Annotated in this window: 36 protein-coding genes; 14 read left to right on the top strand and 22 right to left on the bottom strand. The window is 49.6% G+C overall.

The window, feature by feature from the left end; genetic code table 11:
* Nucleotides 1-241 precede the first annotated feature (241 nt).
* A complete protein-coding gene (locus J3L11_RS14535) occupies nucleotides 242-610 on the top strand; it encodes a hypothetical protein (protein ID WP_207571463.1) in 369 nt (122 codons plus the stop codon).
* 198 nt (nucleotides 611-808) lie between these two features.
* Here the strand turns inward: J3L11_RS14535 and J3L11_RS14530 are convergent, their stop codons facing one another.
* Nucleotides 809-2,092, bottom strand: coding sequence for a hypothetical protein (locus J3L11_RS14530; RefSeq protein ID WP_207571462.1), 1,284 nt, complete (start codon nucleotides 2,090-2,092; stop codon nucleotides 809-811).
* 589 nt (nucleotides 2,093-2,681) lie between these two features.
* Between J3L11_RS14530 and J3L11_RS14525 the strand changes: the two genes are divergently transcribed.
* Nucleotides 2,682-5,633 carry a TonB-dependent receptor gene (locus J3L11_RS14525; protein ID WP_207571461.1) on the top strand — a complete coding sequence of 984 codons (2,952 nt, stop codon included), beginning with the start codon at nucleotides 2,682-2,684 and terminating at the stop codon, nucleotides 5,631-5,633.
* Nucleotides 5,634-5,714: 81 nt separating this feature from the next.
* On the opposite strand, the gene fumC is transcribed toward J3L11_RS14525, so the two are convergent.
* Together fumC and J3L11_RS14515 are read right to left on the bottom strand one after the other, a co-directional pair.
* A complete protein-coding gene (gene fumC / locus J3L11_RS14520; protein ID WP_207571460.1) occupies nucleotides 5,715-7,145 on the bottom strand; it encodes a class II fumarate hydratase in 1,431 nt (476 codons plus the stop codon).
* 134 nt (nucleotides 7,146-7,279) lie between these two features.
* Entirely contained in the window at nucleotides 7,280-8,389 is a 1,110-nt protein-coding gene (locus J3L11_RS14515) for a glycerol dehydrogenase (protein ID WP_242695263.1), read from the bottom strand.
* 194 nt (nucleotides 8,390-8,583) lie between these two features.
* On the opposite strand from J3L11_RS14515, the gene J3L11_RS14510 reads away from it, so the two are divergent.
* Nucleotides 8,584-9,411, top strand: a complete 828-nt coding sequence (locus J3L11_RS14510; RefSeq protein WP_207571458.1) for an SDR family NAD(P)-dependent oxidoreductase — start codon at nucleotides 8,584-8,586, stop codon at nucleotides 9,409-9,411.
* On the opposite strand, the gene J3L11_RS14505 is transcribed toward J3L11_RS14510, so the two are convergent.
* Complete coding sequence (locus tag J3L11_RS14505; protein WP_133037434.1) at nucleotides 9,408-10,052, bottom strand: MarC family protein; 645 nt, start codon at nucleotides 10,050-10,052, stop codon at nucleotides 9,408-9,410. The genes J3L11_RS14510 and J3L11_RS14505 overlap by 4 nt on opposite strands.
* 235 nt (nucleotides 10,053-10,287) lie before the next feature.
* Here J3L11_RS14505 and J3L11_RS14500 point away from each other — a divergent pair, with 235 nt between their 5' ends.
* Both J3L11_RS14500 and J3L11_RS14495 read left to right on the top strand, forming a co-directional pair.
* Entirely contained in the window at nucleotides 10,288-11,940 is a 1,653-nt protein-coding gene (locus J3L11_RS14500; RefSeq protein WP_347566514.1) for a LytS/YhcK type 5TM receptor domain-containing protein, read from the top strand.
* A 7-nt stretch (nucleotides 11,941-11,947) separates the two neighbouring features.
* Nucleotides 11,948-12,682 carry a LytTR family DNA-binding domain-containing protein gene (locus J3L11_RS14495; protein ID WP_207571457.1) on the top strand — a complete coding sequence of 245 codons (735 nt, stop codon included), beginning with the start codon at nucleotides 11,948-11,950 and terminating at the stop codon, nucleotides 12,680-12,682.
* 66 nt (nucleotides 12,683-12,748) lie between these two features.
* On the opposite strand, the gene J3L11_RS14490 is transcribed toward J3L11_RS14495, so the two are convergent.
* Together J3L11_RS14490 and J3L11_RS14485 are read right to left on the bottom strand one after the other, a co-directional pair.
* Nucleotides 12,749-13,927: an MFS transporter gene (locus tag J3L11_RS14490; RefSeq protein ID WP_207571465.1), complete on the bottom strand. Its 1,179-nt coding sequence runs from the start codon at nucleotides 13,925-13,927 to the stop codon at nucleotides 12,749-12,751.
* A 320-nt stretch (nucleotides 13,928-14,247) separates the two neighbouring features.
* Nucleotides 14,248-14,691 carry an energy transducer TonB gene (locus J3L11_RS14485; protein ID WP_207571456.1) on the bottom strand — a complete coding sequence of 148 codons (444 nt, stop codon included), beginning with the start codon at nucleotides 14,689-14,691 and terminating at the stop codon, nucleotides 14,248-14,250.
* Nucleotides 14,692-14,903: 212 nt separating this feature from the next.
* On the opposite strand from J3L11_RS14485, the gene rstA reads away from it, so the two are divergent.
* Genes rstA through J3L11_RS14470 form a run of 3 tightly spaced genes read left to right on the top strand, consistent with a single transcriptional unit; the run spans nucleotide 14,904 to nucleotide 17,252 of the window.
* Nucleotides 14,904-15,608: a two-component system response regulator RstA gene (gene rstA, locus J3L11_RS14480; RefSeq protein WP_189618577.1), complete on the top strand. Its 705-nt coding sequence runs from the start codon at nucleotides 14,904-14,906 to the stop codon at nucleotides 15,606-15,608.
* 3 nt (nucleotides 15,609-15,611) lie between these two features.
* Nucleotides 15,612-16,940: a two-component system sensor histidine kinase RstB gene (rstB, locus tag J3L11_RS14475; protein WP_207571455.1), complete on the top strand. Its 1,329-nt coding sequence runs from the start codon at nucleotides 15,612-15,614 to the stop codon at nucleotides 16,938-16,940.
* Between the two features lie 51 nt (nucleotides 16,941-16,991).
* Nucleotides 16,992-17,252 (top strand): acid-shock protein, encoded by a 261-nt coding sequence (locus J3L11_RS14470; RefSeq protein WP_133037440.1) that lies wholly within the window; start codon nucleotides 16,992-16,994, stop codon nucleotides 17,250-17,252.
* A gap of 43 nt (nucleotides 17,253-17,295) precedes the next feature.
* Here J3L11_RS14470 and J3L11_RS14465 read toward each other — a convergent pair whose 3' ends face one another.
* The 8 genes from J3L11_RS14465 to nhaC form a co-directional block, all read right to left on the bottom strand.
* Nucleotides 17,296-18,129, bottom strand: coding sequence for an ABC transporter substrate-binding protein (locus tag J3L11_RS14465; RefSeq protein WP_207571454.1), 834 nt, complete (start codon nucleotides 18,127-18,129; stop codon nucleotides 17,296-17,298).
* 339 nt (nucleotides 18,130-18,468) lie between these two features.
* On the bottom strand, nucleotides 18,469-21,615 hold the full coding sequence (locus J3L11_RS14460) for a glycoside hydrolase family 2 TIM barrel-domain containing protein (protein ID WP_207571453.1): 3,147 nt from the start codon (nucleotides 21,613-21,615) through the stop codon (nucleotides 18,469-18,471).
* 65 nt (nucleotides 21,616-21,680) lie between these two features.
* Complete coding sequence (locus J3L11_RS14455; protein WP_207571452.1) at nucleotides 21,681-23,117, bottom strand: aldehyde dehydrogenase family protein; 1,437 nt, start codon at nucleotides 23,115-23,117, stop codon at nucleotides 21,681-21,683.
* Nucleotides 23,118-23,143: 26 nt separating this feature from the next.
* Complete coding sequence (locus J3L11_RS14450) at nucleotides 23,144-24,142, bottom strand: 4-hydroxyproline epimerase (protein ID WP_207571451.1); 999 nt, start codon at nucleotides 24,140-24,142, stop codon at nucleotides 23,144-23,146.
* 17 nt (nucleotides 24,143-24,159) lie between these two features.
* Complete coding sequence (locus J3L11_RS14445; RefSeq protein ID WP_207571450.1) at nucleotides 24,160-25,065, bottom strand: dihydrodipicolinate synthase family protein; 906 nt, start codon at nucleotides 25,063-25,065, stop codon at nucleotides 24,160-24,162.
* 120 nt (nucleotides 25,066-25,185) lie between these two features.
* A complete protein-coding gene (locus J3L11_RS14440) occupies nucleotides 25,186-26,436 on the bottom strand; it encodes an FAD-binding oxidoreductase (protein WP_207571449.1) in 1,251 nt (416 codons plus the stop codon).
* 246 nt (nucleotides 26,437-26,682) lie between these two features.
* Nucleotides 26,683-27,324, bottom strand: a complete 642-nt coding sequence (locus J3L11_RS14435; RefSeq protein ID WP_133037446.1) for a GntR family transcriptional regulator — start codon at nucleotides 27,322-27,324, stop codon at nucleotides 26,683-26,685.
* 264 nt (nucleotides 27,325-27,588) lie between these two features.
* Nucleotides 27,589-29,040: a Na+/H+ antiporter NhaC gene (gene nhaC / locus J3L11_RS14430; RefSeq protein ID WP_189618570.1), complete on the bottom strand. Its 1,452-nt coding sequence runs from the start codon at nucleotides 29,038-29,040 to the stop codon at nucleotides 27,589-27,591.
* Between the two features lie 582 nt (nucleotides 29,041-29,622).
* On the opposite strand from nhaC, the gene ric reads away from it, so the two are divergent.
* Nucleotides 29,623-30,324 carry an iron-sulfur cluster repair di-iron protein gene (gene ric, locus J3L11_RS14425; RefSeq protein WP_189618569.1) on the top strand — a complete coding sequence of 234 codons (702 nt, stop codon included), beginning with the start codon at nucleotides 29,623-29,625 and terminating at the stop codon, nucleotides 30,322-30,324.
* A 14-nt stretch (nucleotides 30,325-30,338) separates the two neighbouring features.
* Here the strand turns inward: ric and J3L11_RS14420 are convergent, their stop codons facing one another.
* The 7 genes from J3L11_RS14420 to J3L11_RS14390 all read right to left on the bottom strand — a co-directional run bounded on the left by J3L11_RS14420 (nucleotide 30,339) and on the right by J3L11_RS14390 (nucleotide 35,631).
* Nucleotides 30,339-30,908, bottom strand: a complete 570-nt coding sequence (locus tag J3L11_RS14420; protein WP_207571448.1) for a HupE/UreJ family protein — start codon at nucleotides 30,906-30,908, stop codon at nucleotides 30,339-30,341.
* 173 nt (nucleotides 30,909-31,081) lie between these two features.
* On the bottom strand, nucleotides 31,082-31,798 hold the full coding sequence (locus tag J3L11_RS14415; protein WP_207571447.1) for an HAD-IA family hydrolase: 717 nt from the start codon (nucleotides 31,796-31,798) through the stop codon (nucleotides 31,082-31,084).
* A gap of 12 nt (nucleotides 31,799-31,810) precedes the next feature.
* Complete coding sequence (xerC, locus tag J3L11_RS14410) at nucleotides 31,811-32,710, bottom strand: tyrosine recombinase XerC (protein ID WP_278250743.1); 900 nt, start codon at nucleotides 32,708-32,710, stop codon at nucleotides 31,811-31,813.
* Nucleotides 32,710-33,366, bottom strand: a complete 657-nt coding sequence (locus tag J3L11_RS14405) for a DUF484 family protein (RefSeq protein ID WP_133037451.1) — start codon at nucleotides 33,364-33,366, stop codon at nucleotides 32,710-32,712. Before J3L11_RS14405 ends, xerC begins: the two co-directional genes overlap by 1 nt.
* The gene (dapF, locus tag J3L11_RS14400) at nucleotides 33,363-34,190 is read right to left on the bottom strand and encodes a diaminopimelate epimerase (RefSeq protein WP_207571446.1); all 828 of its coding nucleotides are present in this window, start codon (nucleotides 34,188-34,190) and stop codon (nucleotides 33,363-33,365) included. Before dapF ends, J3L11_RS14405 begins: the two co-directional genes overlap by 4 nt.
* A gap of 49 nt (nucleotides 34,191-34,239) precedes the next feature.
* Complete coding sequence (lysA, locus tag J3L11_RS14395; RefSeq protein WP_189618566.1) at nucleotides 34,240-35,484, bottom strand: diaminopimelate decarboxylase; 1,245 nt, start codon at nucleotides 35,482-35,484, stop codon at nucleotides 34,240-34,242.
* 6 nt (nucleotides 35,485-35,490) lie between these two features.
* Nucleotides 35,491-35,631, bottom strand: a complete 141-nt coding sequence (locus J3L11_RS14390) for a lipoprotein (protein WP_242695262.1) — start codon at nucleotides 35,629-35,631, stop codon at nucleotides 35,491-35,493.
* Between the two features lie 80 nt (nucleotides 35,632-35,711).
* Here J3L11_RS14390 and cyaY point away from each other — a divergent pair, with 80 nt between their 5' ends.
* Entirely contained in the window at nucleotides 35,712-36,041 is a 330-nt protein-coding gene (cyaY, locus tag J3L11_RS14385; RefSeq protein WP_133037455.1) for an iron donor protein CyaY, read from the top strand.
* A gap of 22 nt (nucleotides 36,042-36,063) precedes the next feature.
* Here the strand turns inward: cyaY and J3L11_RS14380 are convergent, their stop codons facing one another.
* Nucleotides 36,064-38,502, bottom strand: a complete 2,439-nt coding sequence (locus J3L11_RS14380; RefSeq protein WP_242695261.1) for a class I adenylate cyclase — start codon at nucleotides 38,500-38,502, stop codon at nucleotides 36,064-36,066.
* 192 nt (nucleotides 38,503-38,694) lie between these two features.
* Between J3L11_RS14380 and hemC the strand changes: the two genes are divergently transcribed.
* The 4 genes from hemC to J3L11_RS14360 are packed head-to-tail and all read left to right on the top strand — an operon-like array spanning nucleotide 38,695 to nucleotide 42,703.
* Nucleotides 38,695-39,627, top strand: coding sequence for a hydroxymethylbilane synthase (gene hemC / locus J3L11_RS14375; protein ID WP_207571444.1), 933 nt, complete (start codon nucleotides 38,695-38,697; stop codon nucleotides 39,625-39,627).
* An 8-nt stretch (nucleotides 39,628-39,635) separates the two neighbouring features.
* Nucleotides 39,636-40,358 (top strand): uroporphyrinogen-III synthase, encoded by a 723-nt coding sequence (locus J3L11_RS14370; protein ID WP_207571443.1) that lies wholly within the window; start codon nucleotides 39,636-39,638, stop codon nucleotides 40,356-40,358.
* Between the two features lie 39 nt (nucleotides 40,359-40,397).
* The gene (locus J3L11_RS14365) at nucleotides 40,398-41,537 is read left to right on the top strand and encodes a uroporphyrinogen-III C-methyltransferase (protein WP_207571442.1); all 1,140 of its coding nucleotides are present in this window, start codon (nucleotides 40,398-40,400) and stop codon (nucleotides 41,535-41,537) included.
* Entirely contained in the window at nucleotides 41,534-42,703 is a 1,170-nt protein-coding gene (locus tag J3L11_RS14360) for a heme biosynthesis HemY N-terminal domain-containing protein (protein ID WP_207571441.1), read from the top strand. The genes J3L11_RS14365 and J3L11_RS14360 overlap by 4 nt, the downstream gene beginning before the upstream one ends.
* Nucleotides 42,704-42,836 lie beyond the last annotated feature (133 nt).

The following is a 42,836-nucleotide window of genomic DNA, read 5'->3' as shown; positions in this document are numbered from 1 at the left end:
TGCACACTTGTTACCGGTCTCTCGTAAAAGGAGCCTGCGCTAAATCGAGCTGCTGCATGAAGACCCTCAATGGCCGTTGAGGGTGGGTCTCAATTTACCCAAAAACACACGGAATTAACCATACAAGGCGCAGCATTCGCCCGCAAAAAGCGCGGGCTGGGACGGCCTACACGCCGCTTCGCTCTGTTTCGGCCGCCCATGTGCGCGGCGTTAGGCATCCGAGCCGTAAGGAGTCGAAATTGTGTTTGAAGCAATAAAGTTGAGAATGTATTTTGCAAAAATCCAAGCGGAGCTGAAAGCGCAATATAATGATCAAGCCTTTGTAAATCGAGTATGCCAATTACCCAATATAATGGAGCAGCTCGATGAGATTAGGACGAAAGCTTATTACAAGGGGCAAAAAATTGCTCCATTCCTCAACGTTTGCTTTGTGTTAGGAGAAGCAATGGAATCCGATTTACTCACCCTAGAGGATCGTGCCATATGCGCAGGGTTGCTTGCTCAGAGGCTGGAGAAGGCTTCGTCAGACCCTCATTTCAGATTAAGGCATATTATGATTTTTGGAGATCTAGAAAATAAAGTATCTGATTGGGCTGCAAAAAATGCCTAACAATCGCAGGCATAGCGACGGCTTTTTCATTGCGGCTGCGCCTCCATTACAAAGCCGCGCGTGCTGCGGGCGTTATATTGCCCCGAAAAATTCGGCGCTCCAAACCAACCCGTTACGTAAGCGTTAACCCAAAGAAATTTTATTCCGAAACTGACAAGTTATTGTTGAGGCCTTAACTCGGAAATGTCCAATTGCAACTCAGCCAAATAACAGTGCGTTGACACCACCAGCGGCCAGCCACATGGCTAACATATAGCGCCAGTTTTGCCGCAAAATAGTGCGGCTACTGGCGTTATAGCGACTCACCATCGACAAGCCGACCCCTGACAATGGACTCACCGCGGTGGCTGTGCCCCATACCGACAGATACAAAAATGCCAATTGGTTCATGTTACTCACTAGCGGCATCAGTAAAGGCGCCACCAGCGACACGCTGACCACCGGATGCACCCCTATGAGTCCAGCGAGGATCATAATAGCGCTGATCCCCCAAAATAGTGTTGGTGTCAGATGCGTTGCCGAGAAACTAAATAGGGATGGATAACAGGCAATCATGGCTGCTACCCCGGTCGAAAATACACCCGCCGCCAAGAAGAGTGAAAACTGGCTGGCAACACCTGCCAGACGCTGCTCGACATAGTTCACCAGCACTTTGCGCCTGGGTCTGCCACGTAAAAATAGTAATGCTCCCAACGGCGCAATAACGCTAATAATGGTTAGAATATTGGTCTGTTCATACATGCTGTGCAGCGTCAGCACCACGATTGCCAGCAACCCGGGAATGACCAGACTATCGCGTTTCAGCGGGTAGCCGCGAAACGCCTGCAGGTTACCACGGCTAGCTTCGAAGTAAGTCAGCGCAAACATCAGCCCTGCCATTATCAGACCCGGCAGAAATGTGGACGTCCACTGTGCGCCGGGGGCATAGGTCATCGCTACCCCAAAAGCCACAAAGAAAGGCGACCAATAAGCTCCGGCACAAAAACCCCGCATCAGCACCCGGATTTGCTCATCGGTCAGCGGATTTTTACGCGTCAAGCGATCGCCCACTACGAAGATAATCGACAGGTTAATCGCAGCGCCTAAAAGATGGCATGAAAGAATGGTTGACCAGAAGCCCTTACGGCCCGTTGGTTGTGACTGATCTTCCTGTTCTGGATTGGTCAACGCCAAAAACGATACTGCTACAAACATGGATAACAGCGGCAGGTTACGAGTCGCAGCATTATAGAAATCCAGCCCCACGCCATGCAGCACACCCCACACCAACATCAACACGCCCAAGCCAAACAAAATAGCGGATTGCTTGCGGGCTGAACGGCTGAGCGCACTCCAGCAATAACCGATTGCCAACCAGGATGCCAACGCTGGCAGATAAGGCGGCCAACCCAATGCCAACACCAATAGATACAAGCCCCAGGTGGCTAGTACCAACCACCCAGCCAATTGGCTATGGGACAAATGAGACGACAGCGCTGACATAGACCTTCCCGAACCCGGACAACTCTGGTCTGGTCACGCTACCAGCCAGGTACAAAACTGCTGCATTGTAACAGGTTTAATCCGCTGAATAACCGACGTTGATACAACAAATATGACGAATACACGCTTGATTGGCATCAACATGTACTGTCGGTGAACAACATCAGCCAATACTGCTGTTTTGTTAAAAAACCTCATTTATTGCAGCGCAATTACTTCCCATTCGCTAACGCTACTGAATAATATTTTTTAATACGATAAAAATATAACCGTCGACTCACGCCCAGCCCAATCAACTTACCCAGTGACATCGGATGACAACTGCCAGTCACAACCAAAAATATAAAAACAAATAAATACAATAATTTAAATGTAAATTGTTCAATACATCATCGCACTTTACTACCCAAAATACAGGTCATTACAACATCGCCCTTATCTCCGCATTTACAAAATTATATATCGAATATCGTATAATATATTTGACATACTATTTTGATTGTGTGTTTATTATACATGTTAGTAAAACGTGAATTAACTAACACCACAGAACAACAAGACCCATACAGATGAAGTGAAGAGGAAAGCCATGAAGAGCGATGCAGCAATTGGACGGAGGGCTCTGGCAGTGTGTTTACTGCTGACCACCACACCGCCATTTCTGAGCTATGCCGATGAAGCTGACGATGCCAACGGCGACAGCACTCAGAAAGAGAAAAAAATGGAAACCGTGACGGTGACGGGCACCCGCATTCAGCGGGCAGAATTTGCCACTAACAGTCCTATTTCTACGGTGGATGAGAAAGATATCAAGTTCCAAGGGGCGACGACTGTGGAAGGTGTCCTCAATAAGATGCCGCAGTTTACTCCCGACGCTAACGAGAACGTCTCCAACGGTGCTGATGGTACAGCGCAGATCAACTTGCGTAATCTGGGTTCAAACCGTGTGCTGACGCTAGTCAATGGACAACGTATATTGCCCACCATGGCTATGGACATGAACTTCATCCCCTCGGCGCTGGTCAAACGCATTGATGTGGTCACCGGCGGTGCTTCTGCCGTTTATGGTTCCGATGCCATTTCCGGGGTGGTTAACTTTATTTTGCAGGATGACCTTAACGGCATCGTATTTGACACTCAAGCCAGTACCTATCAGCACAATAACAACGATGATGGTTTACGAGACTTGGTAAGTAGCTATGGCTATGAAACGGCACCCGGTTCAGTCACCGACGGTGAAAAGTATGACTTCAACTTAGCCGCAGGTACTGACTTTGCTGACGACAAAGGCAATATAACGTTTTATGCCGGTTACCGCCGTACTGAACCGGTAGTACAAAGTGAACGTGACTACTCTGCCTGCTCTATCAGTGCCAACAGCACGCTTAATGGCTATGCTTGCGGCGGCTCCGGCAACAACCCTTGGGGGCGTTTCACCGTGCTGAGCGGCCCCAATACTGGTGGTTCTTATAACAACACCAAAGATGGTCAGAAAGTCTGGGACCAATACAGTGATGACTATCTGTATAACTTCAGTCCGCTCAACTACATCCAGCGTATGGACCGCCGTTACACCGCCGGGATGATGACTCACTATAATGTTTCCGACACCACACAGGTGTACGGCAGCTTTATGTTCATGGACGATCATAGCGTCTCCCAAGTCGCTCCTTCAGCGTTATGGTTTGGTAGCGATTTCGCCATCAACTGTGATAACCCACTGATGAGCGATCAACAACGTTCAGCGTTGTGCGGTACAGCAGCAGGAACCAACGAAGTGATTGACACTTATGTGGGCTATCGGCTCGACGGTACTAATGCCCGCCCGCGCCGCGATGACCTGCGCCATACCGACTATCGCTTTAACTTTGGTCTGAAAGGTGACATTACCGATGGTATCAGTTATGACGTGAGTTACCTGCGTACGGTGGCGCTATACCAAGAACGTTACATGAACGATGTTGATCAGTTCAAAGCGGCCAACGCGCTACTGGCGGTTACAGATGATGCCGGGAATGTGGTGTGCCAATCCGTCGTAAGCGGTACCGACAGTGACTGTGTGCCGATTGATGTGTTTGCCTACAGTGGTATTTCAGATGCGGGGCTGGACTATATTCTCACCACCAGCTCCACTGACAGCACTCAGACCTTGGACGTACTCAGTGGCTTTAGTCAGATTGATCTCGATTATTACGGCATTAAGCTGCCTTGGGCAGATATGGGGCCAGCATTGGTGATTGGTGGCGAACATCGTCGCGAAGTCTATGAATTCAATGCGGATGCCATCGCCAAAGCCAACGGTTCTGATGATGCCTACGGCGAAATTAAAGTGAGTGAAGGCTATACCGAGCTGGATCTGCCCATTATTGAAAATGCGCCAGGGGCAAAATATCTTGGTGTTACTGGCGGTTATCGTTACTCCAAATACGATAACAACGACGACCAAGGTAATGACACCAGCTACAGTGCTAATACCTATAAAGTAGAGCTCACTTACTCTCCGAACGACGACCTGCGTTTGCGTGGCAGTTACAACCATGCCATCCGCGCACCGAATGTCAACGAACTGTTCTCTTCGCAGGGCCTATCCAACTACTCTGGCAGCGACCCTTGTGCGGGTAGCTCGCCCTCGGCCAGTAAAGAAAAATGTGCCCATACTGGCGTAACAGAAGCCCAATATGGCCATATTGTGGAATGCCCAGCAAATCAGTGCGTCTATCAGTTTGGCGGTAATCCTTACCTGAAACCGGAACAAGCCGATACCTACACTTACGGAATCGTGCTCACCCCTACAGCAATACCGGATCTGTCGGTGTCACTGGATTATTACACTATCAAGGTCAAAGACTATATCAGCACTATCGATCCGACTTTGATTATCAACCAGTGTCTCAGCACCGGTAACAGTTACTATTGTGACCTGTTCCACCGCAGCGGTGCGGGTTCGCTGTTTGGGACTGAGGGTTATGTGGTCTCCACCACACTCAACACCGGCTATTTGCAAACCTCCGGTATCGATATCAATACCGCTTACCAGTATGAACTGGGCGAATGGGGGGCGTTGAACTTCCAATTGGTGGGAACTTGGTTAAAAGAGATGGTGACTGAACCACAACCTGGTCTTGGCACCTACGATTGTAAAGGTCTGTTTGGCCCAACATGTGGTCAGCCAGCCCCGACTTGGCGCCATAATGCCCGCATGACTTGGGCAACACCTTGGTACGATGCCCAAGTATCACTGCTGTGGCGTTATCTGGGAAGCGTGGATCTTTCATCCAACACCGACAATGAATTCCTGGCAGGAAGTGATCATTACTACGTTAACGACCATATTGGTGCCTACAACTACTTTGATCTGTCCGGTAGCATGACCTTGACTGACAACATTCAGTTGCGGGCAGGGATCAATAACCTACTGGACAAGGATCCACCGGTGATTGTCTCTAACGTGTTGAGTTCCTTTGGCAACGGCAACACCTTCCCAGGCAGCTATGATCCGCTAGGACGTCAGCTATTCATTGGCCTCACCGCCAAATTCTGATCGATTCCGAGTTTTACAGGGTTACTCCCTTACCCTCCCTGTAAGCCAAGCCCCTTTAACAGGGGCTTTTTTTACAGCAAATCAGTCATTAGGCGCTAACATCTGCTCTGGTCTAACCGCCTGATTAAACGCTTCTTTGTTTAAAAAACCTAATTGCTCTGCCGCCTGTTGCAAACTGATATTGTCTTTCAATGCTTTCTTCGCGACCTGAGCGGCCTTATCGTAGCCAATTACCGGATTCAAGGCAGTCACCAGCATCAGGCTATGCTCAAGGTGATGTGTTAATTGCTGATGATTGGCCATCAAGCCCTGCAGACAATGCTCGTTAAAACTCGCGAGTGCATCACTAAGTAACTGAATACTTTGCAAGACATTGTGAATGATCAAGGGCTTAAACACATTCAGTTGCAGCTGGCCCTGCATGCCGCCTGCGGTCACTGCCGCATCATTGCCAATAACCTGGCAGCACACCATGGATAACGCTTCACACTGCGTTGGATTAACTTTGCCCGGCATAATGCTGGAGCCAGGCTCGTTGGCGGGTAACAACAACTCATTTAAGCCACAGCGCGGGCCACTGCCCAGTAACCGAATATCATTAGCCAACTTCATCGCGGCAACGGCGGTGGTTTTCAAGGCACCTGATAGCTGCACCAGTGGCTCATGGGCGGCTAACCCAAAAAACTTGTTATCCATTTCGCGGAACGGTTGTGCCAATTCATCGGAGGCATATTTCACCACTAATGCCGGAAAGTCCTTGTGGCTGTTAAGACCGGTGCCAACTGCTGTGCCCCCGATAGGCAATGCCAATACACCGTTAAGTGATTGTTTTAGTCCGGTTCTGACAAACTGAAACTGTGTGGCAAAGGCGCTAAATTCCTGCCCTAAGGTCAAAGGTGTTGCATCTTGCAGATGTGTTCGACCAATTTTGATCAGCGCCTGCCACTCAACCGCCTTGTGCTGCAACGCAGCAATGATGTTGTCCAGCACGGGTAGCAACTGCCGCACTAGGGCATCACTGGCGGCCAGATGCATCGCGGTAGGGAAACTATCGTTACTACTTTGGCCTTTATTGACATGATCGTTGGGATGCACCGGTGTCTTACCACCGCGTTTACCCGTCAGTAGTTCATTGGCACGGCCCGCCAGCACCTCGTTGAGATTCATATTGGTCTGAGTGCCACTGCCCGTCTGCCACACAACTAACGGAAAATTATCTTGGAGTTGTCCGGCAATCACTTCATCGGCAGCCGCCACAATCGCCTGCGCCACGCTACGATCTAGTAGCCCGAGTTGCAAGTTAGCAAGCGCCGCACTTTTTTTCAGAATGGCATAAGCCCGGATAAACGTTGGTGAAAAGTTGAAGCGTTGAGCGCCGCCGATGCGAAAATTTTCACTACTGCGTTGCGTCTGTGCGCCCCAGTAACGGTCTGCGGGTACCTGGATTGAACCCATGCTGTCCTCTTCACTACGGTACGCGATGGTGCCGTGTTGAACTGTGTTATTTGCCATAACAAGGTCCTTTTCTGATTGCAGGTATGCTTAACTCTATGCCAGCTAGCTGGCTACACCAAACTGTCGGTTAGGTATAACAACGAAAATCCCCGTATTAAACGGGGATTTTTTAAGCGGTCACTGCGTAAAAACTACGCTTGTGCTTTATAACGTTCGGCCATGGCGTTGGCGGCAATCATCGCTTGATAGACATCATCTTCGGTCAGTTCCATGGTCATATTGCCCATGGTGTCACCTTCCGCACAGGCGATTTTGGCCACATTGCGCCACTCCGCTTCGACAAAGGTTTTCAGTCCCATATCGGCCAGAGTGAGCGGCAAGCCTACAACTTTGATGATGCGAATAACTTCATCAATTTCAGACTTAGGCGCATTTTCCAGCACCAGTTGGGTCAACAGCCCAAATACCACTTTTTCACCGTGTTGCGCCCGATGTAGATCAGCTACTGCAGACATGCCGTTGTTGACCGCATGCGCGCACGCCAAACCACCCGCTTCGGCACCCACACCGCTCAGATAAATAGTGGCTTCGATGGTCTGCTCCAATGCTGGGGTCACAATTTTGTTTTTGACTGCATCCATGGCGGCTTCGACGTTTTCACTCAGTAATTCAAAGCACAGTTTTGCCAAACCCAAGCCAGTACGTGAAGGCTTTTTCAGTACCAGATTCACGCCATCAGCGGCATAACAGGTACGCGCCTCAAAGTAAGTTGCCAACGCATCGCCCACACCGGCGGCGAAGAAGCGCGCTGGTGCCGCACATAGAATGGAGGTATCAGCAATCACCGCATCAGGATTCTGTGGCAGGAACAGGTAACGTTCAAATTCGCCTGTTTCAGTGTAGATAACCGCCAGCGCGGTACAAGGCGCATCGGTGGACGCAATTGTCGGGTAAAGTACCACTGGTAACTTATGGTAGTAAGCAACCGCTTTAGCGGAGTCGAGGGTTTTACCGCCACCAACGCCCACGATCACGTTAGCGCGTTGCTGTTCGGCCAAAGCCCCGAGACGCTTGATCTCTGTCTCACTACATTCGTAATTAAATTTTTCGACAGCGGCTTCAATGCCTGCATCAGTCAAGCTACTAACGGCTTCATCTTTGACCCGATTCAGAATAAATTCATCGCTGATAATGAAAGCGTTATCACCAAAATCCTTAACATAGTCATGCATTTGACCCAGCAAGCCTTTGCCGATGATGAATTTTTTAGGTGAGGTTACAGTGCGTGGTGTGATAGTCATAACTCCTCCGAGTTTCATGTTGCGTCCCTTAATTCTGTGACACACATCATACTCCAATTAATTAACTACAGCTGAATTTCATGCTGCATAACCCTGAAAATAGTATGGCAATCCAACTTGCCAAAGACGCGATCTATTAGCGTTAACCTGTTGTATCAGATAGCATCAATCACAGCTCAAATGGAATGGAGAAGATGATGACCGATCTCAGACAACGGACAGTACTGATCACCGGCGGTGCCTCAGGGATTGGGCTGCTTATGGCACAACATTTTGCTAAAGAAGGCGCAGCCAAGGTGGTGCTGTGGGATATTAATGCCGCCTTACTGCAACAAGCGATCAGCTCACTGCAACACCATTTTGGTCTTGAACGGATCTGTGGCTGGCAGGTGGATATCTGTCAACTATCACAGATGCATGAAGCACTGCAGCAGATGCATGTCGCTGGCATTAACGTTGATATTCTGGTGAACAATGCTGGCATTATCGTGGGTAAGCAATTCAGCGAGCATTCGGCCGAAGAAATTGACCGTACTATGGCCGTCAACGCCATTGCCCCGATGCAACTATGTCTGGCGTTACTCCCCAATATGCGTGGCAATGGCCTAGGCCATATCGTTAATATTGCTTCCGCTGCGGCTTTGGTGGCTAATCCCAATATGTCTGTCTATTGCGCCAGTAAATGGGCGGCGGTGGGCTGGTCGGATTCACTCAGATTGGAAATGATGCAGCAACGTACTGGGGTGAAAGTCACCACCGTGATGCCTTATTACATCAACACCGGGATGTTTGCTGGCGTGCAATCGCGGATATTGCCGATACTTAAGCCAGAAAAGGTTGCCAAGCGCATTGTAAACGCAGTGAAACAGGATGCGATCATCCTGAAAATGCCGCGTCTGCTATATCTGCTGCCGCTATTGCAAGGGCTGCTGCCGCAACGCTGGTTTGACAAAGTGGTGGGCGAGTGGCTGGGAATTTACCACACGATGGATACCTTCCACGGCCGCGGCAATAAAGACTAACTACCCCCCAACGCGAAGGCATTTTTAATGCCTTCAATCACCATACCGGTACCAATCACCGCCACAATCAACCCCATTAGCCGGGTAATTACGCCCATAGCCGCACGGCCGATATAACGGATGAAACGCTCGCCAAAAATAAATACCACATAAGTGATCACACATAACAACGCAAAGGCGAGAATGATAAAACTGATGTTGATCAAGCCACCGTCTGCAGACAGGTTCATTGCCGTAGTAATAGTGCCTGGGCCAGCCAACATCGGCATTGCCAGCGGAAAGGTTGCCGGATCATCATCGCTGCTGTCACTGGCAAGTGAATCATCCAAACTATGGGGGTGATGCATACGCGAATGCTTACCCTGTAACATGTTGATACCTATAAGGAATACCAAACATCCCCCAGTAATTCTAAAGGCATCCATATTCAGGCCAAACAGTCCGAAAATCATTTTACCCGCCACCGCAAACGCCAGCACGATGATAAACGCTTGGATTACCGCCCGCCGGGCGATAGCCACCCGATGCTGTGAGCTCATGCCTTCGGTAAGTCCGAGAAACACCGGGGTATTGGCAATCGGATTCATGATGGCGAAAAACGCCATAAATGCGGTGGCAAAGTGCAGAAATAATGCATCCATCAGTGGTCAGTATCCTTAGCGGCCGGAGTTGTTATGGTAGCAAGCTGTCCAAGGCATTTCAGCAGTTATTACCCTTAAAAATACTGATATCAGTCACTTCTTCTGCCATTACAGCAACGCCGCCCGCAACTGAAGCGGAATAGCGGGTTATTGCCATATTTTTGTATGTCGGCACATGCTAATCTAGTCCCTCATTACCGCCAGATATTGCCTGTATCGGCGCATGGGAGGAAAGGTGTATTCCGAGCAGTTGATGATGCTACTGGCCGTACTGGAACGGGCAGCGCTGATGCTGATGGCGCTGTTTTTGCTCACCAGAAGTCAGCGTTTTCAGCAGATTTTTCAGAAGAAAGATCGCCATCCTTGGGAACTGATATTGGTCTCCCTATTGTTTGTCTGTTTTGCAGTGTTCAGTACCTACACTGGCATCCATGTAGAAGGCTCGCTAGTTAACGTGCGCATTATTGCGATCATGTCGGGTGGCTTGCTGTTTGGGCCGGCAGTGGGGATCCCGGCCGGAATTATCTCTGGTATTCACCGTTATCTGATTGATATTGACGGCCCGACCTCGATTCCCTGCCTGATCAGCAGCATCACAGCGGGCTTGTTGTCCACTTGGATGTATTTCCGCTGTAAACGTGAACAACTCTGGCTGTGGGGCATTATCGGCGGCATGTTGTGTGAAGGCTTAACCATGTTGCTGATTGTGACACTGGCACCACAACCGCAAGTAGGCTGGAATATTGTCAGCGTGATTGCTTTCCCGATGATCTGCGGCACTATTTGTATCGGGCTAATCGTACAGTTAGTGCAAAATCTGGATGATGAGAAAGAGCGTATTGCCGGGCAGCATGCCAAACTCGCGCTGGATATTGCTAATCGCACCCTACCCTATTTTCGTGAGAATAACCGCAGCGGCCTGCGTCAGGTTTGCAGCATTATCCGCGAACACATCAGTGCTGACGCGGTGGCCATGACCAATACTGACGATGTACTGGCCTATGTGGGCCATGCCGAGGCCAATTATTGGCAACATTACCACGGCATGAGCAGTGTTACCCGCAAGGCGCTGGATTCAGGCAAAGTGATTATTAACAACGGCATTGATTATGCCGATTTTCACTCGCTGATGATTGTGCCGTTAACCGAAAACAACCAAGTGACCGGCACGCTGAAAATCTACTATTGTCACGAAGGCCGCATCACTGACTCACTGAAAGAGATGGCAATTGGCTTGTCACATGTGATTTCCACACAAATTGAAGCCGCCCGCAGTGATCAACTGAAACAGATGGCGGCAAAGGCAGAGTTTTCAGCGCTACAAAACAAGATTAATCCCCACTTTCTGTTTAACAGCCTCAACGCCATCTCCTCATTGATCCGCCTGCGCCCAGAAGAAGCGAGGCAACTGATCTCCAATTTGGCAGATTTTCTGCGCTATAACCTCAAGCGCAATGAGGAACTGATCGATATTCAGGAAGAGCTGGAGCAGGTACGCGATTATGTTGCCATCGAAAAAGCCCGTTTTGGCAAGAAACTAACCGTTACTTTTGATGTGGACGACGTGCACCAGAAAGTCCCGGGACTGTTACTGCAACCTTTGGTAGAAAACGCCATTTTGCACGGCATTCAGCCCGTACGCGGTAATGGCGAAGTCACCATTGCGGTAAAGCAGCATACAGATCAGTTGCTGGTCACCGTGCGCGATACCGGCAAAGGTATTGATGAAGCGATTATTGAGGGCCTGTATCATGGAAAAGTACCGAGTGACCATATCGGACTGATGAATGTGCATGAACGGGTGAAACTGCTGTACGGTCACGGATTGACGATTCGCCGCTGCGAGCCCGGCACCGAAGTGTCTTTTAGCATTACTCAACGAAAATGAAACCAATATGAAAGCGATTATTGTGGAAGACGAACCGCTAGCGATGGAAGAACTGCAGTACATCATCCGAAAACATAGTCAGCTAGAGGTGGTAGCGACCTTTGAAGACGGATTGGATGCCTTTAAATATCTGCAACAACAGCAAGTGGATGTTGCCTTCCTAGATATCAATGTGCCCTCAATTGACGGCATGTTACTAGCACGGAATATTCACCAGTTTGCCAAGAAGCCCTTCATCATATTTACCACCGCTCATAAGGATTTCGCCGCCGAAGCATTCGAGATAGAAGCCTTTGATTATATTCTTAAACCTTTTAACGAAAACCGCATCCAGGGCGTACTACAAAAACTGGAGGCCAGTGCTGAAGCGGCAACAGCCCCTCCGTCGTTGATGACCGCCTCGCCATCACGCAGCAGTACGGTAAACCTGTATAAAGGCGAGCGTATCTGTGTCGCAGACGTCAGTAGCATCTTATATGTGGAAGCGGCCGAGAAGTTGACCAAAGTGTTCACTGCCAACGACGACTTTGTGGTGCCAATGACCATCAGCGAATTCTTTGAGAAGTTACCGCCGGAGCAATTTTTCCGCTGCCACCGCTCATTCGGCATCAATCTGACAAAAGTGCAGGAAATCACCCCCTGGTATAACAGCACCTATCTGGTGAAACTCCAGGGGAGTGAACATCAGTTGCCAGTCAGTCGCAGCCACATCCGCGAGTTTCGCGAACTGATGGGGCTTTAGGTAAAAAAATGCCCCATATAACATGGGGCCAAGGATGGTGCCTTTCAAACAATTAAACTACCGCAGTTACACTAACGATGGTACGCGGTTAGGCGCCTTAACTAGCAATGACAGCAACAACGACAACGCCAATAATCCAAAAATCACGCTGAAAGTGGCGCTAAAACCGCCTAACAACGCCGCCACCATCGAGCCACACAAACTGCCGATACCAAAGCCCAGATAAATTGCGCCGTAATTCTTGGTGAGATTATTCAACCCGAAAAAATCACTGACCAGCGACGGGTACACAGTGATGGTGCCGCCGAAACTAAAAGCGATACACCCAAGGGCCAAGTAAAAGTTCATTATTGTCATGTGACCAAATAACAGAATCGTCATCCCCAGCAGACTTGATAACAGCGCCAGTGATATTACCCGCATACGCGGCATCTTGTCGGATAGCACCCCCAATACCAAGCGCCCGCCAAGGTTCGCCATGGCAATCACTGCCACAGCGTTGGCAGCAATAGAGAAACTCAGCCCGGCATACTGTTCACCAATATCTTTGGCTACGCCAATCACATATAAACCACTCATACATACCGTCAAGAAAATCAATGCCAGCATCCAGAACTGTGGCCGCATCATCGCTTCTGCTAAGGTGAAATCATTGGTTTGTCGCTGACCGCCCGCGGCCTGTTTTGGTGCATCGCTCATCAACAGACCACCGATAACCACCATGACGGTAGCTATCGCCCCCCAATACAGGAAGGTGTTATTCAGTCCCACATGTTCCAACAACGCTAAATTGATGTACTTGAAGCCGAGGCTCCCTAAACCGTAAGCACCGATGGACAAGGCTGAAATAGCACCTTTGCGCTCTGGAAACCAGCGCACGCAGTTTGAGAGCGTCAGTAAGTATCCAGTACCGTCAGCAAATCCCAACAGCAAACCCGCGCAAAGATACAGCATGGCAACACTGCTGGCATGGGCCGTAAGCAGCAACCCGGCCCCCATCATTAAGCCCGCAGCAATAGTGACTTTTGTCACCCCAAAACGTTCCTGCATCTTGCCGGAAATAGATGATGCCAGTGCCAGCGACAAACTGAGAATACCGAAGGAAAAAGCCACGTTGTCCACCGGGACGTTAAGCTTTTCGGCCAATCCTGCATTAAACAGACTCCAGGTATATACCGAACCCAAGGCAAACTGGGCAATGATAGTACCGATGAGAGTCAGCACTCTGATGCGACTGACCGACATGACGCGTTGTTGCTGACCGGAATAGTTTTCCAGGGTAATCGTTTGATTGACGCTCATAACATACTCCTCGCAAGCGGGTTTATCCGCTGAAGTTCGCTGTTGATGAGGTCAATAAACGCCTTCTGCTATACCACCACAATAGCCGCGGCCAAAGATAAAATGAGTTGCCTCCAGGCCGGAATGAAATGCAAATTATCGGTATGAATTGCAGTTCAGGAATTGCTTAAATTTACAACGCACTATCTGTAGGACAGAAAGAGAAGAAACTAAACTGGCAACAAACGGCTAGAATAGGCAGTCATTGACTGCCCTGGCATCCGTTAACTGGCAGTACCACAATGTTGCTGCCATTGCTTAAGATTGCGCGAACCGCTGGTCTTGAATGATAAGTCAACGATAGTCAACACTGGCTGGTGTTGCGGATTGCTACTGGCAGCCGTCCAACGCCACTTACCTACAGCTTCGGCTGAAGCAAAATCAAATACGTCTTGTGGATAAGATTGCAAGAGTTTGACGTAATCAACTTTTCCATCGGCGTTAATTGCCAGCAGCAGTTTTACGCATCCTGCTTCGAAATTTTTCGCCATTTCAACCGGATATCGTGGTTCCTTACGATGCTTAAGCACCCAATAGCTCGCCATCTCTTGGGATGATGCCTGGGTTAAGTCAACATACTGAGTGGCCGCGGCATTGGTTTGCGGTGAGGTAGATTGGCAACCGCTAATAGCAAACGCAAATGCACACAATATCAACGCTAATTTCATGAAAACTCCTTGGCTATGCCCGAAAAACTTACGAGGAAAGCAACCGTGCCCCCTGATAATCGCCGACAAAATCTACTACAAATCCCTTTTAATCGACAGAGTTAATTAAAGCAGCAACGTTTATCCAGCATGGCGTGACTGGAAATATTTACAGTGCCCCATTTTCTTCCCCAACCGCTGCGTTATGCTGATGCTACTTAGCAGGAGAGTATATGCACCGTATTTTACTCGTAGAAGACGAACCAGAAATTGGTCAGTTGATTAGCGACTGGCTGGCAAAACATGATATGCAGGTAGTGGTGGAAAATCGTGGCGACCTTGCATTACAGCGGGTACAGGAAGAAAAGCCCGAGCTCATTCTGCTGGATATCATGTTACCGGGTATGGATGGTCTGTCGCTGTGCCGCAAACTGCGCCAGAGTTTTCACGGACCGATTGTGATGTTGACGTCACTCGACAGCGATATGAATCAAGTGCTGGCACTGGAACTCGGCGCGAATGATTACATTCTGAAGACCACACCGCCTAACGTGTTAGTTGCGCGGTTGCGGGTACAATTGCGGCAGCTTGCCAGTATCACCCCGCAGCAACCGCCAAAAATGTCTGGCCGCCTGCAGTTAGGGACATTAATCATCGACTATAACAGCCGCGATGTCAGGTTACAGGGACAAGCGGTAGCACTGTCCACCAGTGATTTTGAACTACTGTGGCAACTAGCGAGTCATAGCGGCCAGATCCTCAGTCGTGAAACGCTGTTCAAACAACTCAAGGGTCGCGAATATGATGGGATAGATCGCAGCATGGATGTGGCGATATCCAGGCTCAGACAGAAACTGGGAGATAACGCTGAACTGCCCACTCGGATCAAAACTATTCGTAACAAGGGCTATCTGTTAGTTGCGGATGAGTGGTCATAAACGATGCGTCATCTATTTACCCAATTCTACCTGCTGGTATTTGGATGTTTTCTGGTGGCGGCATTGCTGATGGGAGGCATCTACCAATTTACCGAAGAGCGCACCGGCAACCGCTATCTGGAAGGCTTGGTACAGGATTTTCTGGACCGCCTTACGCAGGAATTAGCTACCGTGCCACAGCCGCAGTGGCCTGCCAAAATCGATGATTTCAGCCAACGGCTGCATCTGGCATTACACACGGCACCACTGGATACCCAACCGCTGGCCCGAGAAGATATCGCTTTTCTACAAGCTGGCAATATCGTGATAGTTGAGGACGACGCCACGTTTCGCCAGCGCATCCCCAACAGTAATATGGTGCTGATTATCGGCCCAGTGCCTTATTTGTCGTTCCGGCACGAACAGCACTGGCTGGTATTGGGTTTTATTGTGTTGCTGGGGCTATCGCTGGCAATCCCAATTCTGTTGTGGATGCGACCACATTGGCGCGATATGCAGCAGTTAGAAGCCGCCGCCAAGCGCTTAGGTAACGGCGAACTCAACGCCAGAGCCGCACTGGACAATAGCAGTAGTCTGGCAACCTTAGGTCACACTTTTGACCAGATGGCACAACGGTTACAGGAACTTATCAGTGGCCGTAAACAGCTTACCGATGCCATTGCCCATGAGCTGCGTACGCCCTTGGTACGTTTGCGTTACCGCCTGGCGTTACTAGAACCAGCACCAAGTCAGGCCGACAGTGCGGCATTGGAACATGACATCGAGGCCTTGGAGTTTCTGATCGAAGAGATGTTGACCTACAGTCGGCTCAATCAACCGGAACTACCATTACAACTGAGTGAGGTGGAGTTGGGACAATGGGCCAGAGAACGCCTGGCCGACTGGCAGGCACAAGGCGCAGCACACCAAGTGACGCTCAGTTGCCCTATGGCACCAATATATTGGCGCGGTGATGTGCGCTTGTTAGCGCGGGCGATGGATAATCTAGTGGGCAATGCAGTGCGTCATGGTCACAGTGAGGTGCAGATCCGGCTGACACAGGACAACCCCCAATGGATTTGCCTGTCAGTGCAGGATGATGGCCCCGGAGTCGCGACAAAAGAAGCCCAGCGCATCTTTGAGCCTTTTGTCAGGCTTGATGAAAGCCGCGACCGACGCACCGGCGGCATTGGCTTAGGCTTGGCAATTGTCCGCAGTATTGCCCAGTTACATGGCGGAGAAATCAGCTTACAACCCAGCAACCAAGGGGCGCTTTTTTGCTTAAAGTTGCCTGTACATTTGGATACAAACGGTTACCAGAGCAGCACAGACCCGCAGCATCCAGCTGCCTAATATAACTAGCAAAGGAGCACCGGGCTCCCGAGTCTATCCGAGGTCTGAATTATGAAAAAAATGCTGCCACTGGCCATTGCCGCTGTTTTTGCCCTGAATACCGCCGCTGTTATGGCTGCTGAACCTACTACTAGCACTGAAACTGCACCACAGGTTGCAACCCAACACAGCACTAATCCTCAAGTTAAACAGGTGAAAAAACAGCATCACAAGAAAGCCGAAAAGAAAGTTGTGAAAAAACAGGCTAAGAAAGCAGAGAAAAAAGCCCCAGCAACTGAAGCTCAGCCTCAAGCTGCCAAAACTGCAGAATAATCTCATTGCAGTACAGTCGAAGCCTCGCAATAGCGGGGCTTTGTTATTTATTAAGCGGATTAAGCAGCGAGGGTTCCAGGTTGATATTGTAACGCAGGTAATGTTTGTCCAATGTTTTAATAAAGGGATTGTCTAACCGAATAATCCGCCGCTGCTGTAATCGATTAATGGACGGTTTGAAATAACGGTTCCATAAACGGATAAAACTGCCATCTTCATAAGCCCGCACCAGCCCAAGATAAACACGTTGTGCATTTTGTGCGTTATTTTTATCGGTAACGAAAAAACGTGGCAATGGGTAATACAGCGCCAGACAAGGTTCCACCTGTAACATGCCGTAATCGTGAACGGCGTTTTGTCGCTCGATATCAATCTCATTCACTGCGCGGAAAAACAGGTCGGCACGGCTTGCTCGCAACATATTAAACATATTCTCGTACTGGTTGACCTGTTGCACTTTGAAGCCATTGGCCAGCAGTATCTTGCTATCCAGCCAGCCGATCCCCTGGACAATACTCAGCTGTTGCAGTGCTGCTTTATCGAGCTGACAAAAACGCTGCAGCTCAGTTCCTTCAGCCCGGATGAATGCCACCCGATAGCCGTCCATACCACGAGCCAGCGGAAAAGCTACCACCGCAAAGTCTGTAAGCATCTCATCGGTTACCGACGCCCGAACAAACATATTGTCAAAGTGACCCTGCTGTAATTCGCGCAGCAACCTGGCTTTATTCAGATAGTTTCCGGCCTCCTGCATAACAAACGGGCCATATTCATCCTGCGTTTTTTCCAATGCCAGCTGCAATGCCTCCTTGACGAAAGCTTTACGTCCATCCAAGTTGCCTTCTGCAGCCTGATAACGAAACACCGTGGGTGTCACATCAGCAGACCTCCCTGCACAACAAATCAACATCAATAACAACGCCAGCAGGCATTGCCAAGCTCGGAGGCTCCGCAGAGTTTGCGCAGTGAAGGGCATAACCGTTTTTACCAAGAGGACAAAACACCGCCTTAGTGTAAGACTTACATACTGTTTTCAATAGCATTATTCATAAAAACTGCGGCACATAGACAGCCGTAGTACTGACTACCATTCACCCTAGTGCTGTCGCTCTCCGACAGCGACCTGAGTTTGAATGTATCAGTATGCTAAGCGCTGTGATTGCGCAGGACACTGTGTGGCGGGCAGCGATTAACAGCCCGCGATTAACCAGAAAAATTACCTTGTTGTCAGTGGCTGTAACAGCAACTGCAACCGATAATGCTGCTGTTTGGCTGGCAACAGACGGTAAGCGTCATAAGGCAATGCGCCCCAGCTGGTATCACCCCCAACGCCCCGTTGCCGTAGATCCAGACACAGTTCCGTCATGGGTCTGGGGACTATGTCTGTGGTGTGACGGTTTGGACCATCTTTCGGGTAATCAAAATCGGCAATGGTGTTGTGATGCGCGGTAAAATCAAACTGCGGAGCACCACTGATGCGCAGCCCAATGCCCTGCTGATTACGGATCTCCAACCAGCGGGTATCACTGCGGTTACCATTTTCCTGTGGACGGATATATGGCGTATAGAGTTCACTGACATCCGCATGGTAGATGCCGAGATAAGTGCTCTCTTTACGATCCTGATAGTTTTCCCAAGGACCACGGCCATACCAGGCGACACTATCGAAACCCTCCGGTAACTGCATTTTCAGTCCAAATCGCGGCATTTCCGGTAAGTCCTTTGCCAGATTGGCCTGATAATCCACCGCTACCGCACCATCTCGGCCGATGCGGTAAACAATGCTGCCATCGCTGTGCAGTGTTGGGAAATGTAAGGTGAACTGCACTTGTGCAAATCCTGCTTGCTGACGCAGTCGCACTGCAGTTACCTGCGCCGCAGTGTCAGCCTGTTTGTAAAATTCCGCCGTCTCGTTAGCGAATTTATTGCCATAATCGTTATCGGTCAGCGCTCGCCAGAAATTGGGGAACAGCCCTTGTTTTACCAATTCCACCCCAGCGACGCGATAGCTCACTAGACGAGCACTGTGCTTATCAAACCGTAGCTGACTGCGTCCGGCACGAACAGTGACGTTATCGCTGTCTTCTGCAACCTGTAGATCTTTAGCCGCTGTCAGTTTAAGTGTGTTAGCTGCCTGTGGCTGCAGCAGGAGCTGCTCACTGGCAACCTCATGCCCGGCAGGCAGCAACCCCACCGCTTCACGGGTGACAAAACGGAAATTGAGTGCGTATTCCTTATCCTTCGCCAAGGGAAAATGTTGCAGTTCAGCAATACGGATATCACCACTCTGTTGTGGTGCGATTGCCAATGCAGCTAACGTCCCGTGGCTGACCACGATACCATCCGCCAGCAACTGCCACTCTCCGCTAAGGTCATTCAGGTTTTTAAAGAAATTACGGTTAGTTATGCGGTACTGGCTGTTACTCAAGCGCGTTACTGCCAACGGCTGGTAGATCTTTTTCACTTCGTGCAATGCTGGATGCGGCGTGCGATCTGCTGCCACCAAGCCATTAGCACAAAAGTTACCGTCATTCGTAGTGCCTGCCGGCTCAAAATCGCCACCGTAGGCGAAGTAGCTGCGACCATCCGCGCTATGTTTCAGTAAACCTTGATCGACCCAATCCCAGATGCTGCCGCCCTGCACTTGCGGATGGGCATACACAAAGTCCCATAACTCCTTAAGGTTGCCACTACTGTTACCCATCGCATGGGCATACTCCACCCAGATAAACGGCTGCTCTGGATATTTCCCCAAATACTTGCTGGTAATTTCCTCACGATTGGCATACATCCAGCCAATCACATCGGTCATTTTCTCTTTGAACCAAGTAGTACGGCTTTCAAATTGCACCACACGGCTGTCATCCATAGCTTTTGCCAACTGGTAAGATGCTGACAGATTCGGCCCCGGGCCGGTTTCATTACCCAATGACCAAGAAATAATCGACGGATGATTTTTATCACGGGCAATCATGCCGTGCATCCGATCCAAAATGGCGGCTTTGAACTGCGGATCGTTACCGATACCGTGTTCATCGAAGCCATAACCGTGAGACTCCATATTGGCTTCATCAATCACGTATAAACCGTATTGATCGCACAGTTGATACCAGTAGGGATCATTGGGGTAATGTGAGGTACGTACCGTATTGATATTATTAAGTTTCATCAAACGGATATCGTTGAGCATACTGGCCTGAGAGATTGTCTGACCCGTCACAGGATCATGCTCATGCCGATTAACCCCTTTGATGATAATCGGCTGACCGTTTACCAGCAGTTGCCCATGTTGCAACTCGACACTGCGAAAACCGATAGGCTGATAGATCACCTGATCTTCCGCGCCCGGCTGTTTCACTGTGAGCAGTAATCGATAGAGTTTCGGCACTTCCGCCGACCACGGCTGGATCTTTGGAAAACGATGTTGCAACGTCAGCGGCGCAGTTTTACCGGCGGCCACCTCAAGCGAACTTCGCTGCTGCCACAAGGGCTTATCACCGTCATACACCGCAGTATCAACGCTGAGTTGTGCGGCTTGCTTGCTGCTGTTCAGCAACTGCAACGCCAAGGTTAATTGACCATCTTGATAAGCATTTTGCAGTACAGCTTTGGCGCTGAAATCCCACAACTGCACTTTGGGTGATACCTGGATAAACACATCCCGCTGAATGCCGCTCATACGCCAGAAATCCTGGTCTTCCAGATAACTGCCATCGCTCCAGCGATAAACTTCTACCGCCAAACTATTGTTGCCAGGCTTAACATATTCTGTGATATCAAATTCCGCTGGCAGTTTGCTGTCCTGGCTGTAGCCTAGCTTTTTACCATTGATCCACACATAAAAAGCCGATTTTACCGCGCCAAAATGCAACACCAAACGTTGCTGTAGCCAGTCAGATGGCACCGTAAAATCCCGCCGATAAGAGCCCACCGGGTTGTATGAGGGATCAATGTACGGCTTATTCATCGGAAACGGATAGCCAGCAGAGGTGTAGATCGGATAATCATAGCCCTGCATCTGCCAGTTTGATGGCACGGTAATTAATGGCCAGTTTGAAACATCAAAATCGTTTTTATAAAAAGCTTCTGGGCGGTCAGCTGGTCGTTTAGCAAAATGGAAATGCCATTGACCATTGAGGGAATAGTACTGGCTGGAACGTTCTGGCTGCTGCGCTAGCGCCAGCTGCGCTGAGGGATAAGAGATAAAATAAGCACGATCCGGTAGTTTATTGATGTCGAAGACGGCCGGGTCTTCCCAGTCATGATGAGTGGTGATTTGGTTTTGCTGGCAGGCACTGAGTAACAATAACCCCAGCGCTAGCCAGTATGTCTGTGCCAATTTTTCCCTTGCCTGTCGCCACATAAGCGCTTCCTCCCAGATAAAGAAAGGCTACACAGGACAGAGTAACTGTGCAGCCTTAGTGACACCTAAGCTTTCAGATAAGTGGTTTTTGCCACCGTATAGAAGGCTTTCGCCGCACGGCCCTGCTCACGGGCACCATAACTGGAAGCGCCCACGCCGCCAAATGGCACATGGTAATCAATCCCAGCGGTAGGCAAGTTGATCATTATCATCCCGGATTTAGCGTAACGTTTGAAATGCTCAGCATATTTCAACGAGTTAGTGCATAAACCCGCCGACAAGCCAAAACGGCTGTTATTCACCATTGCCAGCCCTTCTGCATAATCCTTGACCCGGAACACCGCAGCAACTGGGCCGAAAATTTCTTCCAACGCGATCGGATCATCGGCTTTGGCATGATCAAACAGGGTCGGGGCAAAGAAACATGCGGGCATCTCCACCGCAGTGCCACCACAGACAAGTTGCGCGCCAGGATATTGTTCCATCTTGGCAGTCTGGCCGCTGATCAGTGCTTTTTGATTAGGGGAAGCCAAGGGGCCAATTTGGGTTGCGGCATCCAGCGGGTCACCGAGTTTAAGTTGCTTGATCCGCGCCACCAGCTTACTGACAAATTCATCGGCAATCGCCTGTTCTACCACAATACGGGAGGTGGCCGTACAACGTTCACCTGCAGCGAAAAACGCGCCATTTAAGGCATTTTCCACGGCGGCATCCACATCGGCATCCGCCAGCACCAACAGTGCATTAACGCCGCCCATTTCGGTTTGTACCGGGATTGCACGTTCCATGGCCGCCAACCGCACTTTCTTGCCGGTAGCTTGAGAGCCAGTGAAACTCAGTGCATCGATGCCTGCATTAGCGCAGATAGCCGCGCCGGTTTCGCCACCGCCAAGGACCATGTTAACGGCACCAGGCAGCACGCCAGCTTCGTGAATGAGTGCCATCAAGCGCGCCGCAGTGGCCGAAGAGATTTCAGAGGGTTTCCACACCACGGTATTACCAAATGCCAAGGCTGGGGCAATCTTCCAAGCGGGGATGGCAATGGGAAAATTCCAAGGAGTGATCTGCCCGATAACGCCGACAGGCGCATATTCCACTTCCACCATGGCACCGTTGCGGGTGGATTCCAGTCGCTCGCCGACAATGCGCAGCGCTTCACCGGCAAAAAAGCCGAAAATACGGGCAGCGCGGCCCACTTCACCTTTGGAGTCAGCAAACGTCTTACCGGTTTCACGGGCGATCAACTGCGATAACTCATCGCTATGCTGCACAATCAACTGCTGCACTTTTGCTAAGGCATCTGCACGCTTTTCAATGCCTTGATCGCGAAATACCGCAAATGCCGCTTTGGCCGCAGTCACGGCTTGCTCGACAACATTGGCATCTGCCGCCGGAATTGTAATTTGTAAATCGTCAGCCTTGGCAGGATTCTGCTGCTGCAATACGGCGGTGCCGCTGACGTCGGTGCCACCGATGTGATGGCTCAGATGAATAATCTGCATCTAGTGTTTTCTCCTGTCACCGGTTGTCAAACAACCTGAAAACCCTCCGCAAAAGGTTCGTCATCATCAATCCAGATCTGATTGAAACCTGTGGTGTAAGCTGTGCCCTGAATGGACGGAATGATAGCAGGATGGCCCGCCAGCTCAGTGGCGGCTTCGACCCTGCCGATAAAACGGCTTTTGATATAACTTTCATGAACAAAGGTGTCGCCTACCGCGAGTCGGCCTTTTGCCACTAGGTGTGCCATGCGCGCAGAAGTACCAGTACCACAAGGGCTACGATCGATAGCTTTATCGCCATAAAACACCGCATTACGCCCGTGAGCATCGGCCGAGGCTGGCTTATCCGCCCACAACACATGACTCACACCCTTAATGGCTGGGTTCAGCGGATGTACCGGCTGAAACTGTTCGCGTACTGCGGCGCGCACCAACGGGCTGAGGCGCAAAATATCGGCGGCACTGAGGCTGTCCAATCCGGCGTAACCGGCCTGAGGCTCCACAATCGCATAATAGTTACCGCCATAGGACACATCGACCGTTAACGGCCCACAACCGGGAATATTGATATGAATATCTTCTGCCGCTAAATAGGAAGGCACGTTGGTCAACTTGACCCATTCAACCTTTTGCCCTTGTTGCTGGTAGCTGACTTCTATTAACCCCGCGGGTGCTTCCATCACCAGTTTACCCGGTGTTTTTGGCTGGATCAGACCATGTTCCAGCCCAAAGGTGATAATGCCAATCGAGCCATGGCCACACATGGGCAGACAGCCGCTGGTTTCAATAAATACCACGCCAAAATCTGCTCGCGGATCTTTGGGCGGATAGATAAAACCACCAGACATCATGTCATGCCCACGCGGTTCAAACATCAGCCCTTTGCGGATCCAGTCAAACTGCTCCATAAAACACACCCGCATATCACTTAGACTGTTGCCAGCAAGCTGCGGATGTCCCCCAACCACTAACCGCACCGGGTTGCCCGCGGTGTGCCCATCAATGCAGAAAAATGTATGTCTCATGGCGGCCTCTCGTACTGTTAAGCCTGAGTAGGTCTGGTGGCAGCGGCTTTCTCAACCATCGCTGTCACTTCATCACGGCGCGCGCCACTCAACGGCAAGCGCGGCATACGCACTCGTTCAGTACCTCGGCCCATAATCTGTTCCGCTAACTTGATGGACTGTACCAGATCGTGCCCAGCGTCCAAATGCAGCAATGGCATAAACCAGCGATAGATTTCCAGCGCCCGCGCCATATCGCCCGCTTTAAATGCGCGCACCAGTTCCACCGATTCCTGTGGAAAAGCCGAGGTTAGCCCTGATATCCAAGCACAAGCCCCCAAGGTCAAGCCTTCCAGGGCGACATCATCCAGCCCCGCTAGGATATGGAACCGGTCACCGTAAGCGTTATACAGATCGGTGTAACGACGCGTGTCGGCTGAGCTTTCTTTGATGGCGACAATATTTTTTACGTCCACCAACTTTGCCAATGATTCTAAACTGACGTTAACGCGATAAGCCGTGGGATTGTTATACAGCATGATGGGGAGTGAGGTGGCTGCCGCTACCGCTTTAAAATGGGCAATCAGCTCATCTTCTGTGGGTACGTACACCATGGCGGGAAGTAGCATCAATGCATCGGCGCCAAGTGCTTCGGCGTTCTGGACAAACTTGATGGCACGCTCGGTAGTCAGTTCACTTACTCCGGCAATAATCGGATGACTGCCTTTGACCTCAGCCGCCGCTGCAATAATCTGCCGCTTCTCTTCTGGTTCCAGCGAGTTATTTTCACCACAGGTACCAATCACCACCAGTCCATCGACACCATCTTCCAGCAATTTAGCAAAACCTTGCTGAGTGGCAGCCAAGTCCACCGCTAACTGTTCATCAAACTGGGTGGTGGCTGCCGGAAATACCCCGGACCATTTCATCGTACTTGTACTCATCTGTCTGTAATCCTGTTTCTGACATCAACTTGATGTATATGTTATATCGTATACTAAATTACGGCAAGCATTAACTTCTTCGCTCTTAAGTTATAGTCATAACACATTAATTTTTAAAACTTATCTTTGAAATCTAGTAAGAGAAAATGCTTGTAATGCTGAAGGAGTACGTTGATTTTGTACCATCTCCGCCACCAGCATTGCCGTCTTGGCTGCGAGAGTCAGCCCCAGGTGTTGATGGCCAAAGGCATAGTACAGATTGTTGGCCCGGTCACTCTTACCAATCGCAGGTAGATAGTCCGGTAAGGTTGGCCGCGCGCCCATCCACTCACTCACGTTACCGGAAAATGGCAGACCCAGCTCATCACAATGGCGTCGTAGTTGTTGCCATTTGCGCGGATCGGCTTTGGCATCTAAGGCGTTAAATTCGACAAAACTACATGCCCGTAAGGTGTTGGCAAAGCGGGTCACTATCATTGAACGGTCTTCAAAGACCAGCGGCGGTAGATGTTCAGGCCAAGTGCTGTCATCACACTTCACTTCGAGGTGATAGCCACGTTCGGCAATCAATGGCACATGGGGGTGAATGGCGTTCAGCAACTTGCCAGACGCGGCCCCGGCACACACTAACACTTGGTCAAATTGACAGTGTTCGCCATTCGCCAGCACCACTTCGGCACGACCACTTTGCAGCGCCAGTGATGCCACGTCGGCATTTAGCCATTCGCCCCCCGCTGCTAAAAACTGTTGTTTCAGCAATGCAGCCAATGCGGGCATATCATGGATTTGACCAGAACCGGTAAAACTGATGCCACCACAGAGGGGCACTTTGAGTGCTGGCAATGTTGCCAACAGTGCTTTAGGCAGCTCAACAAAAGAAACACTGCCAGTATCCGTATGTTGCCAGTTAGCCATACCTTTGCGGACGGAACTGTCTGACTCCCATAGCAACCAGTGCCCTTGATCTCGGTAAAGGTCAGCCGCATCCAACTGCTGCAACAACTGTTGCCAGGCCGTTTCAGCACCATTAACAAGTGTTTTGAGCGCTTGTTTCCCATGACGGAAACGACTTGGCATGGAGGCTTGCAGATAACGCCAAACCCAGCTCATTACGCCGGGAGCAGTCAGTGCAAAATCCAGCGCGCCCCCCACCATAAACAGCCGTTTCGGAGCCGTCGCCATGGCTGCTAACGACGCCAATGGTGTGACCTGTTCTACGGCGATATGGCCGGCATTATTCCATGATGGCGCAGTCAAGGCATCTTCCCGCTCTAAGATGCAGGTAGCAATTCCCTGCTTTTGTAACATCAATGCGCAACAACGTCCGACAATACCACCACCGATTACCGCAACTGTTCCATCAGCACTCATAGCAACAACCAACATCAGATATTTTGGAATAATTTGTATACTATATAACAAATACAGAACTAACAATCACCTGCTGTTAATTTTTTGTTGCTGCTAGCCGATATTAGTGGTCGAGCGGTTGCGTCAGGCAACTAGAACTCTGTATCAGTTTGTTTCGCAGACGATTGGGGCACTACAGTTAAAGAAAGGGAACGGCGAGTTGATATTATAAAAAAGCCCAGGATATGACCCGGGCCTCGATGAAAATTATGCCTGCAGCTGTTGTCGCAGATCGTCCAGCACACCTTTGGTATGTTCTTTAATCAGTTTTTTCACAGTCTTGGCATCACGCGCCATCCAGGCATCGAAAATCTGTTGATGCTCACTGAGCGCATTCACTTCCCGATGAGGTGGTTCCAGGTGTTTGCGCACATAGCGTTCTGACAATAGGTGCAGTTTTTCCAGAATATCTTGGGTAACCCCACGCTGTGGTGACGCCGTGAGTGCCAGATGAAAATCGCGATTTACCGAGACCCCAGCTGACGCACCACCACTCATCCCCTCAAACTTACGGAAAGTAGATTCCACCATGGCGCGAAGCTCATCATCCGCTTCTTTACAGGCTTCAGCTGCGGCATCAGGTTCTATCAAGATACGCAAACGGAACACATCCTCCGCTTCAGCCACCGTCAGCGGCCGCACTAAGAAACCACGGTTTGGATGGGAGATGAGTAAGCCATCATGTTCCAGACGAGTTAAGGCTTCACGCAATGGGATTTTGCTAACGCCTAACCCCTTAGATAAGGCATCCTGCCTGAGCGGTTTTGAAGGAAGCATGTCATTGGCCAGGATACGATCTCTGATAATCTCGTATGCCTGTTCTGACAGGGTCTTGACCACAATCGACATAAATTAACTCCAAAGCCCGGAATTCCATTCAACTGAACAACCTTATTCTGCTGAACAAAGATGACCGGTAAAAGTGGTGGGGAAATACTGATTTAGGCAAACATTATACTATTTAAGTTGCTGAATGCCTACTTTGATTGTGACCCACTGTACGCCCGACAATTTGTCCTCACAAAGCTGCCGAGTGTGAGGACGCTAAATACCATAAAAAAATGCCTGCAAACATCTTGCTGCAGGCATTATCAGATCATCGAGAAATAACGGCTAATCCGCTTCCAGAATAGAGGAAGATGCCGAGCTTTCCGCTGATGATGGAGCCGATGTTTTCATTACGCCCTGACGCTGAAAACAAAACCAACCGGTGTAACAGTACAGGGCTGAAATCAGCAGCACTAACATGTGATACCAAAGAAACGGCAGATAAGCGGCAGTTGATACTCCCAAGGTTGTAGCCATAAACACGCCACCGTCAGTCCAGGGGATCATCGGCGTGGTAATGGTACCTCCAGCCTCGGTGTTACGTGACAAAACGCGCCGATCAACACCAAGCTCGTCATAATTTTTCCCAGTAATCGTGCTGGCGGTAATCAAGGAAACATAAGCCGCCCCACCGAGGAAATTCCCCAAAAAACCCGCAAACAAAGTAGATAGCCCCAAACGACCTAATGAGTGCGCCCAACGCTGCAATCCGTTAGAGATAGTAGTCAACACCCCGGTAACTTCCATCAAGCCACCCAGACCTAGCGCCAGCATGACGAGCAGAATCACTTCTAACATTGATGCGATGCCACCACGATTGAGCAGAATATTCAAAAAATTCAAATCCGACTGTACGTGATTTCCTTGATACAAGGTCGCAAATGCTGCTATTGGTGACATCTGTTCAAACACACAGGCCCAGATTACGCCGAGTAAAGCACCGAAACTGATCACCGGAACGGAAGGCAAGCGCAGTAACAACAATGCAATCACTGCTGCAGCTGGTAGCAACATATACCAAGCAATCACATAGTGCTGCGACAGCGCATGCATCACATCCTGCGCACGGCTAACATTACCACTTTGACCGTAACTCAGCCCTACGACCAGGAACAACAATCCCGCAATAGTAATAGCCGGGACGCTGACATACAGCATGGACTTGATATGGTCGATAATGTTGACCTTGCACAGCGACGCCGTCATCACAGTAGTGTCCGATAGCGGTGACAGTTTATCGCCGACATAAGCTCCAGAGATCACCGCGCCTGCCACCAAGGGCGCTGGCAGATCAAAGCCCGCCCCAATGCCCATCATGGCGATGCCCGCAGTGCCAGCGGTACCAAAGGAAGTGCCCGTTGCCAGTGAGGTCACCATGCAGACAAAAAAGGCTGCCAGTAAAAATATGTGCGGACTCATCACTGATAAGCCGAGATAAATAATATTGGGTACCACGCCCCCCGCCATCCAGCTACCGATCAGCGCCCCCACCGCAATCAACACCAGAATGGCGTCCATCCCCTGACTAATGCCATGGGTCAATCCCTGTTGCATAGTGTGGTAATCGAGCTTGAGAATTTTTCCTAGCCCCATCACCAGAAACCAGCTCACCAGCAACGCCAATTGGATTGCTAGGCCAAGTATGTGCACGAACATAAAGATGACACCGATGATCATCAGCGCCAGTAATAATATCTGTGGAACAGTGGGTAAACGGGAAGGATGTAGCGGAGTCATGTTGGTTATCCTAAGGCTTTTACTTTGCCATATGGCAAGAGAATAAAAATGCCCAGTCTTACTGGACTGTTGTTATAAGTAGTTTTTGTACGGTAAACACTTGCAACTCACGCGCTGCCATACGGCTTAACGTTTCCGATGATCCCCACCACTTCATCTGAGTCCCCACAACCGATGCCCCAATCGGTAAGTCTGCCGACTATTTACCCAAAACTGACGAAGGTACTACGGAGATATCACTAATGTTGCTGAGTTGATTGCACTCATATTTATCGAATAAAAAATAACGTATACCATTTTAACTATAAGTACAAGCTGAATAAGTAACCGTATTTCGAGGTATTGTTCAATGCGCTACAGCTTATGACGGTACAGACTCCCGGAATATCTCAATCATCTTGCACCTGCAACAGAGGATGGTTAATTATGGTGTTTTTCAATAAGTTAAATATATTAATAGCCACTACCATGTCGTCTAGCAACCATTAAAAATGTGCTTAACCTAGCAAATTACTCAACTTTATAATGCAAATATAAAAGACGCATTTATAATACAGCTTATATTTCCAGCAGGAGTTTGCTATGTCCAAAGAAATTGAGCTCGACCGCCGTGTAGGGGATTTAGTTGCTGAAGATTTCCGTAACGCCCATATCTTCAGCCAGTTCGGTATTGACTTTTGTTGTGGGGGAGGAAGAACGTTAGCAGCCGCTTGTCAGCGGGCTAATGCGGAGCCTACCATCGTTATACAAGCACTGCAGCAACTACAACGCAGTGGCGATAAACAAGACCAACTGATACAACTACCATTGGCTGATTTAATCGACCATATTGAACGTAAGCATCATGAATATGTAAGACAGAAAGCGCCACTGCTGCTGGAATATGCCGATAAAATGGTGCGTGCCCATGGTGACAAGTATGAAGAAATCAAACCTGTCGCTGGCTGGATTAAAGCACTGGTTGCAGATCTACTACCGCATCTGCAAAAAGAGGAACAGGTGTTGTTCCCGGCCATTCGAGCACTGAGTAATGGTGACCGCATCAATAGCTGCTTTGGTACAATCGATAATCCGATACATGCGATGGAATACGAGCATGAGGAAGCCGGGCAGATCTTACAAAAACTACGGCAACTGACACAGAATTATCAACCGCCAGCCCACGCCTGCACCACCTGGAGAGTGTGCTACGCGACTTTAGCGGAGTTTGAACAGGACTTATTCACCCATATACATTTAGAAAACAACGTGTTATTTCCAAAAGCATTACAGCTGGAAGTCTAAGTTATTGATGACACCTATGGGATAGGCCATAACAACGCCAGCACTAAATAACCACCGGCGACGGCAATAACGCCGCCGGTAATGCGCAGCAGTCGACTATTATTATCCAGATGTCTCAGAATCTTACCAATTAAGACACCCATTAACTGCAATAAGACAGTACCTGCCAGCAGGCCTGACAGATACGCCAGTGGTGAGGCCCCTGCTGGCATTAACGCCCCATGTTCATAGCCATGAAATACCGCAAATATCCCGACAAATGCCATAGCAAACGACACGGGCATGCTGCGGTTTAGGGCAATGATACCGCCAAGCGCCACGACCCCTAACGCCAAAAATGAATCTGCGATTGGCATTGGCACCGCCAATATGCCCGCAATACTGCCAAGACACATAAAAAACAAAAACGCCAAAGGGATCATACACACTAGGCCGCGCTCCAACATGGTGCAAAGCATTCCAACACTGAGTGCTGCGAGAATATGGTCCATGCCCTGAAAAGGATGCGACAAGCCGTAGATAAAACCGTAGTTAACCGCGCCAACCTGGGCGGCTACAGGGAGACTGATACTCAGCAAAAACAAAGGAGTTAACCGGTAGCATAAAAGAGACAAGCTTTACCTCGGCCAAAAAATAACATCGCAACGTATGTAACGTAATAATAAGCTATATGTTACACAAATGATAATAACAAAAGTGTGACTGTTTGAAGAAATTTAAACGTGAGTAATTGTGTATGGACGTCGCCTTTATTCGGCTAAAGCAGCTGTTTTAATTGCGCTAACTCAGATACTTGTAACTGCGGTAATAACGGTCCAGAAGACTTTACCGCTACCTGCCCAAACCCTGGATTAAGCCAGATGGCCTGACATCCGGCCCGGCGGGCACCGGCAACATCGGTCATAGGGTGATCGCCCACATGTAATAACTGCGAAGGAAACAATGCCAGCCGTTCGGCCGCCTTGACAAACATATCGGCAAATGGCTTCATGCGCACGCCGTTACCTGGATGTAGCACAAAAGACATGACACCACCCAGACCAATGGCTTGTTCATTCACATTACCGTTGGTAATACCGACGATGGGCCAACGCTGTGACAACTGAGTTAGCAGCGAAATCACCTCCGCCGACACCCGAAAATTACTGCGTCTGTCATAAAAATAACTCAGCCCGTCATCAGCGCCTTTAACTGCAATGGCATCTTGATAGCCTAAAATCTTTAACCCAAGATATAACACCGCACGGCGGGTGGCCGAGGTATCGTGAACCAATTGCGGCTGTGCGGCTAATACTCGCATTTTCAATTGTCGCCAATCATCCTGGCTGTATTGAGTTGTCGCTGGGAAATGTTGTGCCAGCCACTGCAATAACTCAACCTCAGCGGCAGCAATTATCGGCTTATTGTTATAAAGGGTATCGTCCAGATCGAAACTGAGCGCCCGAAATGGCGTAAGACGGAGAAAACTGCGCATCACATCTCCCTCTCACTTTCCTTTTTTGGCATGAGGATGGGCACTGTCATATACCTTAGCCAGATGTTGAAAGTCCAAACTGGTATAGATTTGGGTCGTCGCCAGATTAGCATGCCCCAGCAGCTCCTGCACTGCCCGCAGGTCACCACTTGACTCCAGCATATGGGTGGCAAATGAGTGCCGCAGTTTATGGGGATGGACGCGTCCAGCAATGACTTGCTGTTGTCCCCAAAACGCCAACCGTGCCTGAATACTGCGGTGCGCTAACCTTTGCCCTTTACTGGTAACAAACAGCGCCCGATCCGCGCAAGGCAGCAATTGCCGATAACCCAGCCAGACCTTAATTGCCGCTACGGCAATCGAGCCAACCGGTAACAATCGCTCCTTACTGCCCTTCCCCATAACCCGCACCTGTGCTTGCGGCAAATCCACATCATCCACGTCCAATGCTGCCAATTCCGCCAGTCGCAAGCCACTGGAATAAAACAGTTCCATTATCGCTTTATCGCGAGCCGAGATAGGGTCAGTGACTTCAATATCCAGCAGATGGCTGACACTGTCAGTATCCATATTCTTGGGTAGCGGCTTTGCTTGTTTGGGGGCCGACAACGACTTAGCAGGATTACTGCGGATCGCACCTTCGCGCAGCAAAAAGGTAAAAAACTGTTTTTGCGCAGAGAGGCTTAATGCCAAACTCCGAGGACTCAAACCTTGCCGATGCAACTTTGCCAGCACGCTTTGGAGTTGTTGAAATTCGATAGTTTCCCAACGACTGACATCTGGCAGTAGTGCCGCAACCCGCAATAATTCACTCATATAGTTGCGGACAGTGTATGGAGATAATTGACGTTCCGTACGCAGAAATCGCTCAAATTGCGCTATCCAGTGGGACTCGGCAAGTGCTGTCATCATCAGAGTTTAGGTAACAGATGATCCAGTAACTGCCGCACCTGTTCCAGCAACATACTGTCCATCTCTGGGTGAAAATGGGTCACATCCTCACTGGCAATGGCAAATATTACCTGCCCATTGTCTTCGGATAAGCGCGCCAGTGACACTGATCCCACTTCAGTACCAAATAATCGATGGGATTCCTGACGAGTAAGACGGCCAAAATAGTAGCCTTGCTTTAACCGTTTATGCCAGATTGTCGACAGTTCAGAATCAATATCGTGCACGGTAATCAGCCGTACATGACTGAATTGGAATTCACCTTTCAATTCCGCTGTCAGCACTTGCCGTAATTCGCCAATGTCTTCACAATCCAGCAGTTTGCGGCACAACTGAGTATTAAATCGATAAATTCGTTCGTTGCGGGTTGCCATGGACATCAGCGTGGTGATCTCTTCTTCAAGCTGATTGACGCGGCTGCGCAACATCTCCTGGCGTTTTTCGACCAGTGACACAGTTCCCCGTTCACCATGTGGCAACACCATCGCCAACAGCAGTTCCGGGAAACGACTGAAAAAATCTGGGTTGTCGAGCAGATACTCACGGATAATCTGCTCATCAAATGGCGCATCCATACGCGCTTTTACTTCGGTTTCGGTTGCCACAGTTTCGGTCATAATTGTATTTGTCCGTCGTACACGTGTTCCGCCGGGCCTGTCATCCATAATGGTTTGCCTTCGCCTTCCCAGTTAATGGTCAGACTGCCGCCGGGAAGGTCAACCCGCACTATCTTGGCTAATTTGCCTTGTAATTGCCCAACTGCTGCCGCGGCACAAGCGCCACTGCCGCAAGCCAGCGTCTCAGCAGCGCCGCGCTCATAAACGCGCAATTTGATATGTCCTTCATTGACTATCTGCATAAAACCAACATTGACGCCTTTCGGGAAACGTTCATGGTTGGTCAGCAGCGCGCCAATTTGCGCCACATCCGTTGTCGCTACATCCGCCACCTCAATCACACAGTGAGGGTTCCCCATGGAGACAGCACCACACAGAAAGGTCTGGGCTTCCGTCTGCAACAGATAGGTTTTTTCTGCTTTTTTGGCCTTAAAAGGGATTTTACCAGGGTCGGTAATGGGCACCCCCATATTCACCGTCACAGTACCATCTCGCTCTAACCTCAGCGTCATCTTGCCAGCCGAGGTGCTGACACGGATCTTCTGCTTAATAGTCAAGCCTTTATTACGTACAAAGCGGGCGAAACAGCGAGCCCCATTACCACATTGTTCCACTTCGGTGCCATCGGCGTTAAAGATACGATAATGAAAATCGAGGTCGGGATCGTAGGGTGGCTCAACCAGCAACAACTGATCAAACCCCACACCAAAGTTACGATCTGCGAGACGGCGGATCTGTTCCGGCGAAAAAAACACATTCTGGGTGACGCCGTCAACGACCATAAAGTCGTTACCCAAGCCGTGCATTTTGGCGAACTGAATCAATCTTGCTCCTTTGTCGCCACTTGGCGCAAAAAAGGTCACTGGGAGTAGTTTACGGCAGCAGGTGTTCACCTTGCCAGAGTTGTGGCAGTTTTTCGCGTTCACGCACCACATAATGGCTACCGGCATCTACCATCACCTCAGCTGCACGCGGTCGAGTGTTGTAGTTAGACGACATCACAAAGCCATAAGCGCCGCTGGAGCGCACCGCTAACAAGTCCCCTTTGCGGATAGACAACTCTCGAGATTTACCTAAAAAGTCTCCGGTTTCACACACAGGTCCCACGACATCATATACCTTGGGAGCACTGCGATACTGCCGCACTGGAATAATCTTTTGCCAAGCACCATATAAGGCGGGGCGGATGAGATCATTCATGGCACCATCGACAATAGCAAAATTTTTCCCAGCATTTTCTTTTAGATACAACACTTGCGTGACAAAAATGCCAGCATTGGCGGCGATCGCTCGACCCGGTTCAAAGATCAGCTGCAAATCACGCCCTTGCAGTTTCTCCATCAAAGCGCTGGCATAGACATTAGGCATTGGGGGCGTTTCTTCGTCATAGGTCACCCCTAAACCACCGCCAACATCCAAATGGTGAATGTCGATGCCTTTGTCACTGAGCCGATCAATCAATGCCAAAACCCGATCCATGGCATCCAAAAATGGTCGCAATTCTGTCAGCTGTGAGCCAATATGACAGTCCACACCTTTGACCTGTAAATAAGGCAGTTCCATCGCCCGGGTAAATGCAGCTTCCGCATCATTCATGGCAATGCCGAACTTATTTTCCTTGAGACCGGTAGAAATATAAGGGTGCGTGCCAGCGTCTACATCGGGATTAATCCGCAGCGACACCGGTGCCATAGTGCTAAGTCCGGCAGCGACATCGTTCAACTGCTCCAACTCGGCCAATGACTCTACGTTGAAACAATAGATCCCCAGCTCCAGCGCCATTTTCATCTCGGCGGCAGTTTTACCAACACCAGAGAACACCACTTTCGCAGGATCGCCACCGGCAGCGACCACTCGCGCCAGTTCCCCACCCGAAACAATATCAAAACCGCTGCCCATACGCGCCAATAAGTTGAGCACAGCTAAGTTTGCATTGGCCTTGACCGCATAGCAGATAAGATGCGGATGTTCAGCCACAGCCGAATCAAAAGCATGCCAGTGTCGTTCCAGTGTGGCGCGAGAGTAGATATATAATGGTGTGCCATATTGTTTAGCTAATTCGGCCACACTGCAGTCTTCAGCAAACAGATGTTTCTCGCGAAAATTAAAGTAATCCATAATCCCTCACTTTGACTGTTGCGGGGTTGCTGGCTGCACCGGCTGCACCTGATTGGTTTCTTGTGCCGGACTCTTATAAAGAGGACCTTTCTGACCGCAGCCCGTCAATAATAGGCCAATGATGGTTAACGCGATAAACAGTCTCATTTCAATCAACATCTGTGCAGAGGATTTACAATAGTCTTATAATCGCATTCATCTTAATGAAAGCAAAGGACAGAAATTGCATGGCTATGACAGATAGCGAATATCATCAGCTTGCCGACAAAATGTTCGATTTAATTGAAACCGCGGTAGAGCACGCCATCGACAACGACGACGCCGATGTGGATGTCGATAACAGCGGCAATGTACTGCAACTGGAATTTCCTGATGGCTCCAAAATAGTGATTAACAAGCAAGAACCTTTGCATGAGCTTTGGGTTGCCACTCGTTTTGGGGGCTACCATTTCGGTTATGTTGAAGGTAAATGGCTGGACGGTCGCAACGGCGGGGAGTTTTTGCCTTTTGTACAGCAAGCCATTGCCAAGCAAGGCGGTTTGCAACTGCAATTTTAATGGCTGCTAACGGGCTTGGCAGTCAGAACTCAGACTGCCCAGTGCCGGATGCCAGACCAAAGGGGACAGCAGTAATTTTGTGATCTTCAAGCACCAGCATAAAAAACTGCGGGAAGTTGAAACGATCGCGCATATTCTGAGTATCGCCAAAAGCATAATGACGGGTTAGTTGTGCCACGAGATCGCTAACATTGGCCCCCGCTTGCACGTAATGACTCAGTTGATTGCGCTCATCCAACACGTAAACATCCAGGGCATTATCACCCTGTTGTAAAAAATATTGCAGTATGCCTTTTACCGCAAAATCGCGGATCACTTGTGGTACATTTACACTGGCTTTACCATTCACCAGAGTGTCCGGTGGTTGCTGTAATTCGCCACGCACCATCTGTTCATACAGCGATTTCACATCTGAAAGATCGCGGTAACTCATCCCCTTCGCATCGAAAAATAGGCCATAACGCTTGTCACGTAGTTGCAGTGGTTGCACCAATGTCCGTGTCGCCTGAGCATCCCGGATCAATCGATAAACCTGCTTCATCAAACGACACAAGCAATGTTCTAGTTGCGGTTGCACTTTTTTAGACGCACTCACCACATCAAGTTCAACCTTATCGGTGCCGCGTTTTAGTCCGGGTGCCACATAGCTTATCAACTGTAATAACGCCTGTTCCCCCTGAAAGCTATGACAATGCCATTCCCCCCAAGAATTGAGGCTGATAAGGTGAATACTGCCCAACAGACAAAATTGCTGCTGCCCCACAGATAACAGATTGCTGCCGAGCAGATCCAACATAATTCCTTGTCCAGACCAATCAGCCGTTGGGTCATAGTCAAGATTAAGCAGCAAGAGCAACTTGCGGTAATGCCATGGCTGGCACAGATCCATTTTGGAAACCCGCCAGTGACGATTAGCAAGGTGAGGTAACAATCGCCGAGCGGTCCTACGTAGTCGCCGTCCTCTAGCGCTGCTGCGGCCATATTCATGCCAGCGAGTGTGTGTATCACACACACCATTCAAGCACGCCCATGCCATTAACGAGGCAGTATTGGACGCTTTATAGACGGCAACCTCGCCGAAAAACTGCCGAGGATCTGGGGGTAATCGATACAGATAACTTTTTTTGGGCGCCTGTCCACTGCGGACAACTGTCAGATGTTTTTCCGCTAAGTGCTGACTCCAAAGTGGGTTAAGCCGCAGGATCTGCTGTTCATTATCACTGAAATAGGTGTGTAATTTACGGGTCAATAATCCCAGATCTTCAATTTTGAAATGCTCGCTTAAGCTGTGGATGGAAGCAAAGCGTAGCAGCGTCTGATAGCTGACTAACATCAGTTCATTGAGCTGAGCATTGAACCACTGCAGCTCACCACTATGCCAGTTGTCGCAGTTATCCAATGTCACCACCAGACTGTAAGGCCACTCCCAGTCAAGCACCATTTTGCGCAGTTGTTGATAACGCCAGTCTTGAGATTGCCGCTGATCGCTAAGGCGGATGCCACATTTCAGATACAGGCAGCGGCGAGCAATTTCCAATCGGCGGCTATCGCCAACACGCACCAGATATTGTTCGATAAACTGATAGAGTAACAAGTAGGGATCATTATCAATGGTGAAATCACCTGCCAACGTTTTTTGCCAGATAGAGTCGGTGATTAATCGGCTACCCGGATAGTCACTGGCGTAAGCTTCAAGCAACAGCACTTTTAGCAACGCTTTGTGCGGTTTTTCTAGGCCTTTATATAGCTGCCATAAAGAGGCACCGAAATACTCATTCGCCGGTAAGCGGTGGACATCCCCGAAAAACAAATACTGAGCTTGCGCTTGCGCCCCTGGCCACCAAGCAACGGTTTTTCCCGCTAAACGAATGTGGCTGCGGTAAAACTCCTCCAACAACAGCCAGTGTTGTGCCGTGCCACTGTGCTCATGTCCCAGCACTTCCCATTCATTCTGGATGCGTTCTTGGTAGTCGCGGCTGAACTGGGTCGGATGCACTAAGTAGAAGTTCACCTCAAAATCAAAACCGCCAAACCAATTGGTCAGCATGCGGCTCTTCTGCTGCAAACGCTCTACCGCCGGCGACTCAAGATCACTGTTATAAACCAGCCATACGTCCACATCACTTTTAGGGTGCTGGCCGAAACTGGCGGTACTGCCCATGACGTACACCCCCTCCAACAAGGGCGTTTGTGGCACTTCGGCAGGTATCGGCTCCAGCTTGAATACATCCAGCGCGTCAAGCAGGCCGGGAGTCATCTGGAAATCAGTCACACCATAGGGCGTTGCTTCACCGTTGTAACCAGGCAACGACTGATGGTGGTGATGTAGCAGATAAGGGATTAGCGTAAACAAGTGCTTTTGCAACGGAGAAAACAACGCATGCGCCCGAGCCAGCCGCACGCGATTAAGACGCTCGGCAATATCGGCTTGTTGCTGAGAGATGTCGATCATCCGGACCATTATTTTTCCCTAGGCGTAATGGGGAAACATGCTAACATTTTTCACATAATGCGCAAACAATGAGACAGAGATCACATATTACACCAATAAATAACCGGTTTGATTTCAAAGATTGAGCAATGACGCGTGCCATTATTTTTTTGGCAATGTTAGCATTGCCGCATTTAAACTCTGTGACGGAAATATTCGGGCATGTCTGAAAATTGTATTCGCATTGCAACACGCAAAAGTCCGCTGGCTATGTGGCAGGCTGAGTTTGTAAAAGCTGAGCTAGAAAGGATCCACCCAGGATTGCTGGTTGAATTGTTACCTATGAGCACTAAAGGTGACGTGATCCTTGATACCCCGCTGGCAAAAGTCGGTGGTAAAGGGCTGTTTGTTAAAGAGCTGGAAGTTGCCATGCTTGAAGGACAGGCAGATATCGCAGTTCACTCGATGAAAGATGTGCCAGTAGAGTTCCCAGAAGGGTTAGGACTGGAAGTCATCTGCAAACGTGAAGATCCTCGCGATGCATTTGTTTCTAACAAATATCAACATATTGAAGAACTGCCGCAAGGCGCTGTCGTAGGCACTTCCAGTCTGCGCCGTCAATGTCAACTGCGTGAGCGTCGCCCAGATCTGATCATCAAAGATTTACGTGGTAACGTTGGCACCCGACTCAGCAAGCTGGATGCTGGTGATTATGATGCCATCATTCTTGCAGCGGCCGGACTTATCCGCCTTGAACTGAAAGAACGCATCGCCAGCTTTATCCCTGCTGAAGATTCATTACCTGCCAACGGACAAGGTGCCGTGGGTATTGAATGCCGCACGGATGATGAACGGGTAAAAGCCTTGTTGGCACCGTTGGAACATAAAGAAACCCGATATCGAGTACTGGCGGAGCGCGCCATGAATACCCGTCTAGAAGGCGGTTGCCAGGTTCCGATCGGTGCTTATGCTGAAATTGACGGTGACGATATGCTGTTGCGTGGACTGGTGGGTAATCCCGACGGTTCGCAGGTAATCCGTGGCGAAGTAAAAGGTCATAAACTGGACGCCGTTGCCTTAGGTAATAGCCTAGCTGAAGAGCTGCTCAGCAAAGGGGCCAAAACCATCCTTGATGCGGTATACGGCAATAACTGAGATCACGCATGAAAGTGCTGCTCACACGTCCACAAGGACGTAACCAGTCGATGGAAGATGCCCTGCGCCAGCGGGGTATCGCATTCATGACTACTCCACTGTTGGCGGTAGAGCCGCTCCACGATGCGCAAGGGCTAACCTACTTCCGCAACGCCGAGATTGTCATTTTTATCAGCACTAACGCCGTTGAATTTGCTAATCAGTTGGTAGGCGACTGGCCAACAGCGAAGCATTATCTTGCGGTCGGAGATGCCACTTGTCAGGCACTCAATGATTTGGGTGTTGAGGTGCAGTCCGCCCCCGCTGAACTGCAGCAGACCGAAGGGCTGCTAACATTGCCATTGTTGCAGCCCGAACAGGTAAAGCAACGCAACATCTTGATCATCAGGGGGCAAGGAGGACGCGAGGATTTAGGCGATACTCTCAGCCAACGTGGCGCCCAGCTAAGCTATTGGGAAGTCTACCGCCGCGTCTGCCCTACTTATGATGTACAGCAACTGCTGCAAAGCTGGCAAAAATTCGGTATTGATACCATTCTGCTCACCAGCGGCGATATACTAAAGAATCTGTTGAAACTGCTGCCAAAAGAGTATTTTCCTTGGCTGCAGGCATGTCATATCATAGTTCCCAGTATCCGGGTAGAACGTCAGGCGCTGGCGGCAGGGTTATCCCATGTCACCAATGCTTGTGCTGCGAATAGTCAAGCCATGCTCAACGCATTGGCACTGTAACACAGCCTGCCTGCCCATTATTGTTCAAGGACTGTTTTTATGGACAACGAAAAGCCACAGGACGAGAAGAATTTGCCCGTCCCCTCAGATTTACCACAGCCCGAGACAGAAGAAACTACCAATATTCCGCCTAAGCTTGCTACCGCACCACAGCGGTCAGGGAGTTCGCTAACGCTACGCCTGCTGCTGTTATTTACACTGTTATTGGCGCTGTTGGCCTGCACAGCTAGTGGTTATCTGTACTGGCAATTGCAACGCCAGTCGCAACTGCTGACTGATACCAGCGTTTCCATGCAACAAGCATTGCAGACTCCAACACAAGAGATCCACAAACTAAGTGCGCAGTTACAGCAAGCAGAACAGAAGGATAGTACGCAACAGGCCACTATTGAGCAGCTACAGCAAAACCAGGTACAGCTCCAGGACAAGATAGCAACATTGGCGCAGCGCCATCCCAACCATTGGCTCGCAGCTGAAGCTGAGTATCTGGTACGAATAGCTGGTCGTAAATTGTGGCTGGAAAAAGACCCACAAACTGCCGCGGGGTTACTGCAGGCCGCCGACGAACGTATCGCCGCAATGCAGGAACCCTCGCTGACACCACTGCGCAAAGCATTGGCACAAGATATCGCCAAGGTACAAGAGATCAAGAATGTCGACATTGCCGGGACCATATTCACACTGGATGGCATTATCGGCAAGCTGGATAAAATGCCGCTACATCAGTTAGGTGAAGCGGAGCAGGCACCCGTGGATGACAATCAGCCAATGTCTGCGTCAGTCGCAGATTGGAAAACGAATCTAGCTAAAACCTGGAAGGCGTTAACCGAAGACTTCTTTACAATCCGCAAAATCAATACTGATATTACCCCACTGTTATCGCCTAAACAGGAATGGTATCTGGAAGAGAATATCCGCAATAAATTGCTGCAGGCACAACTGGCGCTGTACCAATACAATGCGTTGAATTACCGCCAGTCCATCACCATGGCACGCAAGTGGATCCAACAATATTATGATTTAGCGGATGAGCACACACAGGAAGTGTTACAAGCACTGGATGCTCTAGCGAACTTAACACTTGATCCTATTAACGTGCAGCAATTCCAAGCCAGCGCTCAGCTAAAGCAATTAGTCACCTATGGTCGGTTGATACCAGCAACGGAGGCTGAACAATGATCAGAGCATTGGTTTACCTGCTGATTATTCTGGCAGGTTTATGCCTTAGCCCTTTTATTGTTGGTAAGAGTGGCTATGTGTATATCGCATTTCTCGACTGGCAATTAGAAACCACTGTTGCCTTTGCTGTCATTGCTATGGTGGTGTTTTACGGGGTATTGCAGTTATTAGAATGGCTCTTGGTTGGCCTGCTGCATATTATTCTCAGCAGCCGTTATCTGCCGCAGCGCTGGCGCCGTAATGCCGCTCGCAAACACACCTTGGTGGGCGCGCTGGCATTAGCAGAAGAAGACTGGCCAGCAGCGGAGCGTGCTATGCGTAAAGGCGCCGAGCAGGGAGAGATCCCTGCACTCAATTATTTAGCCGCAGCCCGAGCAGCACAATACCAGCAAAAGATAGAAGCCAGAGATGCCTATCTGGAGAAAGCTGCCACATTACCAATGGCCGCTACCGCAGTCACCACAACCCGTATCCGCTACTTTCTGCGTCAAGGCGAAGTCACCGCGGCGCGAGAGTTGCTGGATAAACTGCAACCCAACAGTAAGAGCAAAGTTCCAGTACTTAAACTTGCAACGGAACTGTACCGTCTGCAACAAGATTGGCAATCGCTGAAATTACTCCTTCCTGCACTGGCAAAACGTAAAGTGCTTAGCGATGATGAATGGCAGCAGTTGAGCATTGCGGTGAATGTTGAGCTGTTACGCCAAGCCGCGAACATCAGTGAACAAGAGTTAGAAAAGTGTTGGCAGTGGCTTAGTCGGGCAGAAAGAAATGAGGATGCTAATCTTGCGGCCTATGCTAACGGACTCAATCAACACGGTAAACATGACGAAGCAATCAAGTTACTCAGCAAGCAGCTAAAAAAAGAGGCATCTGCTCCGGTCTTTGAGGCCACAGCAGATATCTGGCAAACCGAAGATGCAGACCTGATGACATTGCTACAAAAACTGCAGCCTAAACTGGAAAACCATGCAGACTATCAACTCTGTATGGCCAGAATATATGAAAGAGCCCGTGATTTTGCCGCAGCTAAAGAAGCTTGGCAGATGCTATGTAAGCTGTTACCTAAAGCGCAATACTGGCGCTCACTCGCGGCGTTGCAGGAACAGTTAGGCGACAATGGTGGTGCGTTAGCTAGTTACAAACAAGCCGTCAAAAATCTGTAACTAATCATTGTCTTAACCTTCAAAAAAAGCCGCTATAAAAATAGCGGCTTTTTCTTATGCCGAAACACTCGTATTCCTTTTTTCCTCTCTTGTAACAGACAATGTTAATACCTGTTTTCATAAATATCTAATT

The sequence above is a fragment of the Shewanella sp. 4t3-1-2LB genome (assembly GCF_017368415.1).
GTDB classification, from domain to species: domain Bacteria; phylum Pseudomonadota; class Gammaproteobacteria; order Enterobacterales; family Shewanellaceae; genus Shewanella; species Shewanella fodinae.
This window is presented reverse-complemented; position numbering and strand designations above follow the sequence as displayed.

What these genes read in the sequence shown, in the direction of transcription:
- J3L11_RS14405 (WP_133037451.1), bottom strand. Translation starts at nt 33,366, where the DNA reads ATGACCGAAACTGTGGCAACCGAAACCGAAGTAAAAGCGCGTATGGAT.
- lysA (WP_189618566.1), bottom strand. Translation starts at nt 35,484, where the DNA reads ATGGATTACTTTAATTTTCGCGAGAAACATCTGTTTGCTGAAGACTGC.
- fumC (WP_207571460.1), bottom strand. Translation starts at nt 7,145, where the DNA reads ATGGCAAATAACACAGTTCAACACGGCACCATCGCGTACCGTAGTGAA.
- J3L11_RS14530 (WP_207571462.1), bottom strand. Translation starts at nt 2,092, where the DNA reads ATGTCAGCGCTGTCGTCTCATTTGTCCCATAGCCAATTGGCTGGGTGG.
- J3L11_RS14485 (WP_207571456.1), bottom strand. Translation starts at nt 14,691, where the DNA reads ATGAAATTAGCGTTGATATTGTGTGCATTTGCGTTTGCTATTAGCGGT.
- rstA (WP_189618577.1), top strand. Translation starts at nt 14,904, where the DNA reads ATGCACCGTATTTTACTCGTAGAAGACGAACCAGAAATTGGTCAGTTG.
- cyaY (WP_133037455.1), top strand. Translation starts at nt 35,712, where the DNA reads ATGGCTATGACAGATAGCGAATATCATCAGCTTGCCGACAAAATGTTC.
- J3L11_RS14525 (WP_207571461.1), top strand. Translation starts at nt 2,682, where the DNA reads ATGAAGAGCGATGCAGCAATTGGACGGAGGGCTCTGGCAGTGTGTTTA.
- J3L11_RS14510 (WP_207571458.1), top strand. Translation starts at nt 8,584, where the DNA reads ATGATGACCGATCTCAGACAACGGACAGTACTGATCACCGGCGGTGCC.
- J3L11_RS14440 (WP_207571449.1), bottom strand. Translation starts at nt 26,436, where the DNA reads ATGAGTGCTGATGGAACAGTTGCGGTAATCGGTGGTGGTATTGTCGGA.
- J3L11_RS14470 (WP_133037440.1), top strand. Translation starts at nt 16,992, where the DNA reads ATGAAAAAAATGCTGCCACTGGCCATTGCCGCTGTTTTTGCCCTGAAT.
- J3L11_RS14380 (WP_242695261.1), bottom strand. Translation starts at nt 38,502, where the DNA reads ATGGTCCGGATGATCGACATCTCTCAGCAACAAGCCGATATTGCCGAG.
- J3L11_RS14360 (WP_207571441.1), top strand. Translation starts at nt 41,534, where the DNA reads ATGATCAGAGCATTGGTTTACCTGCTGATTATTCTGGCAGGTTTATGC.
- J3L11_RS14490 (WP_207571465.1), bottom strand. Translation starts at nt 13,927, where the DNA reads ATGTCGGTCAGTCGCATCAGAGTGCTGACTCTCATCGGTACTATCATT.
- J3L11_RS14460 (WP_207571453.1), bottom strand. Translation starts at nt 21,615, where the DNA reads ATGTGGCGACAGGCAAGGGAAAAATTGGCACAGACATACTGGCTAGCG.
- ric (WP_189618569.1), top strand. Translation starts at nt 29,623, where the DNA reads ATGTCCAAAGAAATTGAGCTCGACCGCCGTGTAGGGGATTTAGTTGCT.
- J3L11_RS14370 (WP_207571443.1), top strand. Translation starts at nt 39,636, where the DNA reads ATGAAAGTGCTGCTCACACGTCCACAAGGACGTAACCAGTCGATGGAA.
- hemC (WP_207571444.1), top strand. Translation starts at nt 38,695, where the DNA reads ATGTCTGAAAATTGTATTCGCATTGCAACACGCAAAAGTCCGCTGGCT.
- J3L11_RS14505 (WP_133037434.1), bottom strand. Translation starts at nt 10,052, where the DNA reads ATGGATGCATTATTTCTGCACTTTGCCACCGCATTTATGGCGTTTTTC.
- J3L11_RS14495 (WP_207571457.1), top strand. Translation starts at nt 11,948, where the DNA reads ATGAAAGCGATTATTGTGGAAGACGAACCGCTAGCGATGGAAGAACTG.
- rstB (WP_207571455.1), top strand. Translation starts at nt 15,612, where the DNA reads ATGCGTCATCTATTTACCCAATTCTACCTGCTGGTATTTGGATGTTTT.
- J3L11_RS14415 (WP_207571447.1), bottom strand. Translation starts at nt 31,798, where the DNA reads ATGCGCAGTTTTCTCCGTCTTACGCCATTTCGGGCGCTCAGTTTCGAT.
- nhaC (WP_189618570.1), bottom strand. Translation starts at nt 29,040, where the DNA reads ATGACTCCGCTACATCCTTCCCGTTTACCCACTGTTCCACAGATATTA.
- J3L11_RS14450 (WP_207571451.1), bottom strand. Translation starts at nt 24,142, where the DNA reads ATGAGACATACATTTTTCTGCATTGATGGGCACACCGCGGGCAACCCG.
- J3L11_RS14515 (WP_242695263.1), bottom strand. Translation starts at nt 8,389, where the DNA reads ATGACTATCACACCACGCACTGTAACCTCACCTAAAAAATTCATCATC.
- J3L11_RS14455 (WP_207571452.1), bottom strand. Translation starts at nt 23,117, where the DNA reads ATGCAGATTATTCATCTGAGCCATCACATCGGTGGCACCGACGTCAGC.
- J3L11_RS14390 (WP_242695262.1), bottom strand. Translation starts at nt 35,631, where the DNA reads ATGAGACTGTTTATCGCGTTAACCATCATTGGCCTATTATTGACGGGC.
- xerC (WP_278250743.1), bottom strand. Translation starts at nt 32,710, where the DNA reads ATGATGACAGCACTTGCCGAGTCCCACTGGATAGCGCAATTTGAGCGA.
- J3L11_RS14435 (WP_133037446.1), bottom strand. Translation starts at nt 27,324, where the DNA reads ATGTCGATTGTGGTCAAGACCCTGTCAGAACAGGCATACGAGATTATC.
- J3L11_RS14365 (WP_207571442.1), top strand. Translation starts at nt 40,398, where the DNA reads ATGGACAACGAAAAGCCACAGGACGAGAAGAATTTGCCCGTCCCCTCA.
- J3L11_RS14445 (WP_207571450.1), bottom strand. Translation starts at nt 25,065, where the DNA reads ATGAGTACAAGTACGATGAAATGGTCCGGGGTATTTCCGGCAGCCACC.